The organism is Pseudooceanicola endophyticus (assembly GCF_018760365.1).
Taxonomy (GTDB): domain Bacteria; phylum Pseudomonadota; class Alphaproteobacteria; order Rhodobacterales; family Rhodobacteraceae; genus Pseudooceanicola; species Pseudooceanicola endophyticus.
Window position 1 is genome coordinate 224,182 of record NZ_JAHIAB010000007.1, and the last position, 46,730, is coordinate 270,911.

Sequence of the window (46,730 nt, forward strand, 5' to 3'; positions counted from 1 at the left end):
CTCGCCTCCACCGGCGAAATGTCGGTCACCATGACCCAGGACTTCACCCTGAAGTCTCTGAAGGACGCGGTGCCGGGCATGACCTGGGCGAACCTCTCGGATGGCGACATCGCGGTGCTGAACACCGTGAACATCCCCAAGGGCGCCTCCAACCCGGAGCTGGCCTACCAGTTCATCGACTTCCTGCTCTCGACCGAGGTGCAGCAGAAGGAAGCCGAACAGGGCGTCGACGCGCCGATCAACATGGACGTCAAGCTCTCGGCCGACCAGGCCAAGATGTGGACCTATGGCCAGGACCAGATCGACGCGCTGAACATCATGGATTACAGCAAGATGAACGAGGCGAAGACCGACTGGGTCGATCGCTGGAACGAAATCTTCGGCATGTGATCACAGCCCGCCGGGGGGCCTTCCCCCGGCACCAGACAGCAACCGGGACGCGGGGTCAGCCCTCCGCGTCCCGTCTTGATTTTCCGGCCCGGCCCCCCCCCGCCCGGCCCATTCCCGGAGAAGGAGCAGCCAATGTCTCCCCGTCAGCGTGCCTGGGTGCTCTCGGCCCCCGCGCTTTTGCTGGTCATCGTCTTCCTGGGCCTTCCGGTCCTCTCGACGCTGGCCACAACCTTCGGTGACCCCAAGGGTCCCTTCCATCAATATGCCGCCTTCTTCGACAGCAAGCTGCGCATGCGCGTGCTCTGGCGCACCCTCGAGGTCGCGCTGGTCACCACCGCCGTCTCGCTTTTCGTGGGCTTCGTGACCGCCTGGGTGGTGTCGAAGGCACCGGCCCGCATCAAGTCCCTGCTGATCATCGCGGCGGTCTTCCCGCTGCTGACCGGCGTGGTGGTGCGCTCCTTCGCCTGGCTGGTGATCCTGGGCAAGAACGGCATCGTCAACGAGACGCTGCTGCGCCTGCACCTGATCAGCGAGCCGCTGAACATGCTCTACACGCAGTTCTCGGTCACCATCGCGATGATCTACCTCTTCGTGCCGCTGATGATCCTGACGCTTGTGGGCGTGCTGGAAGGCATCCCCCAGGACCTGACCGATGCCGCGGCAAGCCTGGGGGCGAAGCCCGCCGCCGCCTTCCGCCAGGTGGTGCTGCCGATGGCGGTGCCCGGGCTGATCGTCGGATCGGTGCTGGTCTTCACCGGCTCCTTCACCAGCTACGCCACGCCCCAGCTGCTGGGCGGAGAGCGCCAGATGATGATGGGCACCTTCCTGTACCAGCGCGCCATGGTCACCTTCGACTGGGTCGGCGCCTCGACCATCGCCGCCGTCATGGTGGTGGTGACGCTGGTCACCGTGCTGATCATGTCGAAACTGGCGCAACGCCTGAACCCAGTCGCGGGGTAAGATCATGAAAACCAAGACCCACCCGCTGCTGATCGCCTTCGCGGCCCTCGTCTTTGCCTTCCTGATCGGGCCGCTGATCATCATCATCGGCGCCTCGCTGTCGGATTCCAGCTTCCTGACCTTCCCGCCGCGCGGCCTGACCCTGCACTGGTACGAGAACGTCTTCGCCATCTCGGCCTTCCCGCGCACCATGTGGACCAGCTTCCAGCTGGCGGTGGGCGGCACGGCGCTGTCGATGTGCATCGGCATCCCCGCCGCCTACGCCATGGCGCGCTACCGCATCCAGCTGCCGCGTTTCCTGGGCAATATCTACGTGCTGCCGATCCTGATCCCCGAGATCGTGCTGGGCTTCTCGCTGATGAAGTCCATGGCCATCGGGATGGACATGCCGATCATGGCCTCGCTGATGATCGGCCATGCGCTGATCGTGCTGCCCTACTGCGTGCGCGTCGTCGGCGCCTCGCTGAACTCCTTCGACTTCTCGATCGAGGAAGCGGCGATCAGCCTGGGTTGCCCGCGCTGGAAGGCCTTCTTCACCGTGGTCCTGCCGAACGTCCGCGCCGGCATCATCGCGGGCTTCATCCTGGCCTTCATCACCTCGATCAACGACGTTTCCGTCTCGATCTTCCTGACCGGCCCGGGCGTCTCGACCCTGCCGATCCAGATCCTTGCCCATATGGAGCAGTTCTTCGATCCGACCATCGCCTCGGTTTCCGTGCTGCTGATGTTCGTGACCGTGGCCGTGATGGCCGTCGTCGAACGCACCCTGGGCCTGACCTTCCTGACCAAGTGAGCGCCATGACCGTTTCCCTGTCCCTCGAACAGATCACCGCCCATTACGGCGCCACCAAGGTTCTGGAAGACCTCTCGCTGCATGTCGGCGAGGGAGAGCTGGTGTCGCTGCTGGGCTCCTCCGGCTGCGGCAAGACCACCACGCTGCGGCTGGTGGCGGGCTTCCTCGAACCCACCTCGGGCGCCATCAAGCTGGGTGAACGTGACCTGACCCGCCTGCCCGCCCATGCCCGCGACATCGGGCTGGTGTTCCAGACCTATGCGCTGTTCCCGCACCTGACCGTGCGCGACAACGTGGCCTTCGGGCTGAAACAGCGCAAGGTCGCCACCGCCGAGCGCAACCGCCGCGCCGACGACATGATCGAGCGCGTCGGCCTTGGCCACCTGGCCGATCGCTACCCGGCCAACCTCTCGGGCGGTCAGCGCCAGCGCGTGGCGCTGGCCCGCGCCCTGGTGATCGAGCCGCCGCTGCTGATGTTCGATGAGCCGCTCTCGAACCTCGATGCGAAGCTGCGTGTCGACATGCGGGTCGAAATCCGCCGCCTCCAGCAGGCCAACGGCACCACCGCGCTCTACGTGACCCACGACCAGGAAGAGGCCTTCTCCATCTCCGACCGCGTGGCGATCATGAACGCCGGGCAGATCATGCAGCTCGACACGCCCGAGGTGCTGTATTCGCGCCCCGCCAACGCCTTCGTGGCGGATTTCGTGGGCTTCGAGAACATGATCCCGATGCGCGCCATCGGCGAGGCCGGCGATGCCGTGCGCGCCGAGATGGCGGGCGGTGCCACGCTCGACTTCCCGAAATCGCAGTTCACCGTGCCGTCGCAGGACTTCGTGCTGGCAACCCGCCCCGAGGGGCTGGCGGTGTCGACCACCGACTGGGGCATCCCGGCAACGCTGGGCCTGCGCACCTATCTGGGCCGCGCCTACCAGTACCAGTGCACCACCCCGGCAGGCGAGGTGAAGGCCAACGGCCCGCTGAGCGCGCCCTATGACGAGGGGCTGCACGTCAACCTGATCCCCCTGCCCGAGCAGTGCTGCCTGCTGCCCGCAGCCTCGGCATGAAGATCCTGACCAATGCCCGCATCCTGACCATGGATGCGGGCCTTACCGAGCACGCGCGCGGCTGGATCGCGCTGCAGGACGACCGGATCGTCGCGCTTGGGGACGGCCCCGCCCCCGAAGGCGAGACCGAGGACATGGGCGGCGACCTGATCCTGCCCGGCATGGTCAATCCCCACTGCCACATGCCGATGACCCTGTTCCGAGGTCTGGGCGAGGACGTGGATGACCGCCTGTTCCGCTATATCCTGCCGCTGGAGCGCGCGCTGGTCACCGCCGATGTGGTCGAAACCGGCGCCCGCCTTGCCGCGCTTGAGATGATCCGCGGCGGCGTCACCTGTGTGGCGGACATGTATTACTTCGAGGACCGCATCAGCGCGGTGCTGGACGAAAGCGGCCTGCGCGGTGTCGTGGGCCAGACGCTGGCGAATTTCGCCGCCCCCGATCATGGCTCCATGGACGAAGGCTTTGCCCGGCTCGACGCGCTGGCGGACCTTTACGCGGATCATCCGCGCATCACCGCCTCGGCTGCGCCGCACGCGCCCTATTCCACCGGCCTCGAGGTGATGGCCCGGGTCGCGCGCTGGAACGAGGGGCGCGGCCTGCCCGTGCAGATGCACCTGGCCGAAACCCGGCCCGAGCTGGACTGGGCCGAGCGCGAACACGGCTGCACCACGGTCGAGGTCGCCGAGCGCGCCGGTCTGCTGAGCCCGCATCTGGTCGCCGCCCATTGCATGTACCCGACCGGGGCCGACATGGACCTGATGGCCACGCGCGGCGTCAACGTGGCCTACAACGCGCGTTCGAACGGCAAGGCCGGGCGCGGCATCGCCCCGATCAACGCCCTGCGGGCACGCGGCGTGAACGTCGGCATCGCCACCGACGGGCCGATGTCGGGCAACACGCTGGACCTTTTCAGCCAGTTCGGCCCCGCGACCATGTTCCAGAAGATCGCCGCCGGCACCCGGGGCGCCTTGCCCTGCGTCGACGTGATCCGCATGGCCACGATCGAGGGCGCGGCAACGCTGGGCATGGCCCATCGCATCGGTTCCCTTGAACCCGGCAAGCAGGCCGACCTGATCCGCATCAGCCTGGACGATCCGCGCCTGCATCCGATCTACGACATCTACTCCATGCTGGTCTTCGCGACGCTGGCCAGCGACGTGCGCGCCACCATGGTCGCCGGGCAATGGCTGATGCAGGACCGCAAGGTGCTGACGCTGGATGCGAAGAAGGCGATGGCGGACCTTCTTCAGGTGGCCGACCGCTTCAAGGCCCGCATCGCCGAAATCGACAGGGAGCATCTGCAATGATCGTCATCGACACCGATCCCGGCCTTGACGATGCGCTGGCGATCCTGTTCGCGCTGCGCTCGCCGCTGCTGGAAGTCGCGGCGCTGACCTCGGTTTCCGGCAATATCGGGCTGGGGCTGACCACCGCCAATGCGCTGAACCTCGTGGCGCTGGCCGGCTCTAAGGTTCCGGTGCACCCGGGCGCCGATGCCCCCCTGGCCCGCGCCCATGAGCCCGAAATCGCCATTCACGGCGATGACGGTCTGGGCGGCGTGGTGCTGCCTGCCAGCCCCGAAGCGCCCGCAGGCTCCGCCATCGCCGCACTGGCGCAGCTGCTGATGGAGCACCCGGCGGACAGCCTCGATCTGCACTGCCTCGGGCCGCTCACCAATATCGCGCTGCTGCTGGATCAGGCCCCCGAAGCCGCCGCCCGGATCGGCCGGATCATCGCCATGGGCGGCGCCGTCGACACCCACGGCAACTTCGGCCCCGGCAATCGGGCCGAGTTCAACCTGGGCCAGGACCCGGAGGCCGCGCAGCGCGTGCTGCACGCCGGGCTGGATGTGGTGCTGATCCCGCTGGATGCGACGCGCCAGTTCCGCGCCGATGCTGCCTGGCTTGCCGCGCTGCGGGCCACCGGACAGGTCGCCGCCGTCACCTCCGCCGATCTGGTGCAGGCCTATTTCGGCGAGACCGAGCGCGAAAGCCGCCCGCTGCACGATCCCTGCGTGCCGCTTTACGCGCTTTTCCCGGATCTGTTCACCGTCGAGACCCGCCCCCTTCAGGTGGACGGGATCGGCGCGCTGGTCGAGGGGCCGCATCCGATCCGCGTGGCGATGGGCCTTGATGCCCCCGCCCTGCGCGCGCACCTGCTGGAGGGGCTGGCCGCCTAGGCCAGCTCTTCCTCCACGATGGCGCGCCAGAAGGCGACGCCATGGGGGATGCAGGCATCGTTGAAATCGTAGTTGCGGTTGTGGTGCTGACCGTTCACGCGGGTTTCCCCCATGCCCAGCCAGACATAGCAGCCGGGCACCCGGGTTCCGAACTCGGCGAAATCATCCCCGGCGGTCGAGGGCGGGAAGCTTTCGCGCAGCAGATCCGCGCCCAGAGTGGCCCGCACGGCGCGGCGGGCGGCCTCGGTCGGGGGCTCGGCATTCACCACCGGCGGAATCCGGCGGGTGAAGGTATAATCCGCCTCAATCCCGTAGCTGGCGGCCAGACCCTTCGCATGGCGCCCGATGGCCTCTTCCAGCTGGTCGCGCACCGTCGTCGAATAGGCCCGGGCGGTGCCGCCGATGCGCACCACCTCGGGGATCACGTTCAGGGCGTTGAAATCGCCCGCCTCCAGCGCGCAGGCGCTGATCACGGCGGGTTCCAGCGGGTCGACCTCGCGCGCGACGATGGAATGCACCTGGCCCAGGAACTGCCCCGCCACGGTCACCGCATCGCGGCCCTGATGGGGCTTGGCGCCGTGCGAACCGATGCCCCGGAAGGTCACCGTCCAGCTGTCCGAAGAGGCCAGCTGAGGCCCCGTCACCGCCGCGATCACCCCCAGATCCAGCCCCGGCATGTTGTGCAGCCCATAGGCCGCATCCACCGGGAACTGGTCGAAGAAGCCGTCCGCCACCATGGCCGCGCCACCGCCGCGCCCTTCCTCGGCGGGCTGGAAGACGAAATGCACCGTGCCGGAGAATGCACCCGACGCCGCCAGCGCCTCGGCGGCGCCCAGCAGCATCGTGGTGTGTCCGTCATGCCCGCAGGCATGCATCTTGCCGGGGCGGGTCGAGGCATAGGGCAGCCCGGTCTCCTCGGGCATGGCCAGCGCATCCATGTCGGCACGCAGAAGGATCGCCCGGTTGCCCGACCCGCGCCGCAGCGTGCCCACCACGCCGGTGCCGCCCAGCCCGGTCGTCACCTCGATCCCGGCGGCCCTGAGGCGCGCGGCGACGATCCCGGCAGTGCGGGTTTCCTCGAAGCCAAGCTCGGGGTGGGCATGCAGATCGCGCCTGAGCGCACTCAGTTCCGCGAGGGTATCCGCGTCCATCAGCGGTTTCGTCATGACTTGCTCTCCCATCCCGGTCGGGGCGAGGGTAAATCCGGAGCACTTAGACACAAGGGGGAAGCGACGTGAGGACCGACGTCTGGCAGCAGCTGCACACCGACCTGACGCCCGGCGTGCAGCCGGACCGGGAAACCTATGCCGTGGCGATGGGCGACGCCCAGTTGCTGCTGCCGATCCGCACCCTGCCTGACGGGGCGCGCGGCACCGCCTCGCTGATCCTGAACCAGGCCAGTTTCCCGGTGCTGGATGCCATCGCTGACCGCGTGGCGGCGGCGCTGGAGGGCCATGCGCCCGAGGTGATCATCGCCGTGCCGACCCTGGGCCTGCCGCTGGCCGAGGCCGTGGCGCGCCGTCTGGGCCATGCCCGTCTGGTGCCGCTGGGGACCAGCCGCAAGTTCTGGTACGACGAGGCCCTCTCGGTCGAGCTTTCCTCGATCACCACGCCCAGCGGCGGCAAGCGGCTTTACGTCGATCCCCGGATGCTGCCCCTGCTGGAGGGCAGGCGCGTGGCGGTCGTCGATGACGTGCTCTCCTCGGGCAAGTCCATCGCCGCCGTGCTGCGGCTGATGGAGCTGATCGGCGTCGCCCCCGTCGCCATCGGCGCCGCGATGCTTCAGGGCACCGGCTGGCAGGCCCATGTCGGCGCCGTGCCGGTCGAGGGCGCCTTCGCCACCCCGATCCTGACAAAGACCCCGGAGGGCTGGACATGACCGAGATCACCGCCGCGGGCGAGGCCCGCCTCCGCCAGACCCTGATCGCCGTCGCTTTGGGCCGCAAACCCGCCGACCTGCTGCTGCGGGTGGGCCGGCTGCTGGATACCAACACCGGCCTCTGGCGCGAGGATGTCGAGCTGGCGATCCACGCGGGCCGCATCGCCTGCGTGGGCCCGCGCGGCAGCTTTGCCGGGACCGCCCTTCGGACCGTCGAGCGCCCGCAGCTCTCTGCCGTGCCCGGGCTGGGCGAGGTACACAAGCATATCGAAAGCAGCCACGTCACCCCGGAATACGAGGCCGCGCTGGTCATCCCGCGCGGCAACACCTGGACCTGCGAGGCCAGCCACGAGTTCTCGAACGTGGTGCCACAGAAGACGCTGGAGTTCTGGCTGGCCCCGGCGCGGGCCGGCTCGCCGCTGAAGATCTTTCCCCTGCCCGGTTCCGCCGTGCCGCCCACCGCCTGGGAACACGGCGCGCATCTGGACGGGCAGGACCAGTCCCGCTTCCTGACCCAAAGCCTGATGGCCGCCGGTCTGGACGAGGTGATGGACTGGCCCGCCGTGTCCGACCCCGCGAACCCCGCCCATGATCGCCTCTGGTCGATGATGGAGGCCACCTGGGCCGCCCGCGCCGTGGTCGAGGGGCACGCCGCCGGGATCCGCGACCTGCCCAACATCAACGCCTTCGCCGCCTCCGGCATCGCTTCGGACCACGAAGCCTGGACCGCCGAGGAGGCCTTCGACAAGCTTCAGGCGGGCCTTTTCGTCGAGATCCGCATCCACACCGGCCCCGAGATCATCGCCGGGCTGCTGGAACGGGGCCTGACCGACTGGTCGCAGGTGGCGCTGGCAACAGACGACCGCCCCGCCCAGGAGGTGCTGGCGACCGGGGCCACCGACCGCAACGTACGCATGGCGATCGATGCGGGGCTGGCCCCGGAAAAGGCGATCCAGCTTGCCACGATCAATCCGGCGCGGCACATGCGGCTGACGCCCTGGGTCGGGTCCCTGACCCCGGGCCGCTTTGCCGATATCGTGCTGCTCTCGGATGTCGAACGCTTCGAGATCGCCGAGGTCTGGGCCGATGGCCGGCAGGCCTCGGACGGGACCAACTACCTGCTGGAGGTGCCCAGGATCGACTGGCCGGACTGGGCCCGCCAGACCGTCAACATCGGGCGCGCGCTGAGCGCGCAGGATTTCGCGATCCCCGCCCCCCGCAAAAGCGCGACGGCGCAGGCCGCCGTGTTGCGCCCGTTCCACTGGACCGACGATTTCCTGACCTTCGATCTGCCCGTCGCCGAGGGCCTGGTGCAGCGCGACGAGAGCCGCAACATCACCAAGTTCGCCATCGTGGACCGCTACAGCGGCACCGCCTCCGTCTCCAAGATGTTCTGGCTGGGCTGCGGCCCGAAGGACCCCGGGACGGCGCTGTGCTGCTCCATGGCGCATGACAAGCACAATGTCTGGGCCGTGGGCTCCTGCGATGCGGCGATGGCACTGGCGGTCAATACCTGCGCCCAGATGCAGGGCGGCTGGGTGCTGGTCCATCGCGGAGAGGTCGTGGCACGGGTCCCCTATGAGATCGCCGGCCTGATGACCGCCCGCCCCGCCGAGGCGCTGGCGGCGGACATGGCGGCGCTCTATGCCGCCGGAGAGCAGGTCGAATGGATGTTCGAACCCTCGTTCCACCCCCGCTGGGCGCCGGGCTTCCCGGAGCGGCTGGCCTTCGCGACGCTGACCTGCTCGCCCTGGCGGTGGAACCTGGTCGCGCCCTCCGACCATGCGCCGGAGGGGCTGGTTCAGGTGCAGACCGGGGAAACCCACCCGGTCGTGTGGTAGCTCAGTCGCGGCGGCGCAGCTCGCTGAACAGGAAGATGCCGTAGCAGATCAGCACCAGCCCGACCATCGCGAACCAGGTGATCGCGTAGGAGAGGTGCGAGTTGCGGAAGGCGATCACCGTCTGGCCGCCCTTCGGCCATTCGGGGCCCGCCACGGCGTCTTCATCGACGAAATAGGGCGCGGCATTGTCCAGGCCCTTCGCGGCGCTCATCGCGGCGATGTCGCGGCGATACCACTTGCCCGCCGCCGGGTCGTCCTTCTGCGAGAAGAGCCACCCCTTGGACTGGCTGATGCGCAGCAGGCCGGTGACCGTGACCTCGCCCTCGGGCGGGGTGCGGGTGGCGGGATCGCGCAGCTTCTCGGGCACCAGGCCGCGGTTGATCCAGACCAGCGTGCCGTCGTCGCGTTTCAGCGGCGTCATCACCCAGTAGGAGGGGCCGTAGTCGGAGGGCGTGTAGACCTGAAGCTCGTCCTGGTTCAGGAAGCTGCCCTTCAGGGTCACCCGCAGGTATTCGGCGCTTTCGGTGGTGACGTCCGGCCAGTCGCCGGGTCCGGGCGCGGGCACCGGATCGGCATGGACGCGTTCGTCCACCCGCTGGATCAGGTCCAGCTTCCAGTGCAGCCGGTGCACCTGCCAGATCCCGAGGCTGGCAAAGCCCCAGAGACCGAAGAGAGCGAAGAGCGTGACGATGATCGTCAGCGGCCATCGGATGTTGCGCGTCATGGGCGCCTTCCATCTTTGGGTCAGGAACGGAAACGGGGGACGGATTGCCCGCCCCCCGTCTGTGGTGTCGTCAGTGGCCCGGGGCCGGTCTCAGTGACCGGTTTCCTCGGTGCCGCCGTGCTCCATGTTGTCCATGTCCAGGGGCATGGCTTCGCCGCCCTGGGCATCCATCAGCGCCTTCATGTCGTTGGGCATCGGCATCATGTTCTCGTTCATGTTGTGCATGACCCAGAGCGAGCCTGCCATGACGATGACCAGGATGACGATGGCCAGCATGGTGGCCGCCATGGTCCAGCCGCCCTCGCCCTTGGTGTCGAGGTGCAGGAAGTACACGAGGTGCACGATGATCTGGATGGCACCCAGACCCATGATGATCCCGATCTTCATGTTCGAGGACATTGCCGGGTCGCCCATGACGATCCCGAAGGGGATGATCGTCAGGATGATGGACATGGCGAAGCCCATCATGAGCTTGCCCATCGTGCCGTGGCTGTGCGTGGTGGGGGTGCTCATATCAGATCAGCCTCACGAGGTAGACGAAGGAGAAGACGCCGATCCACACGAGGTCGAGGAAGTGCCAGAACATGCTGAGCGTACCGAGACGACGCATGTTGGCCTCGGTCAGGCCATGGATGCGCAGCTGCACAGACAGGGTGATCAGCCAGATCAGGCCCGAGGTCACGTGCAGACCGTGGGTGCCGACCAGCGTGAAGAACGCCGACAGGAAGCCCGAGCGGTCCGGACCCGCGCCGATGTGGATCAGGTGACGGAATTCGTAGAGTTCCATCGCGATGAAGCCCGCACCGAAGATCGCGGTGATGATCAGCCACAGCGAGGTGCCGTCAAGCTTGCCGGCCTCTGCGCGCAGCATCGCCACGCCGAAGGTCACGGACGAGATCAGCAGCAGGGCCGTTTCGATCAGGACGAAGCCCGGTTCGAACAGGTCCTTGGGCGAGGGACCGCCTGCATAGTTGTATCCCAGCACCGCGTAGGTCGCGAAGAGCGTGCCGAAGATGATGCAGTCGCTCATCAGATAGATCCAGAAGCCAAGCGGCGTCGGGCTATCGTGATGGCCGTGGTCGTGCCCATGGGCGTGATCGGCGGGATGGGAGGGGCCAGCAGGCCCCTCCACGCGTCCGGTCAGGGGGGTGTCGATCATGGTCATGCGACGGTTCCCTTGCTTTCGATCTCCGCGATTTCCGACACCGGAATGTAGTAGTCGCGGTTGTAGTTGAAGGTATGGGCGATGACGGTGCCGATCATGAGCACGAAGCTAATGATCGCCAGCCACCAGATGTACCAGACCATGGCGAAGCCGAAGACCAGGGCCATGGCGCCAAGGACCACGCCGGTGGCGGTGTTCTTGGGCATGTGGATCGGGCTGTAGTTGCCGGACCACTTGAAGCCTTCCTGCTTCATGCGCCAGAACTCGTCCTTGCCGCGCACATGCACGTCCTCGGGGAAGTTGTAGTACGCCGGCGGGGACTGGGTTGCCCACTCCAGGGTACGTGCATTCCACGGGTCAGAGCCGCAGGCCAGCTTCTTCCGGTTGATGGTCGAGTAGAAGAAGTTGAAGAAGGCGAGCAGGATGCCGGTGAAGATGCACAGCGCACCGATCAGGGCGATGACGAAGTAGATCTGCCAGGCCTGGTCCATGTAGGACTGCATCCGGCGGGTCACACCCATCAGGCCAAGCGCGTAGAGCGGCATGAAGGCCAGGTAGAAACCGACGAACCAGAACCAGAACGATGCCTTGCCGATACGGTCATCCAGCTTGAAGCCGAAGGCCTTCGGCCACCAGTAGGTGACGGCCGCGTAGACGCCGAACACCACGCCGCCGATGATCACGTTGTGGAAGTGCGCAATCAGGAACAGCGAGTTGTGCAGCTGGAAGTCGACCGGCGGAATGGCCAGCAGGACGCCCGTCATGCCACCGATCACGAAGGTGACGATGAAGCCGGTGGTCCAGAGCATCGGCACTTCGAAGCGCACGTTGCCCTTGTACATGGTGAACAGCCAGTTGAAGATCTTCACGCCCGTCGGGACGGCGATGATCATCGTCGTGATGCCGAAGAACGTGTTCACCGCCGCGCCGGAGCCCATGGTGAAGAAGTGGTGCAGCCAGACGATGAAGGACAGGACCATGATGGCCATGGTCGCCCAGACCATCGTCTTGTAGCCGAACAGCGGCTTGCCCGAGAAGGTCGCGACGACCTCGGAGAAGACACCGAAGATCGGCAGGATGAGGATGTAGACCTCGGGGTGGCCCCAGATCCAGATCAGGTTGACGTACATCATCGCGTTGCCACCAAGGTCGTTGGTGAAGAAGTGCGTGCCGACGTAACGGTCAAGCAGCAGCAGCGCGAGGGAGACGGTCAGGACCGGGAAGGCGGCGACGATCAGCACGTTGGTGCAGAGCGCGGTCCAGGTGAAGACCGGCATGTCGAACAGCTTCATGCCCGGGGCGCGCATCTTGAAGATGGTCACCAGCAGGTTCACCCCCGACAGCGTCGTCCCGATACCGGCGATCTGAAGCGCCCAGAGGTAGTAGTCCATCCCGGGTCCGGTGGAATAGGCCGCGCCCGACAAGGGTGGGAAGGCCAGCCAGCCGACGCGGGCGAATTCACCGATGAACAGCGAGATGTTGACCAGCAGCGCGCCTGCCACCGTCATCCAGAACGCGAAGTTGTTCAGGAACGGGAAGGCCACGTCGCGGGCACCGATCTGCGTCGGCATGACGAAGTTCATGATGCCGGTGATGAAGGCCATGGCGACGAAGAAGATCATGATCACGCCGTGGGCGGTGAAGACCTGGTCGAAGTGGTGCGGCGGCAGGTAGCCCTCCGATCCACCGGCGGCCAGGGCCTGCTGGAGGCGCATCATGATCGCGTCGGCGAAGCCGCGCACGAACATGATGAAGCCAAGCACCATGTACATGATGCCGATCTTCTTGTGGTCGATGGAGACGACCCAGTTCTTCCACAGCGGCGCCCAGAGACGGAAGTAGGTCATCAGGGCCAGCACGATCAGACCCCCGATGGCGACACCCGCGAAGGTGCCGACCAGGATCGGCTCGTGGTAGGGGATCCAGTCAAGCGTCAGTCGGCCGAAAAGCGGCGACCACGTTTCCTGGGGGGAATGTGTGACTTCAGTTGACATGCGTGCCTCGCTGAACTTCCAGGGAGGACAGCTCTTCCTGGTCGTGGGATTCGGTGGGCTCGGCACCCTCGTTGATCGGGTTACCGAAGCTGTCGATGGCGCGCTCGTCGTCGTACTCGTAGGCGGGCTTGTTCTTGATGCCAGCCAGGCCGCCACCGCCCTGCTTGTCCTGCATCATCATGGTGCTCATGCAGACCTTGCCGGGTTCAACACACAGGCCGACCACGCGGTCGAACAGGTTGTCCTCGACGGAGGAGTAGTAGTGCACGGGCTCCGCGATGGTGGGCTTTTCAAGCTGCAGGTAGGAGGTGCGGGTCAGCGGTGCATTGCTGGCCGCGGCCTTCTGGATCCAGCCCTTGAAGTCGCCTTCGCTCATCGAGATCGTCTGGAACGTCATCTTGGAGAAGCCCGGGCCCGAATAGTGGCCGGAACGGCTCTCGAAGGTGCCTTCCTTGTCGGCGATCATGTGCAGCTTGGTTTCCATGGCAGGCATGGAATAGACCATCCCGGCCAGGGCCGGCACGGCGAAGGTGTTCATGACCGTGGAAGAGGAAAGGCGCAGGTTGATCGGGTGATCGACCGGGATCGCCAGCTCGTTCACCGAGGCCACGCCATACTGCGGGTAGATGAAGAGCCATTTCCAGTCGAGCGACACCGCTTCGACCTCGATCGGGGTGTCCTTGTTCTCCAGCCCCGCATAGTCGAGCGGGCGGTACGGATCCAGCCGGTAGGTATAGATCGCGGTGAAGATGCCAAGGGCGATCACGATCAGGATCGGAACGCCCCAGACGACGACTTCGATCTTGTTCGAGTGGGTGAACTCGGGATCGTAGTCGGTCTTGTCCTGACGGGAGGAGCGGTATTTCCAGGGGAAGTAGACGGCCATCACCACGACAGGGATGACGACGATCAACATGATTACAGTCGAGATGACCAGCAGATTGCGCTCTTGCGCGGCTACCCAGCCGCTGGGGAAGAGCACCTCATACCGGCATCCCGACAGCGCGACCGTCATGGCCAGCGCGAAGAGGATTTTCCAGGGTCTCAGCAATGTTCGTCTCATGAGGCTACACGGCCGCGAGGAACATGCCCTACGACCGGCGGTAAGGTTGCGGCGCGTCTATAGAACGATGGGCGCGTCGTGGGAACACCCGTGCGATACGGGGGCGACGCCCCTAGCAGTAGGCGGCAATGTGCCGCACCGGAAGGGCCTTTACCGTTCTCGGCCTCAGGTTGAAGGCCACTCGCGTCACCTGTTAACTCTTGGATTTCGCTGCGCCGCGGCGCCTCTACCACCTTGTGAAACAGAGGTTCCGGCCTGATTTTTCAAAGGCTAGGCGCGGCTTCGCTGCGCCCCCGATCCCGGTCGGGTGGTCACGCTCCGGACACGATATGGAGATCGAAATTAACCTTTGAAGAGGGTCAGGTATGCAACGTAAGCATGGCGGACTCTCACTCAGGTCATGGCTTTTTCGGCCCAGATCAACATAAAGTTGTAACAGTTAATGCCAAACTGTCGCGAATATGCGTCTATTGGACAAAATGACCGTCGGCCCACCCTCTCGCAGAGGCCAGGCCGACTCATGCCAAACGTTAACACGGCTGCCGCCGAGGGCAGCAGAAAACGTGAACTCAGGCCGGGGCGCCGGCGGCCTCGAAGGGCGCGAAGAAGCGTTCGGCCATGACCGTGGGATCGCAGTCCATGCAGACCAGCGCCGGGGTGCGGCCACTGTCGGGCGCGCGCACCATGCGACCGATCTCGGGGCCTTCCAGCACGCAGGCCAGCGGCGTCTCCTCCAGGGTGAAGAGCTCGGGCTCCAGGCAGGCGATCACGGCCATCGGATCGTGCAGGCCGCAGCCGACTTCGCCCTTGGAATGGTAGAACTCCAGGTAGAAGTGGCTCATGGCCTTCAGGAAGCTGCCATGCTCGGGATGGGCCGCGGCCAGGCGGTCGAAATCCGGGGCCTTCAGCAGCACCTGCATGGTGACATCAAGGCCCACCATCACCACCTTCGCCCCCGAGGCCAGCACCACGTCGAGCGCATGGGGATCGTGCCATGTGTTCGCTTCGGCCACGGCCGAGACATTGCCCGGCGCGTCCAGCGTCCCGCCCATCACCACGATGCGGTCCACATTGGTCGCGAACTCCGGATCCAGGCGGATCGCCTCGGCGACATTGGTGATCGGGCCGATCGGGCAGAGCACCAGCTCTCCCTTGTGCGCGCGGGCCATGCGGACCAGGAACTCGGGCGCGGTTTCCGAAAGGGCGGCGCGCGCGGGCGTTTCGGCCGGCAGGTGGCCAAAGCCCTCGGGACCGTGGACGATATGCGCGGGCTCGAAGGGCGGCAGCTCCAGCGGCTTGCCCGCGCCCTCGGCCACGGGAATGTCGAGGCCGGCGCGTTCCACCAGGCGCAGCGCATTGCGCGTCGCCTGCTCGATGGTGACGTTGCCGAAGACGGTGGTGAGGCCCAGCAGCTCGATCCCGGGGTGCAGGGCGGCGAAGAGGATCGCCATGGCGTCGTCGACGCCCGGATCCGTGTCGATGATCATTTTCATGGGCAAAGGATTTGCTGCGCGACGCGAGCCGCGTCAATCCTCCACACGCGCAGCGGCCCCTGCCCCGCCGCTTTTTTATGCGCCCCCGAGGGCCCGGGCCAGCGCGTGCCACGAGGCCTTCGGGGTGCGGACCATGGTGTCGAAATCCACATGCACCAGGCCGAAGCGTTTTTCGTAGCCCAGCGACCATTCGTAATTGTCCATCAGCGACCAGACGTAATAGCCCTGCACCGGCGCGCCCGCGGCAATGGCCGCACGCACCGCCTGAAGATGGTCCCGCAGGTAATCGATGCGCGCCGCATCCGGCACCGTGCCGTCGGCCTGCACCGCATCGGCATGGGCCATGCCGTTCTCGGTCACGATCAGCGGCAGGTCCCCGGTATAGTCGCGCGCGGTGCGCAGCAGGAAATCGGTCAGCCCCTGCGGATAGATCTCCCAGCCGGTCTGGGTCTTGGGCAGCGGCCCCCCGACCTCCTGCAGATGCGGCCAGGAACCGGGCGCCGGGGCGATCAGCTTGCGGGTGTAGTAGTTCACCCCCACCCAGTCGAGCGGCCGGGAAATGGTGTCGAAATCGTCCTGCCAGCCCTCCGGCATATGCGGCGCGAAGCCCTCCATCACCGCGTCCGGGTAGGCGCGGTGGAAGACCCCGCCCAGGAAGAAGCGGTTGTAGATCGCGTCATAGCGTTCGGCGGCCAGCACGGCATCGGGGGTGTCGTCGGCGGGGGTGGACCATTCCATGTTGAAGACCCCGCCCAGGTTGCCCATCCCGAGGCCCCGCATCACCTCGATGGCGCGGCCATGGGCCAGCAGGACATAGTGCATGGCCCGCGCCGTGGCGCGGATATCGCGCAGGCCCGGCGCATGGGCGCCCCAGAAATGGCTCAGCCAGCCGACGCACCAGGGTTCGTTGATCGGGACGACGGAATGCATCCGGTCGCCGATCCGGCCCATGATCACCTCGGTGAAATCGGCGAACCAGCCGGCGATGTCGCGGTTGCGCCAGCCACCCAGGTCCGCCAGCGCCGAGGGCAGCTCCCAGTGGTAGAGCGTCGCGGCGGGCTTCAGGCCGCGTTCCAGCAGCGCATCGGTCAGCCGGTCGTAGAAATCCAGCCCCTCCTGGTTCACCGCCCCGCGCCCCTCGGGCAGCACCCGCGCCCAGCTGGTGGAAAAGCGGTAGGCGTCAAAGCCCGCGTCGCGCACCAGGTCCAGGTCCCCGGCGTAGCGCAGGTAATGTTCGCAGGCGCGGGCGCCGTCCTCGCCGCGCACCACGTTGCCGGGGGTGGCGGCGAAACTGTCCCAGTGGGTGGGACCGGCGCCGCCGAAGCCGTGCCCCTCGATCTGGTAGGAGGAGGTGGCGGTGCCGAACTGGAAACCGTCGGGAAAGTCCTTGCGGGTGGGAAGCATGTCAGCCTTTCACGGGAACGGGGCCGGTAGAGCGCCCGACCACCAGCTCGGCCTCGAGCATGTGGGTGACCGGGGCGGCGGCGGGATTGGCGATCAGCGCGACCAGCTTTTCCGCCAGGATGATCCCGGCGCGCCGCACCGAGGACCGCGTGGCGGTGAAGATCGGCACGTCCTCGCCGTTCTTCAGGTAGGACAGGTCGTCGTCATGGGTGATGACCGAGACGTCGCGCCCCATCCGCAGCCCGGCCTCCTGGATGGCGCGGCGCACGCCGATGGCCGCCAGCATGGAAGAGGCCAGGATCGCCGTCGGCGGCGCGGCCAGCGCCAGCATGTCGCGGGTGCGGGCAAAGCCGAAGCTTTCGGTCATCTCGTCGCTGGCCATCAGCGCCGGATCGGGGGCGATACCGGCCCCGGCCAGCGCCTCGGTGTAGCCGGCGCGGCGGCGGCGGGCGAAATCCATCGTCTCGTGGCCGTTCAGCAGGCCGATCCGGCGGTGCCCCAGATCCAGCAGGAAGCGCGTGGCCCTCTGGAACGAGCGGCGGTTGTTGACGTCGACCCAGTTGTAGGGCCCCGCCTCTCCGGTCGAGCGGCCATGCACGATGAAGGGCAGCCCGATCTCGCGCAGCAGGGGAATGCGGGGATCCTCGACCAGCGGCCCCTGCAGGATCACCCCGTCGACGGCGCCGCGGGCGTGCAACTCCCGGTAGACCTTGCCCTCGTCCTCGTCCAGCACCCGGCTGATCATCATGTCGTAGCCATGCCCGGCCAGCGCCTGGGTCGCCCCGGAGACGAAATCGCCGAACACCGGGTTGACCATCTCGTGCTGGATCGAGGTCGGGATGATCTGCCCGATCACCATGGAGCGCCCGGTGGCCAGCCCCTTGGCCCGGCTGTTGGGACGGTAGTTGTACTGTCGCGCGGCCTCTTCCACCCGCAGGCGGGTGGCCGTGCTGACCTCCGGATAGCCGTTCAGCGCCCGGCTGACCGTGGTTTGCGACAGGCCCAGCTTTTCCGACAGGGTCTTCAGGTTCATGGTTCCAAAGCGCTTTCAAATTTTGTGACTCACATCTTTTAGGCGAAATGAGGCGCAGGTCAATCCGTTTGAATTCTCACATTCAGACTGCGATATTCATGCGCATTTCAAGGAAAAATTCACGGGATGTTGACAGCGGGCCGAAGCATCGCATTTAACATTCCAAGTCAAAGCGCTTTGAAACCCGAGTCGGAGGAGGGACCAGAGCGCCGGAGATTTCAATCGGGAGGAGTATTCATGAGAAAGACATTTCTCACGGTGACAGCCGTTGCGGCGCTGGCATCCGGCATGGCGCACGCCGAGAACGTGACCGTCTTCGGCCCCTGGCTGGGCCCCGACCAGGAGGACGTGGAAGCGGTGCTGGACGGCTTTGCCAAGGCCACCGGCTTTACCTATTCCTACGTCGGCTCCGACAGTTTCGAGCAGCAGATCCGCATCGATGCGGAGGCCGGATCGGCCCCCAACATCGCGATCTTCCCGCAGCCGGGGCTGGCCGCCGACATGGCGCGCGGCGGCTTCCTGACCGCCCTGCCCGACAACACCGCCGACTGGCTGAAGGAGAATTACGCCGCCGGCGACAGCTGGGCGAAGCTTGGCAGCTTCAAGGGACCGGACGGCACCAGCAAGGTCTACGGCTTTCCCTACAAGGTCGATGTGAAATCGCTGGTCTGGTACGTCCCCGAGAATTTCGAGGACATGGGCTACGAAGTGCCCAAGACCATGGAAGAGCTGAAGGCGCTGACCGAACAGATGGTCGCCGACGGAGAGACCCCCTGGTGCATCGGCCTGGGCTCGGGCGGGGCGACCGGCTGGCCGGCGACCGACTGGGTCGAGGACATCATGCTGCGCAACAACCCGCCCGAGGTCTACGACGACTGGGTCAGCAACAAGATGCCGTTCAACGATCCCCGCGTCGTCAAGGCGATCGAGGATTTCGGCTGGTTCGCCAAGGATGATGCCAAGGTCGCGGGCGGCGCCGCCGCCGTTGCCACCACCGATTTCCGCGACAGCCCCAAGGGCCTCTTCTCGATCCCGGCGCAGTGCTACATGCAGCACCAGGCCAGCTTCATCCCCAGCTTCTTCCCCGAGGGCACCGAGATCGGCACCGATGTCGATTTCTTCTACTTCCCCTCCTATGCCGACAAGGACCTGGGCAACCCGGTGCTGGGCGCCGGCACGCTGTGGTCGATCACCAATGACAGCAAGGGCGCCGAGGCGCTGATCCAGTACCTCGAAACCCCCGAGGCGCACGAGATCTGGATGGCCCGTACCGGCTTCCTGACGCCGTTCAAGAAGGTCGACACCTCGGTCTTCGGGGATCCGACCATGAAGAAGATGAACGAGATCCTGCTGCAGGCCACCACCTTCCGCTTCGACGCCTCCGACATGATGCCGGGTGCGGTGGGCGCGGGCAGCTTCTGGACCGGCATGGTCGATTTCGTCGGCGGCAAGTCGGCGCAGGACGTGGCCGACGACATCCAGGCCTCCTGGGACGCGATCAAGTAAGCCGCCACCCCGGGGGCCCCGCGGGGCCCCCGTCGCGACGCACATGAGGGCACCATGAACCCAGCACTTCAGGCCGTCATCACCATCGCCATCGGCGTCGGGGGCTGCATCGGCTATTTCTACCTGGCCAACCTGATCCTCGACAAGGTGCTCTGCCCGGCGCGCGGGCCCAACATCGGGCGCAACATCAACCGCGCCAACATGATCCGGCCCTGGCTGTTCCTGTTCCCGGCAATCTTCGCCCTCGGCCTCTACCTGGCCTACCCGGTGGTCGAGACGATCCGCCTGTCGCTGACCCACCGTCTGCCCGGCGGCGGCTACGAATGGGCGGGCCTGTCGAATTACCGCCAGATGATGCACGAGCCGAAGTTCTGGGAGGCCATGCGCAACAACATGCTCTGGCTGATCGTGGTGCCCGCCGCCGCGACCGCCTTCGGGCTTCTGGCGGCCCAGCTGACCGACCGGATCCGCTGGGGCAGCCTGGCGAAATCGCTGATCTTCATGCCGATGGCGATCTCCTTCGTGGGGGCGGCGGTGATCTGGAAGCTGGTCTACGACGCCCGCCCCGCCGGGTCCGAGCAGATCGGCATCCTGAACGCGGTCTACATGGCGCTTGGCGGTGACACCCCGCAGCAATGGCTGACCGTGCCGTTCTGGAACAACTTCTTCCTGATGATCGTGCTGATCTGGATCCAGACCGGCTTTGCCATGGTGATCCTCTCGGCCGCGCTGCGCGGCATCCCCGACGAAACGGTCGAGGCCGCCATCGTCGACGGCGCCAACCCGTTCCAGATCTTCTTCCGCATCAAGGTGCCGCAGATCCGGAACACCATCGTCGTGGTCTGGACCACCATCACCATCCTGGTGCTGAAGATCTTCGACATCGTCTTCGCCATGACCAACGGCCAGTGGGAGACCCAGGTCCTGGCCAACTACATGTACGACAAGCTGTTCCGGGCGAACGACTGGGGCGTCGGCTCTGCCTCGGCCATGGTGATCATGATCCTGGTGCTGCCGATCCTGGTCTGGAACGTGCGCAACGCGCGCCGCGAGATGCGCTGAGGAGACCCCATGGACAATATCGCCGGCAAGAAAAGCGCGCTGAGCTGGGCCGTGCACCTTTCGGTGCTGGTGCTGGTGGTGCTCTGGCTGCTGCCCACCGCGGGCCTCTTCATCTCGTCCTTCCGGACCGCCGACCAGATCGCCGCCACCGGCTGGTGGAAGGCGCTCTTCGCCTCCGAGCAAAACCTGGCGCTGCGCACCGGTGCCCCCGACAGTGCCCGCCAGGCAGGCGGGCTCTACGTGATCGAGGGCAACCTGCTGGAGGGAGAGAACCCCGATGCCCGGATCGCCACCTGGGGCACCACGCCGCGCCAGCTGGACGAGTTCAAGGCCGGAGAGACCGGCACCACCCGCGACGGCGCCAGCCTGACCCTGAAGGCCGACGGCAGCTACCGGATGGAAAGCCCCAGCCCCTTCGAGGGCAAGCGCGGAGAGCGGCTGTTCGCCGTGGCCAAGCTGCCGCCGAAGTTCACCCTGGCCAACTACGCCCGGGTGCTGTTCAGCGGCAATGCCACCGACAGCATGGCCAAGGCCTTCTTCAACACGCTGACGGTGACGATCCCGGCGACGATCATCCCGATCCTGATCGCCGCCTATGCGGCCTATGCGCTGGCCTGGATGAACTTTCCCGGCCGGGCGCTGTTGATCGCCGTGGTGGTGGCGCTGCTGGTGGTGCCGCTGCAGCTGGCGCTGATCCCGCTGCTGAAGCTGCATCTGGCGATCGGCATCGGCAAGGGCTACCTGGGGGTCTGGCTGGCCCATACCGGCTTCGGCCTGCCGATGGCGATCTACCTGCTGCGCAACTACATGGCCGGCCTGCCGCGCGACATCATCGAGAACGCCCGCGTCGACGGGGCATCGGAATTCGAGATCTTCCGCAAGATCATCCTGCCCCTCTCCTTCCCGGCGCTGGCCAGCTTCGCGATCTTCCAGTTCCTGTGGACATGGAACGACCTGCTGGTCGCGAAGGTTTTCCTTATCGATGCCACGGGGAAGACCACCGTGATGACCGCGCAGATCGTGGAACTCATGGGCACCCGCGGCGGCAACTGGGAGATCCTGGCGACTGCCGCCTTCGTCTCCATCGCGGTGCCGCTGATCGTCTTCTTCGCCATGCAGAAATACCTGGTGCGCGGCCTGCTGGCCGGCTCCGTCAAATAGGATCTTGCCAATGACCTCCCAACTGAAGACCGAAACCCCCGGCGGGGCAGACTGGTGGCGCGGCGCGGTGATCTACCAGATCTACCCGCGCAGCTTCCAGGACAGCAACAATGACGGTATCGGCGACCTTGCCGGCATCGCCATGCGGCTCGAGCACGTCGCCAACCTTGGCGCCGATGCGGTCTGGATCTCTCCGTTCTTCACCTCTCCGATGAAGGACTTCGGCTATGACGTCAGCGATTACTGCGCGGTCGACCCGATGTTCGGCTCGCTCAGCGATTTCGACGCGCTGATCGCGCGCGCCCACGAACTGGGCCTGCGGGTGATGATCGACCTGGTGCTGTCGCATACCTCGGACCTGCACCCCTGGTTCCTGGAAAGCCGCACCGACCGGGAAAACGCCAAGGCCGACTGGTATGTCTGGGCCGATGCCAAGCCCGACGGCACGCCGCCCAACAACTGGCTGTCGATCTTCGGCGGCTCCTCCTGGCAGTGGAACAGCTCGCGCCAGCAATACTACCTGCACAACTTCCTGACCTCGCAGCCGGACCTGAACTTCCACTGCACCGACGTCCAGGAGGCGCTGCTGGATGTCGCGCGCTTCTGGCTGGAGCGTGGCGTCGACGGCTTCCGCCTGGACACGATCAACTTCTACACCCACGACGCGGCGCTGACCGACAACCCCGCCCTGCCCCCCGAGCGGCGCGAGGCCAAGACCGCCCCGGCGGTGAACCCCTACACCTGGCAGGACCACCTGCACGACAAGTCCCAGCCCGAGAACCTGACCTTCCTGCGCCGGCTGCGCGCGGTGATGGAACCCTACGGCGCCGCCGCCGTGGGCGAGGTCGGCGACGACCAGCGCGGGCTGGAGATCCTGGGCCAGTACACCGCCGGCAATGACCTGATCCACATGTGCTACGCCTTCGAACTGCTGTCGGGCGACGCGCCGCAGGGCGATTACGTCAAGCAGGTGATGGAGGACGTGATGCAGGCCGCCCCCGACGGCTGGGCCTGCTGGGCCTATTCCAACCACGACGTGGTGCGCCACGCCACCCGCTGGCACCTGACCCCGGACGGGCTGCGCGCCTATTCGACGTTGCTGATGTGCCTGCGCGGCTCGGCCTGCATCTACCAGGGCGAGGAACTGGGCCTGCCCGAGGCGGAAGTCGGCTACGACGACCTCCAGGACCCCTACGGGATCGAGTTCTGGCCCGAGTTCAAGGGCCGCGACGGCTGCCGCACCCCGATGGTCTGGGAGGCCGGCGCGCCCCATGCGGGCTTCGGCTACGGCAAGCCCTGGCTGCCGGTGTCGCCGCTGCAGGCCGCGATGGCCGTCGACACCCAGTCGGACGAGCCGAATTCGCTGATGACCCATTACCAGCGGGTGATCGCACTCCGGAAGGCGCATCCGGTGCTGCGCACCGGCACCATGGAGGATCTGGAGGCCGAGGGGCCGCTGCTGCATTTCCTGCGCCGCGACGGCGCGGAGGAGATCTTCTGCGCCTTCAACCTCGGCACCAAGACCGCCTCTGTGCCGCTGCCGGCGGGGGAATGGAGCAATATCGGCAAGGGCCTCCTGGGATCGGCGAAACGCGCCCAGGGCCTCGACAGCGTGACGCTGCCGGGCTGGGGCTTTGTCATACTGAAACGGGAGGAATAAGGCACCATGGCTCAGCTCAAGCTCAGGGACGTGGAAAAGACCTATGGCGGGCTCGTCAACGTCCTGAGGCATATCGACCTGGAGATCGAGGCCGGCGAACTGATCGTCTTCGTCGGCCCTTCGGGCTGCGGCAAGTCCACGCTGCTGCGGATGATCGCGGGGCTGGAGAAGATCTCGGGCGGGACACTCGAGATCGACGGGCAGGTCATGAACGACGTGCCCCCCGCCCAGCGGGGCATCGCCATGGTGTTCCAGAGCTACGCGCTCTACCCGCACATGACCGTGCGAGAGAACATGGCCTTTGCCCTGAAGATCGCCAAGAAATCCAAGGCCGAGATCAATGCCGCGGTCGAGGAGGCCGCCCGCGCCCTGCAGCTTGAGCCCTACCTGGACCGTCTGCCCAAGGCGCTGTCCGGCGGGCAGCGCCAGCGTGTCGCCATCGGGCGCTCGATCGTGCGCGACCCGAAGATCTACCTCTTCGACGAACCGCTCTCGAACCTGGATGCGGCGCTGCGCGTCGCCACCCGGATCGAGATCGCCCAGCTGAAGGAGCGGATGCCGGACCGCACGATGATCTACGTCACCCACGACCAGGTGGAGGCGATGACGCTGGCGTCGCGCATCGTGGTGCTGGCCAACAAGGGGATCGCCCAGGTGGGCACGCCGCTGGATCTCTACGAACGCCCCGAGAACGAGCTGGTGGCGCAGTTCATCGGCTCTCCGGCGATGAACCTGCTGCCCGGCACCATCACCGGCACCGGGGCGCAGACCACCGTGCAGCTCGATCACGGAGAGATCGCGGTCTCGGCCATCCCGACCACCGACGGCGACATGGGCAAGGCCGTCAACATCGGCATCCGCCCCGAGCACCTGTCCCCGACCGAGGGGCCGGAGGCGCTGTTCCGCGGCCGGGTCGACTATTCCGAGGCCCTGGGCGAGGTGACGCTGCTGTATTTCGAGGCCCGCGGGGCCGAACCGGCGCTGATCGCCAAGCTGCCCGGCATCCATGCCGGGCTGCGCGGCCAGACCGTGGCGCTGCGCGCCGATCCCGACCGCGTGCACCTGTTCCACGAGGGCCGCTCGATGCGGCCCGCGTGAGCGACGGCGTTCAGGCGGTCTGGTCTTCGGGCAGCCGCGCCAGCAGATCGGCCAGCGGGCGCACCCCCTCGAGCAGATCGCCCTCGGCATGGGGCACCGCATAGACGGTGGCCCCAGCCGCCAGCCCGGCGCGCATCCCAGTGGCGCTGTCCTCGACCACGGCGCAGGCCTCGGGGGCCACGCCCAGCAGCAAGGCGGCGCGCAGGTAGGGTTCTGGCGCGGGCTTGCCCTGCACCACGTCGTTGCGGGTCACGCTGACCAGACCCGGGCGCTCCAGCCCGAGGGTCGCGATATTGGCCGCCACGATCATCCGGTCGGAATTCGACACCAGCGCCTGCGCCACCCCCAGCGCCGCCAGCCGATGCCAGAGCGCCAGCGTTTCCGGGATCGCCGGGATCTCGGGCGCATGAGAGATGTAGTCGGCAAAGCGCCGCTTCGTCCATTCCGCCATGCCCAGCGGCAGGCCGTAATCGCTTTGCAGCAGACCCAGGGACATTTCCTCGCTGCGGCCCACGGTGCGTTCGTGGAAATCCTCTGGCAGGGTCACGCCGACGCTGGCGGCCACCCGGCGAAAGGTCTCCAGGTGCAGCGGTTCGCTGTCGGCCAGCGTGCCGTCGATGTCCCACAGGACGGCGGCATGGGGAAAACCTTCGGTCATGCGCGGCACGCGGCGGGACGGAGGGGCAGGAACACGGGGGATATCTCCTTCAGGGCAGGTTGCCCCCATGTTAGCGGTCCCGGCGGGCGCGGGGCAAGCCGGGCCGCCCCGCAGGACCTGCCCGCTGCCCCTGCGACAGCCAGATGCCCCATGGGCAAGCGCCCGCCCCCGTGGCACTCTGGTCGCAACCTGACCCCGGGAGCCCGCCCACCATGTACCCCCTGCTGTCTTCCTGCCGCCAGCACCCCCGGCTGGGCCTTGCCTTCGGGCTGGCGCTGGTGGTGGCGCTGATCTGCCTGCTGCGGCTGGGGCTGGTGCTGGCCGACTGGCATCCCCCCGACCGTCACGAAATCGAGCCCTGGATGACCGTCGGGCTGATCGGGCGCATCAACCATGTCAATCCGCGCCGCATCGACCAGGTGGCCGGCCTGCCCTCTCCCGGCAAGCACCCCTACACGATCGAGCAGATCGCCCAGATGCAGGGCACCGACACCGCCACCGTAATCGCCCGAATCGAGGCCGCGATCACCCAGCTCAAGTCCCAGGCCGCGCCATGAGCCTGACCGAATGGCTTCTTGCGCTGGTGCCCAGCTACGGCCCGCCGCTGCTGGGCGGGGTGATCTTCCTGTCCTGCTTCGCCCTGCCGCTGCCGGCCTCGATGATGCTGATGGCGGCGGGCGGGTTCTCGGCGGTGGGGGATCTTTCGCTGCCACTGGTGCTGGCGGCAGCGGTCCTCGGGCTGATTGCCGGGGACCAGTGCGTCTATTTCGCCGGGCGCTACGGTGGCGCACGGCTGATGCAGCACCTGGCACGCCGCGCGGCGCCGATCCGGCGCGCCCGCGACATGCTGGTCGAGCGTGGCGGCATCTTCCTGTTCCTGTCGCGCTGGCTGTTTTCGCCGATCGGGCCTTACGTGAACTTCGCCGCCGGGGCCTCGGGGCTGTCGTGGCCGCGTTTCGTCCTGTGGGGCACCCCGGGGGAACTGGTCTGGGTCAGCATCTACCTGGGACTCGGCTACGGCTTTGCCGGCCAGCTGGAGCAGGCCTCGGACGCGGCGCTTTCGGCGGTGCTGGCGCTTGGCGCGGGGGCGCTGGCGCTCTGGCTGGGCCGGGTGCTGATCCGCGCCCACCGCCGGCGCCGCGAAGCGGGCAGCGATGCGCTGCAGCAGGCCGCCCCGCCGCGCTAAGCCCGTCCCTGCCTTGACACTTCCGCCCCGGGGCTTCCTTCTGCCTGCACGCCACCAGGAGACCCGGGATGAAGACCCAATTCGACGCGGAGCTTGAAGACCGCCTGACCCGCTATGCCGCCATCGACAGCCAGAGCGACGCGGCCTCGCCCAGCCGGCCCAGCAGCCGCAACCAGTTCGCCATGCTGAGCCTGCTGCGCGACGAGCTGACGGCGATGGGCGCCGAGGAGGTCACGCTGACCGATTACGGCGTCGTGCTGGCGACCATCCCCGCCACCGCCCCGGGCCCCGTTGTCGGCCTGCTGGCCCATGTCGACACCGCCCCGCAGTTCAACGCCACCGGGGTGAAGCCCCGGGTGATCCGCAACTACGACGGCCAGGACATCACCTATCCCGACAACAACGAGCTGGTGCTTTCGCCCGCGGCCTCGCCCTACCTCGCCAGCAAGACCGGGCACGACATCATCACCGCCTCCGGCACCACCCTGCTGGGCGGCGACGACAAGGCCGGCGTCGCCATCATCATGACCGCCGCGCGGCACCTGCTGGAAAATCCCGAGCTGCCGCATCCGAAGCTGCGCCTGGCCTTCACCCCCGACGAAGAGATCGGCCGCGGCGTCGGACCCGAGCTGCCGAAGGACCTGGCCTGCGACTTTGCCTATACCTTCGACGGTGGCCGCGTCGGCGAGATCGAATACGAGACCTTCTCCGCCGATGGGGCGGTGGTCACGGTGCGCGGCGTCTCGATCCACCCGGGCTATGCCACCGGCAAGCTGGTGAACGCGACGCATCTGGCCTCCAAGATCGTCTCGATGCTGCCGCAGGCCACCATGACCCCCGAAACCACCGCCGAGCGCGAAGGCTTCATCCACATCACCAACATGACCGGCGATGCCTTCGAGATGACGCTGACCCTGATCCTGCGCGATTTCGAGCGCGAGGGGCTGGCGGAAAAGGGCGATCTGCTGCGCCAGGTCTGCGCCGCCGTGCAGGCCGGCGAACCCCGCGCCCGCATCACCTGCGAGATCTCTCCGCAGTACCGCAACATGCGCTACTGGCTGGAAAACGACATGACCCCGGTGGAACTGGCCTGGGCGGCGGCGCGCCGTGTCGGCCTCGATCCGGTCTCGGTGCCGATCCGCGGCGGCACCGACGGATCGCGTCTGACCGAACAGGGCGTGCCCTGCCCCAACCTGTTCACCGGGATGCAGAACATTCACGGACCGCTGGAATGGATCTCGGTACAGGACATGGGCGCCGCGACCGGGTTCTGCCTGGCCCTGGTGGCCGAGGCCACCAGCCGCTGATCACGACACCGAGCGGCGGTTCACCTCCTGGTCGGAGTAGAACTGCCGCTTGTTCTCGTACATCTTCATGTCGGCGCGGCGGGCCATGGCTTCCATGGTCTCGCCCGCGATCCGGGTGGCATGGCCGATCGACATCGACAGCGGATGCCCGGAATGGAAGGTATTGTTCAGCTTGATCAGCTTCTCGAGGTTGCCGATCAGCTCGCTCACGGCATCGTCGGCCGCGCGCGGCATCAGCACGGCAAATTCGTCGCCGCCGATCCGGCAGGCCTTCTGCGCGCCCCCGGACACTTCCTTCAGCACCTCGCCGGCGCGCCGCAGCAGCTTGTCGCCGGCATCATGGCCCAGCCGGTCGTTGGTGTCCTTCAGGCCGTTCAGGTCCACCACCACGATGGAGGCCGGGCTGACATTGCGCCGCTCCATCCGGTTCATCTCGTCCGCGAAGAAGGAACGGTTGTGCAGCCCGGTCAGCACGTCGTGTTTGCCGAGGTATTCCAGATAGGCCTCGGCCTTCTTGCGCGCGGTGATGTCGGTCAGCGACACCAGCACCTGCGACCAGTCGTCGGAATAGCCCGGCAGCACCGAAAACTGCATGATCAGGTGCCGCTCGGTGCCGTCGAGCGCGTAGTTCACCACTTCGCGGGTATGGAAGGTCTTGCCGTTGAACAGGTCGATCAGCTGTTCGCGGAACTGTTCGTGCATCCCGTCGCGGAACACCTGGCCAAGGTTGTCGAGCAGATGGTTGCGGTCGCGCGCGGCAAACAGCCTCAGCGTCGCCTCGTTGACATCCAGCACGCGGATCTCGCTCATGCATTTCTCGACGAACTCGGTATGGACGTCGGTAAAGACCCGCAGGTCGCTGATGCCGATATCCTTGAGTTCCTCCAGCAGGTTGCGGATCGAGGAGAAATCCTCGACCCAGAGCGAGACAGGGGAATGATCGAAGATGCCGCGGGCATAGGCGTGGCTCGCCTCGCTCTCGCGCAGGGCGGTTTCGCGGGCGGTGACATCCTCCAGCGTCAGCAGCAGCTGGGACAGATCCTCCTCATGGCCCGGCAACACCACCGCGTTCAGCTGCACATCAAGGCGCCGCCCGTCCAGCGTGTAGTTCACCGCCATGCTGGAGAAATTGCGCTGCCCTTCCCAGAGCTGCGACAGCTCCTTGATATGGGTCTCGAACATGTCGTCGCGGAACACCTTGTCGAGGTTGGCGACCAGCTCTGCCTCGTCGGTGGCGCCGAACATCTCAAGCGTGCGGGCGTTGACCTTCAGCACCTTGATCTGATGCGCGCAGTCGGCGACCCGGGCCGGATCGGCCCGCAGGAAGGCTTCGAGGTCTGTCACCCCGTCCTGCTGCCACTGGCGGAACAGCGCGGCGACCCCGCTGAAATCCTCGAGCCAGAGCGAGACCGGCGCCAGGTCAAACGTCGCCGAAAGATCCAAAACGGCGGACCGGACATTCATTAAGCTACCCTCAAAAATCTCTGACGGGGCGGCATCCGACGCGCCCCGTGCACCCCCATATGTCATTTGCGAACCGGCTGCGTTTTCCGCATGTCCTGGCTGGCGGCATTCTGGCTGGTCCCAGGCGTGCGGCCCTTTGCCGACCTGCGCGCCACAGCCGAATGTCATAGCTCTAAATACGCATGTTAACCTAATGGAGGCAACGGCCTGCCCCCGAGGTCCCGGTTTGCGCCGCTGTTCCGCCGACCGGCCCAACGCGCGTCGGACCACGCCCGGCCGCGGACAGGGTGCGGCGTCCGTCCGAAGGACGGCTCAGCGGTCCGGCTTTCCGCAGTCCCGGCAAGCCCCTGATGAAAGGGCCTCATTTCAATAAGTTGTGTATACACGTCCCGTGTACAACCTGACTTGGTGTATACAGGCGCCCCCTTCGGGACCGCGCCCGCACGGGGCACAAGGACGGGCCAAGGGCCAGCCGGGCCGGGCTCTTGACCCGCGCGGAAAAGGTTGACGAACCTGCACAAGAAATTGTGATGATTAACGCATCGCCACGCTTGCGGAAATGACCATCCGGCACCGTCCGGGCCCTAGGGGAACTGGTAGCTGAAATTCACGGCAAGCTGCCGGTCGTCGAAGAAATCGACGCTCGAGTCGATGCGCGACAGTGCCACGGTCATGCTCAGGTCCCGGCTGATCTGAAGCAGCCCGCTGACGCCGATCCCCCGGTCGATCCGCTCCTGGCCAAGGAACCAGGTCCGCGCCGAGCGCGACACCGACAGCCCCACCCCGGCGACCCGTCCGGCGATCCGCCAGCGGATGTCGCCCGACAGCCCCAGCGCCAGGCCGTCCTCGTCTTCGGCCGGGGTCGTGACATCGAAGGTCAGCCGCGTGGCATCGCGCCGCCAGACCGAATCCAGCGTCAGCTCGACCATGTCGCGACGCCGATCCTCCTGCCAGGCGCGCAGCAGCGCCGCGCCCAGCTCGTGCCGGGTCTGGCCGCGCTCGAACAGATGGGAGGCCGAAAGCTCCACCAGGTCCTGGGTGACATCCGACAGCACGCGGTGGTTCTCGGCATGGACCAGACAGCCATCGACGAAGGTCCAGCCCGCGACATGGTTGCGCGAACAGACCGAAACCCGCCCCCGCCTCTGGGTCATGTCCTCTGACAGGGCCCGCATTCCCGCGACCTGGCCGCGCATCTCGATGTAGCGCCCCTCGGACCAGCCGAACCGGACGAGGCCGTCATAGCCCAGCCCCGCCGCCCAGGCATCGCGGGCGCGCAGATCCTCGCGCAGGGTGAAGGTCAGGCCCGCCAGGGTCAGCTTGTCCTGCGGCGCGCCGCCGTTGAAATTGGGCACGTAGGACAGCGTCGGATACAGCGCCTGGGCCGCGTCGATGCGGTGAAACCCCTTGCCCTCAAGGTAGAAGCCCTGCCGCTCCAGCAGGGTCTTGAGATCCAGCGCGGTGCCCAGATCCGGCCCGCCCGAGGCCAGCCCGTGCGCCAGCGCATAGGTCCGCAGCCGCTCCGAGACGACAAGCTGCGCGGTTTCCCGCAGCTGTTCGGAGCTTTCGGTGCGCCCGGTCGCGGGGCCGCTGCCCCAGCCGGCATCTTCCTGCGCCCGCGCCGGGCCTGCCAGCACCAGTGCCAGAAGCGCGGCGCCCCAGACGCCCCTCCAGATCCTAGTCGTCATAATTCAGCTGGCTGCCCCAGAAGATGCCGGTGGCGTCCAGGCTGTCGCCCGAGACGCTGAAGATGCCCGAGGTGGTCATGTTCTCGACCAGCCGCGACAGGCCGTCCTCATCGCCATTGATATTGCCGCGCAGCTCGCCCGAGGCGGTCGTCGTCTCTCCGGTGCTGGCCGAGCGCGAGCTGAGCGTCACGTCGCCGCCGAAGGTCCCGGTCAGCACGTTCAGCGGCACTTCCGCCGTCAGCTCGGTCTCGATGTCGGAACCGTTGTCGGGATCGTAGGGGGTGCGCAGGTCGATGGTGACCGTCTCGCTGTCGAAATCGACCACCAGGTTCTCCAGATCGCCGACCCCGACCTGCAGATCGCCGCCATCGACCGAGGCATAGACCTGCGCGCTGCCGCGGAAGTAGTACTTGCCCGAGGCGATCAGGTCGCCGTTGTCATCGACATTGTCGAAGGGCCCCTGGTCGGCGGTCAGGCGCAGGATGCGGACGACGGTGGCATCGTCCTCCTCGCTCGACATCTGGGCGATGACCTCGATGTTCATGTTGTCGAGGTACTTCTGCTCGGTCAGCGTGATCAGCCGCTTGTAGCCCGCCGGACTGTCGCCGGTGTCGAAGGCGTTCAGCACCGTGGCATCGTCGGTGCCGGTGCCGGTGGTGATCCGCGCCCGGGTATAGCCGGTGTCGTCGGTGACGTAGCTCTCGATGCCAGGGGTGTCGATCTCGGTCCCCTCGGAGGGGGCATTGCCGGTCGAACCGCCACCGCCGCCCCCGCCGCCGCAGGCCGCCAGACCCAGCAGCAGGATCCCCGGCAGAACCCGGGCCGAAATGCCGATCGCCTTGCGCATGGTCAGTTCCTTAGTAGGTGGCGGCCAGGGCCGCCCGGGTTTCTGCGGTCGACAGTTCGTTGTTCAGGCGTTCGAACTCGGTCCGGGCCTCTTCGCGCTTGCCCATGTTCAGCATCGCATAGCCGCGCATCAGCGCCAGGTCCCGGGTGATCGCGCCGCCTTTCAGCTTTTGCAGCGCATCGAAATACTGCACCGACTTGGCGTACTGGCGGGTGTTGTAGGCCCGCACGCCGCGCTGATTGAGGATCTGGCCCTCGATCTCGCGGCGCTGATCCATGGTGAAATCGCTGCTCGCGGCCACGCGGGAGGCATCGTCGGTCATCTCGCGCTTGAGCAGGGCCAGCGCCATGCCGAAACGGGCATCGCGGGCCACGGTGCTGCCCAGCCCACCCTGCGCCGCCATGGAGAAATAGGACAGCGCTTCCAGCGGACGGTCCAGGTTGTAGACGCACCAGGCGCGCTCATAGGCGATGTCGAGGGACCGGGGATTGGCCGAATCTGCGGCACAGGCGGCCCAGCTGCCGGTCTTGGCATCGGCCCGGGTGCGCGACAGGCGGTTGTCGCCGGAACGCGGCAGGCTGGTCTGCACCGGCGCGGGGCGCGGCGTGCTGGGCGCCCGCGCGACCGGAGCCGTGCGCGGCGCGGCGCTGGTCGTCGTGCTGCGCGGCGCGGGCGTCGTCGTCTTCGTTGCGCTGGTGGTGGTGCCCTGGGTCAGGCCTCGCCCGGCCAGCAGCCGCTGTTCCAGCGCGTCGAAGGTGGCGCTCTGGGTGACGAAGCGGGCCTTTGCGGCATCCACCAGCCCCTCCAGCTGCTGCGGCGTGGTCACGGCATCGGACTTCTCGATCGTGGCCACCAAGTCGGGGATGCCGTTGCAGGTGGCGACGATCTGCTGGTAGGTCAGATAGGCCCCGGACTTGTTGCCGGCCTGTTCCTGCAACAGGGCAAGGTTCCAGGTATTGTTGATCCGGTCGCAGCGCAGCAGCGCCGGCGTGTCCGAGACCAGCTCCAGCGCCGAGGCGACATCGCGCCCGGCCACCGCCGCATCAAAGCTTTTCTGCGCCTGGGTCAGCTTGATCTGCGCCTGCAGGTCCGACGGCACCGTCCAGCTGGGATACTTTTCCTTGGTCTGCGCGATCAGCGCCTGGGCGCCGGTGATATCGTTGCGCGACAGCCGGGCGTAGATATTGGCGATCTCGGTGGTCGGGCCGGTGACCAGCAGCTGCTTGAGGTCACTGGGCGGCGTCCAGCCCGGGAAGGCCTTCTGCAGGCGGCTGACCTCGGCGGTGACCGCAGCGGTCTGGTTCTGCTCGATGTAGAAGCGCAGCGCCCGCAGGTCCTCGTTGCTGGGGGTGGCATCCTGGGCCAGGGCCGACAGCGGCAGGGTCACGGCCACCAGGCCCGCCAGAAGCACGGAGCGCAGCGCATGGGTCGGGGTTTTCAGATGGGCTGGCATGTCGCGGCGCTCTGCACTTGGGAAATCAGGGTCATGAGGTGAAGGGTCGCCGGATAATACGGCTGATCCACGGTCAGGTAGAACGGGATCTCGGCGCCATGGGCGATATCGGCGGCGCAGTTCACCAGCGCCGCGATTGCCCCGTAGCCGACATTCGGGCTGGTCTCGAGGACGCGGCCGGTGCTGCGGTCGAAGACCGTCACGTAGCTGTCCTGCCCGGCCTGCCCCGCCTGTTGCGCGTTGCGATAGGCCTGGGCCTGCTGGCTGACCGCAAGGCTGGCGCCGTTGCCGGACCAGATCTGGAACAGCGCCACCCGCATCGCCTCGTAGCCGTTGTTGAAGGACTTGCCCGGCGCCGCCCGGTTGCCCGAGGCGGTGACCAGGATCCAGTCCGGCACCAGCCCGCCAGCCGCAAGGCCCGCCACCAGCATCTCTCCGTCGGTGGCGCAGGTGGCCAGCGCCTGGACACCGGTGATCTGGGCCAGCTCGCGCATCGCGCGCGGCATGTAGTAGGAGGGGTTGATGATCATCCCGTCGTCGCGGGCGAAACCGTCGGCAGCCGGCGTCAGCAGCAGCCGCCCCGACCCGTCGGGCGAAGGCACCACGCATTTCGCCACCAGCGCATTGGCAATGGCGCCGGCCCGTTCGATCAGCGCCGGGTTCTGATCGCGCTGGCCGCGGATCGCCAGCGCCCAGGCATAGAACAGGTCGCCGTCGCTGGCATTGTTGCGGTCCGGCACCCGGGTCGCCCCGGAAGGCAGCCAGCGCCAGGCCAGCAGCGCATCGGCGCGCACCGCCAGGTTGGCCTCGGTCCAGCGGTAGATCAGGTCGAAGGTCGGGTTGTCCTCCATCATCGCCGCCAGCAGCAGGCCGTAGCCCTGGCTTTCCGAATGGCTGGCGCCTTGCTGAAGGGCATCGACGACCCGGCCGTCGCGGGCCAGGTAGGCGGCTTTCCAGGCCGCCCAGGGCGCGACCAGAAGATCGGCCACGGTCTGGGGGGCCTGCGCGTCCGGCAGGCCCGGGTCGGCAGCGTCCTGCGCCAGGGCGGGCCGCAACTCCAGGCCGGAGCCCAGGATCAGCCCGGTGGTGCCCGCGGCCAGTCCGCGAAGAAGGGTTCTGCGGTTCATTGCTTTCGTGCCCCCCGGGTGGAAATGACGAAGACCAGTGCCACGATAACCGAAATCACGGTCAGCCCAAGCAGCACGGCGACGAAGAAGAACGGAGACCAGGAGGCGTAATTGCCTGCCACGGCCCGGAAGTTGCGCGGCGTCAGCGGCTCATGCAGAACCGGTGGCCGCGAGGTGTCGGTCCAGCTGGACCAGGTGCCGTCGGAGGCATTGAGCAGGGCCACCCGGCCATGTGGCCCCTCGGCCGAGATCCGCGCCTGCGCCACCGCCTGGGCGGCAAAGGCCGGATCGACCTGCGGCCCCAGCACCAGCCACATGTCATCGGGCATGTTCTGGTCGGGGATCACCAGCGCGGCATCGGCCTTGCGGGAGGAAAGCCACAGGTTCAGCGGCCCCTCGCCGGGCTTGGCCAGGTCGCGCAGATTCTGCGCCAGTGCCGCCGCCGTCTGGCGCACCGCCGGCATGAACCAGCTGCGCGTCGAGGGATCCTGGATCGGCTGGGTCAGCGCCGCGGGGCGCGAGGCATAGAAGATTTCCTCGAATTCGCGGCGGGTCAGGCCAAGCGCGCCAAGCTTCAGCTGGTCCAGGCTGCTGGCGTCGATGACATGCAGCGCGGCGCTGCCGATCTGGGTCACGCCGTCGATCGGGCGCAGCGCGGTTTCCAGCGCGTGCAGGGTGCGTTCGGCATGGCTGCCGGCGGCTCCGTCGGCACTGACCTGATCGGGGCGCACCGCCGCCAGCGGCGCCCGCAGGTCGAGCGTGGTCATTTCCGGCATCTTCGGCACCAGCAGGGTCGAGTCCGGGTTGATGGTCAGCAGCGGCGTGTCGTAGGTCGGGCAAGGCAGGTCGGCGGGATCGCCGGGCACCATGGCCTCGAAGGTGACCTGGTTGACACCGGGATGCATCAGCCGCGCCGGGAAGCCCACGTCCAGCAGCGGCAGCATCTGCCCGGCCCCGCCCTGGCCCAGCGGCAGCAGGCGCACGGTGGTTCCGTTCACCTTCACCAGCATCAGCGCGTTGTAGGGCAGCCCGTCGGCGAACTGGTAGCTGAGCCGCAGCAGCCCCTCCTGAGAGGAAAGCTCCAGCCAGTCGCTGGGCAGCCGGAAGGCCACCTGCTGTTCGGAATAGTGGTTGTAGGTCGACAGGTCGGTGAACTTCAGCGCGCGCAGCGTCTCAGCCGTGCCGGGCGCCAGGTGCGCGACATCGCCGACCGGCCCCGGGGCCGGCAGGAACTCGTCCAGGCCGCGCAGGTCCAGCCCGTCGCCCGAGGGAGTTTCCGACAGCACCAGCACGGCGGCCCCGTCGGCCCCGCGGCGGATCTCGGCGCCGGCGGCCCCGGGCACGACGCTGATCCGGGCGATCGGCGCGGCGGCCAGCGACATGTCGTAGGGGCTGAGCGTCTCGAGCGTGACCGGCGTGCCGTTGCGCAGTGCCGAGAGCCGCTGCGCCAGCTCCTTCAGGATGCCCGGCGGGCTGCCCTTGGGCAGACGGACCGGGATCGACTGGCGCAGCGAAAGCTGGGCCTGAAGCGCGGCGGCAAAGCCCTCGGAATCCAGCGGCAGGCTGCCCGGCGTCACGGTCACGCCGCTGTTGTTCAGATCGAACTCGGTCCAGATCTCGAAGCTGGCATCGGGGCCGCAGAAGATCCGGTGCGATTCCTGCACCGTCACCTCGATCACGTTGTCCCCCGTCACCAGCAGGTTCTTCGGCAGGGTGATCGGCTCGAACCCGGTGAAGGCATGGGGCTGGATCGGATCGACCTCGGTGCCGTTCACCCTGACCCGGATCTGAGAGCGCTCCGGCAGCACGTTGATGCTGATCCGGTAGGACAGCCGCAGGTCGTTGGCGGCCTCGGCATTGGGGACATTGACGTGGAAGGTGCGGCTGGCGCGTTCGCCCGACAGCCGGACGATGCGGTTCGCGCCGATGGCCGGGCCATTCACGACCTGCATCGGCAGCAGCACATCCTGCACCGGCGCGACGCTCTCGACACCGGCCCCGGTGGGCAGGGCCATGTCGGTGCCGCTGCCGCGCACGTAGCTTGGCATCTCACCGGCGCTGCCTGCCTGGGCGGGGGTCGCCGCCGCCGGGGCCGCGTCGGAGGACGCGGTGGCCCGCGGTTCCAGCTTCTGCATCAGCGGACGCAGATCGACCGTGGGCACGCTGTCCTCGCTCTGCTGGGCCAGAAGCGGCTGCGGCGCGGCGGCCAGGGCGATGCCGGCGCAGACCGCGACCACACCCAGCCCGCGTCCGATTTTCAGGGTCTCTGCAGCGCTCATGAGGCTTCCCTCGTTTCCCGGGCCAGGCGCGAGAACTCGTCGTCCTGGGCCTGGGCGGTCTTGTCATCAAGGTCGACACCGAAGGCCAGAAGGTGCGCGGCCTTCTTCTCGGCCGGGACGGTGGCGGCGATCCGGGCCCGGCGGCCGGGCTCCTTGGCGAAATCGGCGATCAGGCGCGGTGTGCCGCGCACGAAGAGGCCCAGCAGGTAGACCAGCCCGCCCAGAAGCCCCTTGCGGTTGCTGCTGGCAGCGCGCATCCGGCGCCAGTTCTCGCTGTCGCCAAAGATCAGGAAGGCCACCGTCTCGCGCACCTTGAGGTCCTGGTCGGCGTCGATCAGCAGACCCAGCACCTGGCCGCGCGGCGTCGTCATCACCGACATGACCTTGGCACGCACCCGGGTCTCAAGCTTGGGCGACTCGGGGAAATGCGGCTTGAACCAGATCTTCTTGCCCTTGATCTCCTCGGAGTGGCGCCAGACGTTGGACACGCCTTCCACCAGGACGCGGGCGCCGCTGGTCGACGCATCGAGGATGCGCGCGGGCAGTTCCTCGTCCGTGGTCTCGGAGGCCCAGAAGGTGCCCTGCACGTTCATCGGCACCCGCGGCGAGGAGCGGCGCTGCTGCTTCTCTGCCACCGCGCGATAGGCGATCGAGACCAGGATGAAGTTGAAAAGGGCCCAGCCCCCCACCACCGCGAGGACCGAGTGGTCCCCGGGGAACATCACCCAGCGGATAGCCAGCGCCACCACCCCGGCGGCCATGCCCAGCCAGAGCACGGTCAGCGGCCAGTGGATGCCCGAGATGTAGTTCTCGGCCAGGGTCTCGTCCTTGGCGGTCACGGCGAAGCTGGCGGCGCGCGGACGCAGCACGGTCTTGAAGACCGCCTTGGCCAGATAGGGCGCCTGGGCGACCTCGTAGATCTCCGAGATCATCGGCCAGCGGGTCCGGGCATAGAGCGCGTTCTGCACCAGGAAGGCGGTGGCCAGGTAGCTCAGCATGTAGGCCATGACTTCCGGGAAGCTGGCGACGAAGATCTCGACCCCGAAGAACAGGTAGACCAGCGGGATCAGCAGGTAGGTCAGCCGGATCAGCGGGAAGAGCCAGAAGCTCATGGAGTTGATGTAGCACAGCCGCTGCTGCAGCCGCAGGCCCTTGCGGAACAGCGGCCCCTTCAGCAGCAGCATCTGCATCATGCCGGTGGCCCAGCGGCCGCGCTGCTGGATGAAGGAGGCGAAGGTTTCCGGCTGCAGCCCGGCGATCATCGCACGGTCGATGTAGAGGCTCTTCCAGCCCTGGGAGTGGATTTCCAGCGCGGTCTCGGCATCCTCGGTGATCGTCTCGCCGGCGAAGCCGCCCACGCTGTCCAGCGCGGCACGCCGCAGCACCGCCGCGGAGCCGCAGAAGAAGGCCCCGCCCCAGCGGTCCAGCCCCCGGTGCACGGTGGAATAGAACATCTCGTTCTCGGGCGGGCACTTGTGGCTCAGCTCGAGGTTCCGCTGGATCGGGTCGGGGTTGATGAAGAAGTGCGGCGTCTGCACCAGGAACAGCTTCGGATCATCGACGAAATAGCCCACCGTGCGCGCCAGGAAATCGCGCGAGGGGACGTGGTCCGCATCGAAGACCACCACCAGGTCGCCGTCCAGGTGCTCCATCGCGGCGGACATGTTGCCGGCCTTGGCGTTCTCGTTCTTGGCGCGGGTCGAATATTTCACCCCGAGGCGGGCGCACAGGTCCTGCAATTCCGCGCGGCGGGCCCGGGCGGCCTCGGCGATGTCGGGGTTGGAATGGTTGCAGCGCTGATCGGTGCCGCCGTCATCGCACAGCACGACCGTGCGCTTGTCCTTCGGGTAGATCATGTTCTTGGCCGCCGCGAGCGTGATCGAGAGCATCTCGGTCGGCTCGTTGTAGGAGGGCACAAGGATGTCCACGGTCGGCAGGTTCTCGGGGTCGACCTGAGGCGGGAAGCGGCGCTGCGTCGGGTCGGCCGAGATGAAGGCGTTCAGCATGAACACGCAGATCGAGTAGGTCTCGACCAGCAGCAGGATCACCGCAATGATGAAGGGCAGCGGGTGGCTGGGCTCGGGCAGCGTCTCGATCACGCGCCAGATCCAGTAACGCATCACCAGCACGCTGGCCGTGGCCAGCAGGAAGAAGCGCGGCACGATGCGGTTGGCGAAGGGCTTGAGCGCGGCCACGATGACCACGGCGACAATGCCCAGGAAGGCCTGCCCCGCCGTCGAGGTGGGGACGCTGATCAGCACCGCGATCGGCACCAGCAGCACGCACCACAGCACGAAGATGGGTGCGTTGCGGGTCGTCTTGTTCCGGAAAAGGCGGCTCATGGTTGTGTCATTCGCTCCTGTCGGCCCTCGCCGGCCTTACTGAAGGGGCGCCGCCAGGGGCGACAGCATCCGGTTGCCGCCCTGCGGGGCGGAGGGGCTGGAGATCACGCCGAAACTGATCTGGGTGTCGCGGATCGGCGCCAGCGCCTCCTGGACCGTGCCGTTGACGCAGTTGCGCATCAGCATCTCCAGATCCGCGGCATTGCCCGGCAGTTCCCGCGCGCCGCTGGTGGTGCGGCGGAAGGCCAGCACGCAGACCGTCGAAACGCCGGTGCGGTATTCCTGCCAGAAGTAGCTGCCCAGGCTGTCCTCGGCGCTGTTGAGGTTCTGCTCGTCCAGCTTTTTGAACGGCGCCGGCACGCTGCCGAAACGCTCTGTCAGCCCGGCAAGGGTGAACCGCCCGACCGAGGACAGACCGTTGCTGGCCCGCGCCCGCACCCACAGGAAGTTGTCGCCCGGCAGGGTGGTCTCGTTCTGCAGGCCGATCAGCTGCTCGCGGTCGCGCCCCAGATCGCGCTGGACCATGATCAGGGTCGGCTTCGGCGCCACCCACATCTGCTTGAGGCTGCCAATACGGTACTGGACGGTATCCTGGATCGCCTGGCGTTCGAAGGGCATGAGGCCCGGCGCAGTGCAGGCCGCCACCAGAAGGGTGGCCGCCAGGGCAAGATTCTTTAATGACATGATCGCGCGTCTCGGGGGGTAATCGGATTTCATAACGGCTTGTCGTCCAAAATACACGCGACTCTCTGACGCGTAATCACCAAGTTAACATAAGGTTAAATCTTGACGGGATTGGACCTGAGTCCCCCCCTGCGCTTCAAGCGGCAATTAAGGATAGGGTTGCGCAAATGTCGCAGGAAAATGGATAATTTCCGCCTGTTCTCCCGACTCACTCAACCTGTACACACCCCGCTTTCCGGCCGGCCCGTGCAGCGTGCACAAAACAACGTCAGGACGATCCGTGGCATACCGGCACCGGGCCGTCCCGAACGGTCCATTTTGCTCAGGTGAGCTGACGCGCCTTGGCGTCAAGGCCTTGCGCCGCGACGTCAGGTGAGGCTAACTCGGGGGACGGACCGTCGCCCCCGTGAGCGTTGCATCTGGATACCATACCGCGCGGAAACGAAAAAAACGCTTTGAGAGCCTTGCAGTAACGCGAAAGATCTTGCGAGAAATATTCTCGCGGATCCCGTCGCAGTCAGCGGGCAGCAACGTTCCGGCACATATGAAAAGCGCAACCGAAGCCCCCCAGACCTGGAAAGACATCGAGGTGCAGGAAACCGTGCCTACAGACCGGAAAAAGGCACGGGAAACCCTGCTCGGGCAGCTCATGCAGCTTGCCCTGAACGCCGCCGACGACGATTTCGACGTCGCGGTGCGTGGCACCCTCGGACACCTGGCCGATTACTATGGCGCCGGGCGCATCGCGATCTACGGCCGGCGCGCCGACGGCGGGCTGCGCAAGCTGTTCGACTGGACCCACCGCAGCGGGATGCCCCCCCTGGGCCCCGAAACCGTCGATGCCCAGGTGCTGCCCGAGACGCTGGAACAGATCCAGAGCGGCAGCGGGCTGCGGCTGCCCCGGGGCGCCGCGAATCCCTTCCTCGACAGCGCGGTCTACCTGATGCCGATGTTCTCGGGGCGGCGCATGGCCGGGGTGCTGATCTTCGACCAGGGAGAGGTGCTGGAAGCCGGCGCACTGCGCGACCCCAACCTGCTCAGCATGATCGCGGACCTGCTGCTGACGCTGACCCAGCAGGCCCGCCCCCGGCTGGACGCGCAGGGCCAGTCCGGCGATCCGCTGTCGAACGAGATCCGCACCGCCGCCCACTGGGCCATGCCGGACCTCATGTTCGAGATCGGCCCCGACGGGCGGCTGCGCAGCGTGGTCTCTCCGGACAGCCCCCACGAGATCGACGCCCCCGGCCTGATGGCGGGCGCCCTGCTGGAAGAGGCCCTGCCCGCGGACCTGGCCCGCGACCTGCGCAACTACATGCGGGAAATCGACGAGAACGATCGCGTCCAATGCCGCATCCACCGGTTCAGCACCGCCAACAGCAGCGCCTGGTACGAGGTGTCGGGATCGCATTGCGCGCCACGCCGCCGCGGCGAGGGGCTGGGCTACCTGCTGGTGCTGCGCGACATCACCGACCGGATCGAAAGCGAGACCGAGCTGCAGCGCCTGGGCCGGGTGGTCGAGCTGATGACCAACCTGGTCGCCATCATCGACACCGAGGGGCTGATCACCTGGGCCAACCGCGCCTTCGAGACCCAGACCGGCTACAGCCTGGCCGAACTGCGCGGCCAGCGGATGCAGGAGATGATCGGCGGCGCGGCCCGGGGCACCGACACCGCCGAGAAGGTGCTGGCGGCGCTGCTGGCGGGCGAGGGTTGCGAAGGCCGCGACATCTGCTTCGACCGGAACGGCCGACCCTTCTGGATCACCTTCAACATGCAGCCGCTGCACGACGCCCAGGGCGCCCTGTCCGGCTTCGTCATCGTCGCGACGGTGATCACCAAGCAACTTGAACTGGAAAACGCCCTGCGTGCCGAGCGAGACTTCCTGTCGACCGTGACCGAGACCGGGGTCTCGGCGCTGGTGGTCTGCAGCGCCGATGGTCGCTGCATCTTCAGCAACTCCGAAGCCGGGCGCATCCTCGACAGTTTTGACCCCGGGCGCAGCCTGCCGGCAGCCCTCTGGCCGTTCAGCCCGGTGGTGACCAACCCCGCCTCGGCGGCAATCCCCTTCTCCGACGTCGCCACCACCCGGGCGCCGGTGCGCGACCTGATGTTCTCAAGGCCCGGGGCCGAGGGGCGGCGGGTGATCTATTCGGTCAATGCCTCGCCGCTGAGCGGCGCCCAGCCCTCGGGGCAGCGGGTGATCTCCCTCACCGACGTGACCGCGCGTTTCGATGCCGACGAGGCGCGCCGCGCGGTGGCCGAGAAGGCGCTTTACGATGCCGACCACGACCTGCTGACCGACCTGCCCAACCGGCGCCATTTCAACCGGATGCTGGGACGGGCGATGGATGCCGGCGGGCTGGGACGGGTGTATGTGCTGTCGATGGACCTCGACAAGTTCAAGCGCATCCGCACCGTGCTGGGGCAGGACATCGGCAACCGGCTGATCTGCCTGCTGGCCGCGCGCATCACCGCGATCCTGGGCGGCAAGACCCGCCTGGCGCGCACCGAAAGCGACTGTTTCGTCGCCTTCGTGGATTGTGACGGCCCCGAGATCGCCGAGCGCATTGCCCATACCCTGTGCCAGGCCATTGCCGAACCCTGTGAGCTGGACGGCGCCACCTTCTACCTGACCTCCAGCATCGGCATCAGCGTCCAGGAACCCGACGATGTTTCGCCCGAGGCGCTGCTGCGCAAGGCCGAGCTAGCGATCGAGATGGCCAAGAGCGCCGGCGGCAACCGCTTCGCCCATTACTCGGCCGGGATGGAGCAGCGTTTCGCCCGCAGCACGGAGCTGATCCAGGCCCTGCGCCTCGCCCTGAAGCGGCGCGAGTTCCAGCTGGTCTTCCAGCCGAAATTCTCGCTCCAGGGAGAAGAGCGGCTGGTCGGAGCCGAGGCGCTGCTGCGGCTGAATTCCTCCAGGCTGGGCAAGGTGCGCCCCGACGAATTCATCATGGTGGCCGAGACCTCGGGGATGATCACCGAGATCGACTACCACGTGATGGAGCTTTTCGCCCAGCAGATGGGCCGCTGGCATGGCGCCGGACATGCCCTGAACGCCAGCATCAACATCTCTCCGCGCAGCTTCGAGGCCACCAGCCTAGCCCCCCGGATGCTGGAGGTCCTGGCGGCCCATGGCGTGCCCTACTCTGCCGTGACGGTCGAGATCACCGAGACCTCCCTGGTGGCGGCCTCGGGCAATGCGCTGGCCAATATCGATCAGCTGCGCGACAGCGGCATGGCCATCTCGGTCGATGATTTCGGCACCGGCTATTCCTCTCTGAGCTACCTGCAGCGGCTGATCGCCTCCGAGATCAAGATCGACCGCAGTTTCATCACCCCCCTGTCGCGTCCCGAGGCCAACGAGGGCGCCACCACGATCCTGCGCGCGATCCTGGCCCTGGCCGACCGGTTCGGGCTTCTGACCGTGGCGGAAGGGGTCGAGACCGAGACCCAGAAGGCCTGGCTGCGCCGCGAGGGGTGCTCGGTCATCCAAGGCTATCTGGGCGGGCGGGCCGTGCCGCCGGAGGATTTCGAACGGCGCTACCTGCTGGCCCCGATGGCCTGAGCCCCTCAGGTTCCGAGCGCCTCGCGCAGCGATTGCGGCACCCGTCCGCCGTCGAGATCGAGATCGGCGACCAGATCGCCCAGGTGGCGCGACATCTCCGCCTCGGCCCGGTCGGCATCGCGGGCCTCGAAGGCGCGTTGCAGCCCGGCATGGGACATCCCGGCGGCCTCGCTTCGCCGCCAGTACAGCGACAGGATCAGCGAGGACCGCGCGATCAGTTGCAGGAGGATCTCGGTCAGGGTCTGCTGGCCGGCGATGCGGGCGATCTCGGCGTGGTAGTCGCCGGAAAGCCGCGCTCCCGGGCCGCTTGCGGACGTGGCATCCGGGGACAGGTGGCTGCGCAGACGGTCCAGATCGGCGCCGGTCATGCGGTCGGCGGCCCGGCGGGCCAGCGGCGGTTCCAGCAGCAGGCGGGCCTCGAAGACTTCCCGGGCCTCGCGCGCCGAGGGCCGGGCGACATAGGCGCCCCGGTTGCGGCGCAGTTCGACCAGCTGGCGATGGGCCAGCGCCTGCAGCGCCGCCCGGGCCACGGTACGGCTGACACCGAAGACCGCGCCCACCTCGTCCTCGTTCAGCTTGGTGCCCGGTGCGATGCGGCGGCCATGGATCGCCGCGGTCAGGTCTTCCGCGACCCGCTCACTGCCGTTCACCTTGTCTGCCATCGCGGAACACCCTCCCCTGCTGCGGCGGGACGGTGGCCCCGCAGGGCTGGAACGGCAAGGGCAGACCGGCCCCCGGGGCCGGACGCCGGGCCCGGGTCCGAAATTTCAGCAGCCTTTGCCTGCCCTCAGGGCAGCCGGATGCTCAGGCCCGGATATAGGACCAGCCTTCCGACTGGCGTTGCGCCAGATGCAGCACCGCCGCCGGAACCACGACCAGATCCGCCGGCGCCGAAAGCCCGGCCCCGCGCAGGCTGTTGGCGCAGAGCCGAAGCAAGGCATCCGTCCCGGGATCGGGCTGCGCCAGCGCAGCGGCCACGGCCCCGGCATTCACCACGATCTCGACCTCCGTCCCCGGCGCGGCGGCCAGCAGGTTGCGGGCATTGGCCCGCGCGCGCGGCAGCGCCGTTTCCTCGGGCACATGCAGGAGAACCTTAAGCGGGACGGTCGAGGGGGACATGGCGATCTCCGGTCCGGCCCGCAGGACGGACACCGCGGGCGCCAAAACAAAAAACCTCCGCAGCGAAAGCTGCCGAGGCTGGAAGATTGGTTGCGGGAGTAGGATTTGAACCTACGACCTTCAGGTTATGAGCCTGACGAGCTACCGGGCTGCTCCATCCCGCGCCAATGACCGCGTTTGCGGCTTGCGTCTTGATCCCTGGCCGGTAAGTCCCGGGACCCGATCCTCCACCCGGGGGCGAGGACCGTCTTAATTGGTTGCGGGGGTAGGATTTGAACCTACGACCTTCAGGTTATGAGCCTGACGAGCTACCGGGCTGCTCCACCCCGCGCCAACCACCGTATCTGCGGTGTGGGCCTCATCTACTCTGTGCCCCGGGCGGCTGCAAGAGCGGTTCGCCCATATTTTGACAAAAACTTCATGATCGCAGCGTCAACTTTCAGGATTCCCGAAAACCGTTGGATTTTACCGGGAAATCCTGAACCGTCAGGCCCCCAAACCCCTCCCGGAGGCGGCTCAGAAACGAATCCGGACATGGCAGCCGACAAAGCTGGTGGCGGCGACATCGGCCATCTCCACATCGCCGCGTCCGGTCGAATCCCAGGCCTCCTTGGCCAATCCGGCCCCGAGGGAAAAGAGGCAGGTCTGCAGCGGGGTCATCTGCTGCTGTTCGGCCAGGACCGACAGCGCCGCCCCGGAGAGGTAATGCAGCTGCTTGTCGTAATCGGGCACAGTGAAGACCCCCGCAGACAGCAGGAGAAGCGGTTCCATGGACGAAATCCCATCAATTTTCGGATAAGGCGAAGTTACGTCAGGGAGGGCGTCCGGCCCAGAAGAGTCTGAAGAACTCGTTAACGCGCGAGAGTGGACGGGATCAGAACAGGTCGCGCAGCGCCTCGTCCAGCACCAGCCGGAAAGCCGCCCGCCGGACCTGCTGCATGTCGATGCCATGCAGCGCGCCCTTCTGGCGGCGCGCCGCCTCCAGTATCGGGCCGGCGCGCTCTGCCGCCATCGCGGAGGGCACGCGGGGCGCAACCTCGAACCGGGCGCGGATCCTGGCCTGCACCGTCTCGGCACGGCGCCAGCCCGCCAGGAAACTGCGCGAGGCCTCGGCGCTGGCGGCCCGGGCCAGGGCCGCGCGTTCGCGCCGCCGCGCCTCCTGCCCCGGCAGCGGCAGGAACCGCAGATGCAGCAGCGCCAGGTCGGGCCGAAGCGCAAAGCGGGTCCGGCTGCCATGCCCCCCTGCCCCCAGCCGCACCGGACCGGTCAGCAGGCAGGGCTTGCTGTAGGCCCCGCTCAGCACCCCCTCCCCCGCCTGCCGCAGCACCGGGCGCCGCAGGTCGATGGGGTCCGGCTGGTCGGGGAAGAGCTCATAGCCGGCCGGGGCGCTCAGCCCCTGTGGCGGGCAGGCCTGCAGGTGCGCCGCCAGGGACAGGCCCGGGGTCAGCGGCAGGATCAGTTCATCCACGTCACCGACCACGACGATATCGTAGATCCGGCTCAGCCCCGAGGCGATATCGGACAGCATGGCCCATCGGCGCTGGTCGAACCGGGCATCTGGCGGATCGCGGGGGATCGCAAGCACATTGGCCCCCTCCGCCTGCGCCGCCGTCCCGGGATCACCGCCATGGTTCAGCACATAAAGATGCGCGCGCCCGACCATGGCGCCGTAATAACGCAGCCACAGATCCAGGAAGGCCTGATCCTGCCAGACCATGGTCACAAACGCGATCCTCATGCCGCCAGCCCTCCGCCGCACCGCCAGCCTATCCCGCGAACCGTTACCAGCAAACGAATGACGCCATCCGAGCATTGCCAACAGGACCGGAAGCCGCCCCCCCTCCAACCGCGGTCTCTTACGAGCATCTGAGCGACGGGGACCGGACGATTTTGTCAGCGAAGGTGAACACGCTTGCGGAGGATCTTTCGACGCTGGAAGGCAAGCTGGGCCTGGGCTGAGGCCCGGTTTCAGAGGCAGGGCTTTGGGGCCGGACGTTTGCGCGTCCGGCCTTTTTCCTGGCGGGTTTCAGGGGCGATATCCCATCTGCCTGTCGATCCAGGCGATGAGGATCTGCCGGATGCGGTTCTGCTGATCTTCGGAGAGGGCACGGCCCTTCGGGATGGCGTGCCAGGTCTGGAGGCATCCGCGGCAGCAGCAGGCGGTGGCGTGCTGGGCGACGAAGACGGGGTGGCCCCGCATGGGGGTCTGCTTGCCGTCGTTTTTCGGGTCTGCGGGGGCGAGGCGCTGCGCGATGAAGTCGGCGGCGTGCCGGGCGATCACGGATCTCCCCTTCTGGTCCGCATAGGCGCGCTCCTTCGGCCCGAGGCGGAAGCCGGCGCGGAAGGGGGAGCGGGCCAGCCTGTCGAAGAGCGGGTCATCGGGTCTCATGACCTGAGACTAGGCCGGGCGTTATTTGATCTGAAGGGGATTACAAACGCCAACGGCCCCGAGCTGTAAGCTCGGGGCCGTTTTGATTATGTCATCGTATATGAGGTTTTTTCTAGGTCTGGCGGTGACTTACTCTCCCACGCC

40 protein-coding genes and 2 tRNA genes (1 of these 42 running past the window's edge) are annotated in these 46,730 nt (G+C 67.1%); 17 read left to right on the top strand and 25 right to left on the bottom strand.

The genetic code is table 11. The features are described from left to right. The 6 genes from KM176_RS14060 to KM176_RS14085 form a co-directional block, all read left to right on the top strand. Positions 1 to 390: the end of a polyamine ABC transporter substrate-binding protein gene (locus KM176_RS14060; protein ID WP_160893935.1), read on the top strand. 627 nt of this gene lie to the left of the window's left edge; only the last 390 of its 1,017 coding nucleotides appear in the window; its start codon lies beyond the left edge, outside the window; the stop codon is at positions 388 to 390. A 132-nt stretch (positions 391 to 522) separates the two neighbouring features. Then, complete coding sequence (locus KM176_RS14065; protein ID WP_160893933.1) at positions 523 to 1,350, top strand: ABC transporter permease; 828 nt, start codon at positions 523 to 525, stop codon at positions 1,348 to 1,350. A 4-nt stretch (positions 1,351 to 1,354) separates the two neighbouring features. Next, on the top strand, positions 1,355 to 2,143 hold the full coding sequence (locus KM176_RS14070; protein WP_202397795.1) for an ABC transporter permease: 789 nt from the start codon (positions 1,355 to 1,357) through the stop codon (positions 2,141 to 2,143). 5 nt (positions 2,144 to 2,148) lie between these two features. Continuing rightward, positions 2,149 to 3,210, top strand: a complete 1,062-nt coding sequence (locus tag KM176_RS14075; RefSeq protein ID WP_160893931.1) for an ABC transporter ATP-binding protein — start codon at positions 2,149 to 2,151, stop codon at positions 3,208 to 3,210. After that, a complete protein-coding gene (locus KM176_RS14080; protein ID WP_160893929.1) occupies positions 3,207 to 4,520 on the top strand; it encodes an amidohydrolase family protein in 1,314 nt (437 codons plus the stop codon). The genes KM176_RS14075 and KM176_RS14080 overlap by 4 nt, the downstream gene beginning before the upstream one ends. Next, the gene (locus tag KM176_RS14085) at positions 4,517 to 5,392 is read left to right on the top strand and encodes a nucleoside hydrolase (RefSeq protein ID WP_160893927.1); all 876 of its coding nucleotides are present in this window, start codon (positions 4,517 to 4,519) and stop codon (positions 5,390 to 5,392) included. Before KM176_RS14080 ends, KM176_RS14085 begins: the two co-directional genes overlap by 4 nt. Here the strand turns inward: KM176_RS14085 and KM176_RS14090 are convergent. Next, a complete protein-coding gene (locus KM176_RS14090) occupies positions 5,389 to 6,558 on the bottom strand; it encodes an amidohydrolase (RefSeq protein ID WP_160893925.1) in 1,170 nt (389 codons plus the stop codon). The two genes, KM176_RS14085 and KM176_RS14090, sit on opposite strands and share 4 nt — an antisense overlap. A gap of 68 nt (positions 6,559 to 6,626) precedes the next feature. Here KM176_RS14090 and KM176_RS14095 point away from each other — a divergent pair, with 68 nt between their 5' ends. Both KM176_RS14095 and KM176_RS14100 read left to right on the top strand, forming a co-directional pair. After that, complete coding sequence (locus KM176_RS14095) at positions 6,627 to 7,271, top strand: phosphoribosyltransferase (RefSeq protein WP_160893923.1); 645 nt, start codon at positions 6,627 to 6,629, stop codon at positions 7,269 to 7,271. Continuing rightward, positions 7,268 to 9,112 (top strand): adenine deaminase, encoded by a 1,845-nt coding sequence (locus KM176_RS14100; protein ID WP_160893921.1) that lies wholly within the window; start codon positions 7,268 to 7,270, stop codon positions 9,110 to 9,112. Before KM176_RS14095 ends, KM176_RS14100 begins: the two co-directional genes overlap by 4 nt. A gap of 1 nt (position 9,113) precedes the next feature. On the opposite strand, the gene KM176_RS14105 is transcribed toward KM176_RS14100, so the two are convergent. From KM176_RS14105 to KM176_RS14140, 8 genes are all read right to left on the bottom strand, one after another. Then, complete coding sequence (locus KM176_RS14105) at positions 9,114 to 9,836, bottom strand: SURF1 family protein (protein ID WP_160893919.1); 723 nt, start codon at positions 9,834 to 9,836, stop codon at positions 9,114 to 9,116. A gap of 90 nt (positions 9,837 to 9,926) precedes the next feature. Next, positions 9,927 to 10,349 (bottom strand): cytochrome o ubiquinol oxidase subunit IV, encoded by a 423-nt coding sequence (cyoD, locus tag KM176_RS14110; RefSeq protein WP_160893917.1) that lies wholly within the window; start codon positions 10,347 to 10,349, stop codon positions 9,927 to 9,929. A gap of 1 nt (position 10,350) precedes the next feature. Next, positions 10,351 to 11,001 carry a cytochrome o ubiquinol oxidase subunit III gene (gene cyoC / locus KM176_RS14115; protein WP_236045315.1) on the bottom strand — a complete coding sequence of 217 codons (651 nt, stop codon included), beginning with the start codon at positions 10,999 to 11,001 and terminating at the stop codon, positions 10,351 to 10,353. Then, on the bottom strand, positions 10,998 to 12,995 hold the full coding sequence (gene cyoB, locus KM176_RS14120; protein ID WP_160893915.1) for a cytochrome o ubiquinol oxidase subunit I: 1,998 nt from the start codon (positions 12,993 to 12,995) through the stop codon (positions 10,998 to 11,000). The genes cyoC and cyoB overlap by 4 nt, the downstream gene beginning before the upstream one ends. Continuing rightward, positions 12,985 to 14,046 (bottom strand): ubiquinol oxidase subunit II, encoded by a 1,062-nt coding sequence (gene cyoA / locus KM176_RS14125; RefSeq protein WP_236045316.1) that lies wholly within the window; start codon positions 14,044 to 14,046, stop codon positions 12,985 to 12,987. Before cyoA ends, cyoB begins: the two co-directional genes overlap by 11 nt. Positions 14,047 to 14,627: 581 nt before the next feature. Then, positions 14,628 to 15,551, bottom strand: coding sequence for a nucleoside hydrolase (locus KM176_RS14130; RefSeq protein ID WP_160893911.1), 924 nt, complete (start codon positions 15,549 to 15,551; stop codon positions 14,628 to 14,630). Positions 15,552 to 15,626: 75 nt separating this feature from the next. Next, a complete protein-coding gene (locus tag KM176_RS14135; protein ID WP_160893909.1) occupies positions 15,627 to 16,955 on the bottom strand; it encodes a GH1 family beta-glucosidase in 1,329 nt (442 codons plus the stop codon). 1 nt (position 16,956) lies between these two features. Next, on the bottom strand, positions 16,957 to 17,988 hold the full coding sequence (locus KM176_RS14140) for a LacI family DNA-binding transcriptional regulator (RefSeq protein ID WP_160893908.1): 1,032 nt from the start codon (positions 17,986 to 17,988) through the stop codon (positions 16,957 to 16,959). Positions 17,989 to 18,225: 237 nt separating this feature from the next. Here KM176_RS14140 and KM176_RS14145 point away from each other — a divergent pair, with 237 nt between their 5' ends. The 5 genes from KM176_RS14145 to KM176_RS14165 are packed head-to-tail and all read left to right on the top strand — an operon-like array spanning position 18,226 to position 24,475. Beyond that, entirely contained in the window at positions 18,226 to 19,494 is a 1,269-nt protein-coding gene (locus tag KM176_RS14145) for an ABC transporter substrate-binding protein (protein WP_160893906.1), read from the top strand. Between the two features lie 54 nt (positions 19,495 to 19,548). Next, positions 19,549 to 20,556 (top strand): carbohydrate ABC transporter permease, encoded by a 1,008-nt coding sequence (locus KM176_RS14150; RefSeq protein ID WP_160893904.1) that lies wholly within the window; start codon positions 19,549 to 19,551, stop codon positions 20,554 to 20,556. A gap of 9 nt (positions 20,557 to 20,565) precedes the next feature. Further along, a complete protein-coding gene (locus KM176_RS14155; protein ID WP_160893903.1) occupies positions 20,566 to 21,717 on the top strand; it encodes a carbohydrate ABC transporter permease in 1,152 nt (383 codons plus the stop codon). Between the two features lie 10 nt (positions 21,718 to 21,727). Continuing rightward, positions 21,728 to 23,377, top strand: coding sequence for an alpha-glucosidase (locus tag KM176_RS14160; RefSeq protein WP_160893901.1), 1,650 nt, complete (start codon positions 21,728 to 21,730; stop codon positions 23,375 to 23,377). Between the two features lie 6 nt (positions 23,378 to 23,383). Next, complete coding sequence (locus tag KM176_RS14165; protein ID WP_160893899.1) at positions 23,384 to 24,475, top strand: ABC transporter ATP-binding protein; 1,092 nt, start codon at positions 23,384 to 23,386, stop codon at positions 24,473 to 24,475. A gap of 10 nt (positions 24,476 to 24,485) precedes the next feature. On the opposite strand, the gene KM176_RS14170 is transcribed toward KM176_RS14165, so the two are convergent. After that, positions 24,486 to 25,133 carry an HAD family hydrolase gene (locus tag KM176_RS14170; protein ID WP_160893897.1) on the bottom strand — a complete coding sequence of 216 codons (648 nt, stop codon included), beginning with the start codon at positions 25,131 to 25,133 and terminating at the stop codon, positions 24,486 to 24,488. A 212-nt stretch (positions 25,134 to 25,345) separates the two neighbouring features. Between KM176_RS14170 and KM176_RS14175 the strand changes: the two genes are divergently transcribed. The 3 genes from KM176_RS14175 to pepT all read left to right on the top strand — a co-directional run bounded on the left by KM176_RS14175 (position 25,346) and on the right by pepT (position 27,626). Then, complete coding sequence (locus KM176_RS14175) at positions 25,346 to 25,690, top strand: hypothetical protein (protein WP_160893895.1); 345 nt, start codon at positions 25,346 to 25,348, stop codon at positions 25,688 to 25,690. After that, positions 25,687 to 26,319, top strand: coding sequence for a DedA family protein (locus KM176_RS14180; protein ID WP_160893893.1), 633 nt, complete (start codon positions 25,687 to 25,689; stop codon positions 26,317 to 26,319). The genes KM176_RS14175 and KM176_RS14180 overlap by 4 nt, the downstream gene beginning before the upstream one ends. Before the next feature lie 68 nt (positions 26,320 to 26,387). After that, positions 26,388 to 27,626 (top strand): peptidase T, encoded by a 1,239-nt coding sequence (gene pepT, locus KM176_RS14185; protein WP_160893891.1) that lies wholly within the window; start codon positions 26,388 to 26,390, stop codon positions 27,624 to 27,626. Here pepT and KM176_RS14190 read toward each other — a convergent pair whose 3' ends face one another. The 8 genes from KM176_RS14190 to KM176_RS14225 form a co-directional block, all read right to left on the bottom strand. After that, on the bottom strand, positions 27,627 to 29,090 hold the full coding sequence (locus KM176_RS14190) for a sensor domain-containing diguanylate cyclase (RefSeq protein WP_160893889.1): 1,464 nt from the start codon (positions 29,088 to 29,090) through the stop codon (positions 27,627 to 27,629). 584 nt (positions 29,091 to 29,674) lie between these two features. Continuing rightward, entirely contained in the window at positions 29,675 to 30,778 is a 1,104-nt protein-coding gene (locus KM176_RS14195; RefSeq protein ID WP_160893887.1) for a hypothetical protein, read from the bottom strand. Next, complete coding sequence (locus tag KM176_RS14200; RefSeq protein ID WP_160893886.1) at positions 30,768 to 31,625, bottom strand: viral aspartic protease; 858 nt, start codon at positions 31,623 to 31,625, stop codon at positions 30,768 to 30,770. The genes KM176_RS14195 and KM176_RS14200 overlap by 11 nt, the downstream gene beginning before the upstream one ends. Positions 31,626 to 31,635: 10 nt before the next feature. After that, a complete protein-coding gene (locus KM176_RS14205; RefSeq protein ID WP_160893884.1) occupies positions 31,636 to 33,078 on the bottom strand; it encodes a hypothetical protein in 1,443 nt (480 codons plus the stop codon). Continuing rightward, entirely contained in the window at positions 33,063 to 34,205 is a 1,143-nt protein-coding gene (locus tag KM176_RS14210; protein ID WP_160893882.1) for a glycosyl hydrolase family 8, read from the bottom strand. The genes KM176_RS14205 and KM176_RS14210 overlap by 16 nt, the downstream gene beginning before the upstream one ends. Beyond that, complete coding sequence (locus KM176_RS14215) at positions 34,202 to 36,484, bottom strand: cellulose biosynthesis cyclic di-GMP-binding regulatory protein BcsB (protein ID WP_160893880.1); 2,283 nt, start codon at positions 36,482 to 36,484, stop codon at positions 34,202 to 34,204. The genes KM176_RS14210 and KM176_RS14215 overlap by 4 nt, the downstream gene beginning before the upstream one ends. Then, positions 36,481 to 38,826, bottom strand: coding sequence for a UDP-forming cellulose synthase catalytic subunit (gene bcsA / locus KM176_RS14220; protein ID WP_160893878.1), 2,346 nt, complete (start codon positions 38,824 to 38,826; stop codon positions 36,481 to 36,483). The genes KM176_RS14215 and bcsA overlap by 4 nt, the downstream gene beginning before the upstream one ends. Positions 38,827 to 38,862: 36 nt before the next feature. After that, complete coding sequence (locus KM176_RS14225; protein WP_160893876.1) at positions 38,863 to 39,510, bottom strand: hypothetical protein; 648 nt, start codon at positions 39,508 to 39,510, stop codon at positions 38,863 to 38,865. A 544-nt stretch (positions 39,511 to 40,054) separates the two neighbouring features. Between KM176_RS14225 and KM176_RS14230 the strand changes: the two genes are divergently transcribed. Further along, positions 40,055 to 43,078 (top strand): sensor domain-containing protein, encoded by a 3,024-nt coding sequence (locus tag KM176_RS14230; RefSeq protein ID WP_160893874.1) that lies wholly within the window; start codon positions 40,055 to 40,057, stop codon positions 43,076 to 43,078. 5 nt (positions 43,079 to 43,083) lie between these two features. Here the strand turns inward: KM176_RS14230 and KM176_RS14235 are convergent, their stop codons facing one another. From KM176_RS14235 to KM176_RS14265, 7 genes are all read right to left on the bottom strand, one after another. Continuing rightward, positions 43,084 to 43,740, bottom strand: a complete 657-nt coding sequence (locus KM176_RS14235) for a GntR family transcriptional regulator (protein WP_160893872.1) — start codon at positions 43,738 to 43,740, stop codon at positions 43,084 to 43,086. A 142-nt stretch (positions 43,741 to 43,882) separates the two neighbouring features. Then, positions 43,883 to 44,197, bottom strand: coding sequence for a hypothetical protein (locus KM176_RS14240; RefSeq protein WP_160893870.1), 315 nt, complete (start codon positions 44,195 to 44,197; stop codon positions 43,883 to 43,885). Between the two features lie 87 nt (positions 44,198 to 44,284). Further along, positions 44,285 to 44,361, bottom strand: a tRNA-Met gene (locus tag KM176_RS14245). A gap of 90 nt (positions 44,362 to 44,451) precedes the next feature. Next, a tRNA-Met gene (locus tag KM176_RS14250) sits at positions 44,452 to 44,528 on the bottom strand. A gap of 185 nt (positions 44,529 to 44,713) precedes the next feature. Further along, on the bottom strand, positions 44,714 to 44,968 hold the full coding sequence (locus KM176_RS14255; RefSeq protein WP_160893868.1) for a hypothetical protein: 255 nt from the start codon (positions 44,966 to 44,968) through the stop codon (positions 44,714 to 44,716). Between the two features lie 103 nt (positions 44,969 to 45,071). After that, on the bottom strand, positions 45,072 to 45,935 hold the full coding sequence (locus tag KM176_RS14260) for a glycosyltransferase family 2 protein (RefSeq protein WP_160893866.1): 864 nt from the start codon (positions 45,933 to 45,935) through the stop codon (positions 45,072 to 45,074). Between the two features lie 288 nt (positions 45,936 to 46,223). Further along, positions 46,224 to 46,586 (bottom strand): DUF4186 domain-containing protein, encoded by a 363-nt coding sequence (locus tag KM176_RS14265; protein WP_160897320.1) that lies wholly within the window; start codon positions 46,584 to 46,586, stop codon positions 46,224 to 46,226. Positions 46,587 to 46,730: the final 144 nt, after the last annotated feature.

Excerpts from the sequence above, each read along its gene's own strand:
- KM176_RS14065 (WP_160893933.1), top strand. The coding sequence starts at position 523 with ATGTCTCCCCGTCAGCGTGCCTGGGTGCTCTCGGCCCCCGCGCTTTTG.
- KM176_RS14070 (WP_202397795.1), top strand. The coding sequence starts at position 1,355 with ATGAAAACCAAGACCCACCCGCTGCTGATCGCCTTCGCGGCCCTCGTC.
- KM176_RS14075 (WP_160893931.1), top strand. The coding sequence starts at position 2,149 with ATGACCGTTTCCCTGTCCCTCGAACAGATCACCGCCCATTACGGCGCC.
- KM176_RS14080 (WP_160893929.1), top strand. The coding sequence starts at position 3,207 with ATGAAGATCCTGACCAATGCCCGCATCCTGACCATGGATGCGGGCCTT.
- KM176_RS14085 (WP_160893927.1), top strand. The coding sequence starts at position 4,517 with ATGATCGTCATCGACACCGATCCCGGCCTTGACGATGCGCTGGCGATC.
- KM176_RS14090 (WP_160893925.1), bottom strand. The coding sequence starts at position 6,558 with ATGACGAAACCGCTGATGGACGCGGATACCCTCGCGGAACTGAGTGCG.
- KM176_RS14100 (WP_160893921.1), top strand. The coding sequence starts at position 7,268 with ATGACCGAGATCACCGCCGCGGGCGAGGCCCGCCTCCGCCAGACCCTG.
- KM176_RS14105 (WP_160893919.1), bottom strand. The coding sequence starts at position 9,836 with ATGACGCGCAACATCCGATGGCCGCTGACGATCATCGTCACGCTCTTC.
- cyoD (WP_160893917.1), bottom strand. The coding sequence starts at position 10,349 with ATGAGCACCCCCACCACGCACAGCCACGGCACGATGGGCAAGCTCATG.
- cyoC (WP_236045315.1), bottom strand. The coding sequence starts at position 11,001 with ATGACCATGATCGACACCCCCCTGACCGGACGCGTGGAGGGGCCTGCT.
- cyoB (WP_160893915.1), bottom strand. The coding sequence starts at position 12,995 with ATGTCAACTGAAGTCACACATTCCCCCCAGGAAACGTGGTCGCCGCTT.
- KM176_RS14130 (WP_160893911.1), bottom strand. The coding sequence starts at position 15,551 with ATGAAAATGATCATCGACACGGATCCGGGCGTCGACGACGCCATGGCG.
- KM176_RS14135 (WP_160893909.1), bottom strand. The coding sequence starts at position 16,955 with ATGCTTCCCACCCGCAAGGACTTTCCCGACGGTTTCCAGTTCGGCACC.
- KM176_RS14140 (WP_160893908.1), bottom strand. The coding sequence starts at position 17,988 with ATGAACCTGAAGACCCTGTCGGAAAAGCTGGGCCTGTCGCAAACCACG.
- KM176_RS14145 (WP_160893906.1), top strand. The coding sequence starts at position 18,226 with ATGAGAAAGACATTTCTCACGGTGACAGCCGTTGCGGCGCTGGCATCC.
- KM176_RS14150 (WP_160893904.1), top strand. The coding sequence starts at position 19,549 with ATGAACCCAGCACTTCAGGCCGTCATCACCATCGCCATCGGCGTCGGG.
- KM176_RS14155 (WP_160893903.1), top strand. The coding sequence starts at position 20,566 with ATGGACAATATCGCCGGCAAGAAAAGCGCGCTGAGCTGGGCCGTGCAC.
- KM176_RS14160 (WP_160893901.1), top strand. The coding sequence starts at position 21,728 with ATGACCTCCCAACTGAAGACCGAAACCCCCGGCGGGGCAGACTGGTGG.
- KM176_RS14165 (WP_160893899.1), top strand. The coding sequence starts at position 23,384 with ATGGCTCAGCTCAAGCTCAGGGACGTGGAAAAGACCTATGGCGGGCTC.
- KM176_RS14170 (WP_160893897.1), bottom strand. The coding sequence starts at position 25,133 with ATGACCGAAGGTTTTCCCCATGCCGCCGTCCTGTGGGACATCGACGGC.
- KM176_RS14175 (WP_160893895.1), top strand. The coding sequence starts at position 25,346 with ATGTACCCCCTGCTGTCTTCCTGCCGCCAGCACCCCCGGCTGGGCCTT.
- KM176_RS14180 (WP_160893893.1), top strand. The coding sequence starts at position 25,687 with ATGAGCCTGACCGAATGGCTTCTTGCGCTGGTGCCCAGCTACGGCCCG.
- pepT (WP_160893891.1), top strand. The coding sequence starts at position 26,388 with ATGAAGACCCAATTCGACGCGGAGCTTGAAGACCGCCTGACCCGCTAT.
- KM176_RS14190 (WP_160893889.1), bottom strand. The coding sequence starts at position 29,090 with ATGAATGTCCGGTCCGCCGTTTTGGATCTTTCGGCGACGTTTGACCTG.
- KM176_RS14195 (WP_160893887.1), bottom strand. The coding sequence starts at position 30,778 with ATGACGACTAGGATCTGGAGGGGCGTCTGGGGCGCCGCGCTTCTGGCA.
- KM176_RS14200 (WP_160893886.1), bottom strand. The coding sequence starts at position 31,625 with ATGCGCAAGGCGATCGGCATTTCGGCCCGGGTTCTGCCGGGGATCCTG.
- KM176_RS14205 (WP_160893884.1), bottom strand. The coding sequence starts at position 33,078 with ATGCCAGCCCATCTGAAAACCCCGACCCATGCGCTGCGCTCCGTGCTT.
- KM176_RS14210 (WP_160893882.1), bottom strand. The coding sequence starts at position 34,205 with ATGAACCGCAGAACCCTTCTTCGCGGACTGGCCGCGGGCACCACCGGG.
- KM176_RS14215 (WP_160893880.1), bottom strand. The coding sequence starts at position 36,484 with ATGAGCGCTGCAGAGACCCTGAAAATCGGACGCGGGCTGGGTGTGGTC.
- bcsA (WP_160893878.1), bottom strand. The coding sequence starts at position 38,826 with ATGAGCCGCCTTTTCCGGAACAAGACGACCCGCAACGCACCCATCTTC.
- KM176_RS14225 (WP_160893876.1), bottom strand. The coding sequence starts at position 39,510 with ATGTCATTAAAGAATCTTGCCCTGGCGGCCACCCTTCTGGTGGCGGCC.
- KM176_RS14230 (WP_160893874.1), top strand. The coding sequence starts at position 40,055 with ATGAAAAGCGCAACCGAAGCCCCCCAGACCTGGAAAGACATCGAGGTG.
- KM176_RS14235 (WP_160893872.1), bottom strand. The coding sequence starts at position 43,740 with ATGGCAGACAAGGTGAACGGCAGTGAGCGGGTCGCGGAAGACCTGACC.
- KM176_RS14240 (WP_160893870.1), bottom strand. The coding sequence starts at position 44,197 with ATGTCCCCCTCGACCGTCCCGCTTAAGGTTCTCCTGCATGTGCCCGAG.
- KM176_RS14255 (WP_160893868.1), bottom strand. The coding sequence starts at position 44,968 with ATGGAACCGCTTCTCCTGCTGTCTGCGGGGGTCTTCACTGTGCCCGAT.
- KM176_RS14260 (WP_160893866.1), bottom strand. The coding sequence starts at position 45,935 with ATGAGGATCGCGTTTGTGACCATGGTCTGGCAGGATCAGGCCTTCCTG.
- KM176_RS14265 (WP_160897320.1), bottom strand. The coding sequence starts at position 46,586 with ATGAGACCCGATGACCCGCTCTTCGACAGGCTGGCCCGCTCCCCCTTC.